A 57,055-nucleotide genomic window follows, 5' to 3' on the forward strand; every position below is an offset into this window, starting at 1 on the left:
TCGGGAGACCATGACTAACACGTTGATCACCGGATCCGGTGCGTCCACAACGGCCCGCACCGGTGTCGGTCGACGTTGATCATGCAATGGTCACTAGTGACCGGGCCGTTGCCGTGGCTGTTGTCAGGAGTCGGGGCTCTCTGCGCGGCTTGGTTGATCGGAGCGCGACGACGTCTGAGCGCTCAGGCCGTCGCCGAGTGCGCGGGACTGGGCTTCGGTGCGGCCATCGTCATCTGGGTGGTGGTCGAACGATGGTGGCGACCGTTCCCCGACGCGCTGCCACGCTCGGTGTACACCTGGGTGGGCATCGCGGTCGCGGCGCTGGCTTTGCTCGCTGTTCGGATATCGGTGACACCGCGATGGATCCGACGGATCGCCGCAGTGACAGCCGCAGTATGCGTGATCACCGCGTGCGCGGTGCAGATCAATCTGGAGTTCGGCGCGTACCCGACTCTGGAAGACCTGCTCGGAACGGGCAGCGACAACCGGATATCGCTGACCGCGGTGCCGGCCGCGCAACCTAACCCGGTGACCGGCTGGCCGATCGAAAGCGTGTGGAGCCCTCCGCCGCCCACACAGGTCGACGGCCGTGTCGTTCGCGCGGTGATCCCGGGGACACGCTCGGGGTTCCGCGCTCGGCCTGCCGAAATCTATCTGCCCCCGGCCTATTTCACCGATCCCCGCCCGTTGTTGCCAGTGCTGGTTCTGCTGCCCGGACAGCCCGGGAGTCCCGTCGATTGGCTCAACGGCGGACGTGTGGACCAGACCATGGACGCCTTCGCCGCCGCACACGGCGGGCTTGCGCCCGTGACGGTGATCGCTGACGCGACCGGGGGAGCGTGGCGAAACCCACTGTGTTTGGACTCTCGTCTCGGAAAGGTCGCCTCGTACCTAGCTATCGATGTTCCGGCGTGGGTGAACGGACGTTTGCAGGTTGATCCCGACCCGAGACGTTGGGCGATCGGTGGCATGTCCTATGGCGGAACCTGCGCGCTGCAGATCGCCACCAACTATCCCGATCGCTACCCCAGTTTCCTCGACCTGTCCGGCGACGCCGAACCCAGCCTCGGTGACCGGCGACAAACCGTGCAGGCCGCCTTCGGCGGTGACACCGCCGCCTTCGAACGCGTCAACCCGCCGACGCTGCTGAGGACTCGCCGCTACCCGAACTCGGCGGGAGCTCTCGTCACCGGCACCGAGGACGACACCACGCTCAGCGCCCAACGCAGCATTGCCGCCGCTGCCCGAGCCGCGGGCATGACGATCACGACCCGCGAGCTGCCGGGAGGCCACAATTGGTCGGTGTGGTCGGCTGGACTGCGCATCGAGATGGACTGGCTCGCACAGCGACTCGGCCTTACGCGATGATCGCTGGGATCGACTACGCCGACAGCGCGCCCGAGTCGGCACATGATCCAGCAGGTGAGGGACGGCGTGAGGTCCTTCGCGGCAGCCATCAGCGGGAGCCATTCGGTGCCGCGCCACATTGTTGGGGCGGCAGGGCCGACAAGGAGCATGGAGATCAGCACCCGAGGACTGCCGAGCGAACGCCGCTGCGGTGTGTGGGCTGTCAGCATGCCAACCGAACTGAATTGGGCCCCCATATATCTGGCTGGTGTGCGTGAATGACCTGACATCCCCCAGCTCTTGGTGGATCTCTTCGTTGGGCGCGCACGGCACTCATCAGCACAGGAATCCCCGGTCCATGCTGCGCACGCTCATCCAGTACGGACTGGATGGGATCGGTACCGACGGATCGGTGAGCCGCGCGATCAATCGCTCCGCGGACGCCACCCAGTGGTTGCATCCGGTGATGCTCGCCGTGGACAGATTCGGCATTGTGTTGGCTCCGTTGGCGCTGTTCGCCGCAAGGTGGAGTACCCGCAGAACTGCCGCTGCTGCTCCGTTTCCGGCGATCAGCACGGCGGTTGCGGCATCCGGACTGGCGTATCTGCTCGCCCGGATCACCGCGGCGTCGGCGCAGCACCACCCGCCATGCGCGATCGATCAGACAAGAATAGTGCTCGAGTACTGCACCAACACCTATTCCCTTCCCGATGCCACGCTGAGCGCTGCTGCCGCGGTGGCGGCGGTGCTCGCGCAGATCGACCGAAATCTGGGGATTGCGGTGTGGGCCAGCGTCAGCGGATTCCTGGTTGCCCGGGTCTACGTCGGTCACGACTACCTCATCGATGTCGTGCTGGCGCTCACGATCGGGACCTCAGTGGCGGTAGTCCTCACCTCGATCACGCGCGCGGCCGCGCCCCTGGTGAACCGAACCATGACCAGGACCAGACGGCGGCGGTGCGCCCGTCGTACAGCGACGGGTCACCCGCGGGCAGGATCGGATACCGAGGCTCGGTGAACCGGCCCGTGAGGATCAGCACAATGCCCATCGCCAGCCCCTGCATGAACATCAGCCGCGTGGTCCACCTGCAGCGTCGTGTGTTCCAGACCGAATTCGTCGTGCAGGACCGATTCGATCCCCGATCTCACGGAATGGCAGTCGGCCGCATCGGCGACGAGCACATGCGCCGACAGCGACGGCTGCCCCGAGGTGATCTGCCAAATGTGCAGATCGTGGATCTCGCTCACCTGCGGCACCGAGGCCAGGCGGCTACCGATCTGGTCCGGGTCGAGATGTGCAGGCGCGGCCTCGAGAAAGATGCGCCCGGACTCGCGAACAAGCGACCATCCAGCCTTGGCCATCAGCACCGCCACTACCAGCGCGGCGATCGCGTCGGCGCGGGCGAATCCGGACAGCCACACCACAGCGCCGGCGATGGCGGTGCCGATGAACGCGTACAAGTCGTTGAGGATGTGCTGGAACGCACCCTCGACATTGAGGCTGGTGCGGTTGGCCTGGCTGATACTCCATGCCGCGACGATGTTGACCACAATGCCCACCAAGGCGGTGATCAAGACCAGCGGACCGGAAACCTCGGGCGGATTGACGAGACGCTGGACGCCCTCGTAGAGAAACCATGCCGCGAGCAGCAGCAGGGTGATCCCATTGGCTTGAGCAGACAGGATCTCGGCACGTTTGAATCCGTAGGTGAACCGCCCCCGCGCGGGCCGTTTGGCCAGCCGGATCGCGATCAGCGCCAGCACGATCGACGCGGCGTCGGTGAGCATGTGCGCGGCATCGGAGAGCAATGCCAGCGATTGCGCCATCACACCGACGATCACCTCCACTGCCATGAACGCGACAATCAACCCGAGTGCCAGGACCAGCCAGCGCCTATCTGCATCGGCCGATACGCCGTGCGAATGACCATGGCCATGGTGTGCGTTGGCGTTGTTGTCGTGGGCATGTCCGCCGGTCGTGGCGGTGTGCTCCGCCAGCGCGTGCTCGGCTCCCATAGTCGACATCCCTTCTGTTGGCAGGCCCAATGGCCGAGGGCAGCGTAGCTGATCGGTGTTGCATGCGCATATTTGAATATGATTTCCGTTGCCCGGCCGGCTCGACGCCGTCCGGAAAACGGCGGTGATTGATGAGAGTAACTATCCCGCAACGGCATTGAGGCCTAGGTCACGTTGGGTCACGGTGATCGCCTTCAGTTCGGTAGGCCCGCAGCGCCAGGTCCGATCGGTCCGATGCGACTCGCCGTGCGGTGCGGTGACCGTGATCATCCAGGCGTGACGGGGCGTACGATCGGCTGCCGTGCGGCGCTACGTGCGGTACCCGAGCGTGTGGCCGGCGATCGCCATCGTCACGGCAAGTATCTTGCTGGCCCTGGCTCTGTCTGACTGCCGCCTCCTCGGGCCCGGCGACATCGCCCAACACCTCCATCGCACCACCACCACAGCACCAGCATCGGTATCGGTATCGGCATCGGCATCAAGTGCAGCGGCCCTCGAAGGCTGCGGGCACGCTGATCTCGGAGCTGATCACACACACTGTCCGTATGACGGGGTGCGGGCGACCGGGGTTCTTCCTCGCGGCGAGGACCGCGTATCGATCCCAGCGGTGACGGAGATGGCTACCGAGCAGGCTGTAGTGCAAGAGGACCACAGCCGGGCGCCCCCACGTGGCGGCGCGCCGTTCTCCGCGGCGGGCGCTCAGATATTGATCCGTTTCGGAATCAGCAGGCGCTGATCGGTCAGCGTCAGGCCGACGTGCAGTGATCCGTCGGCCGGTGTCGGCTGCCCTGCTCATGCTCGCTGCCGAACAGAACGGACATCGTCATGAATGCTGTGCTCGACGATCTGGGCTTCACTCCTGCGACTCTGCTGACCACCGGTACGCGCTGCCTGCGCCCCGCCACTTTGGTCGGTAACACCCCGGTCCTGTGGATCGGGGCTCCCCTGGCGCCCCGCGGACACGGGTTCTGGGCCAAACTCGAAGCCGCCAACCCCGGCGGCGGCATGAAGGACCGACCCGCCCTGTGCATGGTCGAACGGGCCCTCGGCCGCGGTGACCTCACCCCTGGCGCCCGGATCATCGAATCAACCAGCGGAACAATGGGGTTGGGGTTGGCGCTTGCTGCCACGACGTACGGCCATCCGCTCACCCTGGTCAGCGACCCTGGCATGGAACCTCTGATGTGCAGCATGCTCGCCGCCTACGGCGCCACCGTCGACACTGTGCACGCACCCCATCCGGTCGGGGGGTGGCAGCAGGCTCGCCGTGACCGTGTCGATGCGCTGCTGGCCACCGACCCGACAGCGTGGTGTCCCGACCAGTACAACAACCCCGACAACATCGACGCCTACAGCCCACTCGCGCTGGAACTGATCGCCCAACTGGGGCGCGTCGATGTACTGGTCTGTTCGGTCGGCACCGGCGGGCACTCGGCGGGCATCGCCCGCGTCCTGCGCCGGTACTGCCCACAGCTGCGGTTGGTCGGCGTGGACACCATCGCCTCCACCATCTTCGGCCAACCCGCCGGTACCCGGTTGATGCGCGGGCTGGGCTCGAGTATCTATCCGGGCAATGTCGATTACGCCGCGTTCGACGAAGTGCACTGGGTCGCCCCGGGCGAAGCGGTGTGGGCCGCCCGGACCCTGGCACGCACTCACCACGCGACTGGTGGGTGGAGCGTGGGCGCGGTCGCGCTGGTTGCAGGCTGGACCGCGGCCACCACCAACCCCGACACGCGCATCGCCGCGGTCTTTCCCGACGGGCCCCACCGCTACTACGACACCGTCTTCAACGACAACTACTGCCGCGTCAACGACCTACTCGATCACGCGCCGCCTACCGAACCCGTCACCATCGCCGACCCCGCCGAGGCTGTGGTCACCTCGTGGACGCGCTGCACCAACGTGATCGACCCACATCAGTTGCAATCTGCGAACACCCACGCGGTCGCCGAGGCCATCGGGTGATCGCGACCGTTGGCTCATGGCGCGAGCTCAACCGGCCCAGTCAGCTGCTGATGATCAATCAGTTCGCCATCAACCTGGGCTTCTATATGCTCATGCCCTATCTCGCCGGGTATCTTTCCGGCGCGCTCGGGCTGGCCGCGTGGACGGTCGGACTCGTGCTCGGAGTGCGCAACTTCTCCCAGCAAGGGATGTTCCTGATCGGGGGAACTCTGGCCGACAGGCTCGGCTTCAAGCCGCTGATCGTCGCCGGGTGTCTGCTGCGCACCGCCGGATTCGGTCTACTCGCCGTAGTCGACACCTTGCCCGCACTGGTGATCGCCTCGGCGGCCACAGGCTTCGCCGGCGCCCTGTTCAACCCTGCGGTCCGCGGCTACCTCGCGGCCGACGCAGGGAAGCAGCGGGTGGAAACCTTCGCGATGTTCAACCTGTTCTATCAGGCCGGCATCCTGGCCGGCCCGCTCGTCGGGCTCGGGTTGATGACCCTGGACTTTCAGGTGACTGCCGCCTGTGCGGCCGCGGTGTTCGCGATCCTGACCGTCGGTCAACTCGCAGCGCTGCCGTCTCACCCCGTCTGCGCAGGCGGTGAAAAGACCTCCGTCGGCCAGGACTGGCGGACGGTCGTCACCAACCGAACGTTCGTCGGGTTCTCGATCGCGATGATCGGCGCCTACGTGCTCTCCTTCCAGGTCTATCTCGCGATGCCCCTGCACGCAGCGATCCTGAGCGGTCAGCATCCTGGCACCGGGTTGGTGACAGCCGTGTTCGTCGTGTTCGGCACCGTGTCGGTGCTCGGGCAGATGCGCATCACACGATGGCTGTCCGTTCGCTACGGGCGCCGAGGGGGCCTGGCAATCGGAGTGGGGACGCTCGGTGTCGCGTTCACGCCGATGTTGTTGTTCCCCGGCCCCGGTGGCAGCGCAGCGGTGGCGGCGCTGTTGATATCGGCGGCGTTGCTTGCCATCGGCAGCGCGGCGGTCTTCCCGTTCGAGATGGACACCATTGTCGCGGTGTCCGGGAACCGTCTCGTCGCCACCCATTACGGGTTCTACAACACCGTGGTCGGTACCGGTGTCCTGGTCGGCAACCTCGGCACCGCGACGCTGCTCGACCTCGCCCGTCGCAGCGGATCCGGCGCGCTGGCCTGGTCGGTGTTGGTGGCCATCGGCGTCGTGGCAGCGATCGGCGTCTACATCCTGGGACGAATCGTGCCCCCTGAGACCTCGCAACCAGCCGAGGTCGCAGTCAGTCGGTCGTAATCGGCAAAGGACTGTTGGACGTGTGGCGGCCAGGATCGGATTCCCGTCGGATTCGATCTCGGCCGTCCGTCGACAGCGGACGACGTTGGTCGGCCGGTCGGCACTGGATGCCCATACCGGCCGGTGGCAATGTTTCGGCATGTTGAATCCAAATTTTCGGTATGCCAAACTATCGGGACTATGAATGATCCGAGCCGCCGTTTTCTGTTGGGCGGTGCACTGGCGAGCACCGCCGGATTGGCGCTGGCGGGCCGCAGCCTGCTCGACGCGTCACCAGCCAAAGCCCAAGCACCAGTCCCTGCCGGCCACGGCGGCGGAGCCGACGGCCCCACCTTCCGCATCGGGCAGACCGTCGACCACACCGCCAACGGGTTCAACCCGACCCAGGTCCTACGCGACTTCGACTACGGCACCACCACGCGGTTGCCCGACGGGCGGACCTTGCGCGAGTGGGAGGTCTTCGCCAGCGACGAGGACATCGAAGTCGCCCCCGGTGTCACCTTCCCCGCCTGGACACTCAACGCCCGCGTCCCCGGCCCGACCCTGCGCTGCCGGGAAGGAGAATTGCTGCGGGTGCATTTCCGCAACGGCTCCGAGCATCCGCACACCCTGCACTTCCACGGCATCCACCCCGCCGAGATGGACGGCATCGCCGGCCTCGGCGCCGGGATCATCCAGCCAGGTCAGTCCACGACCTACGAGTTCGACGCGACCCCGTTCGGGCTGCACCTGTTCCACTGCCACGTCGGCCCGCTGGCCGAGCACATCGCGCGCGGCATGTACGGCACATTCATCGTCGACCCACCGACCCCGCGCCCACCCGCGGACGAGATGGTGATGGTGATGCACGGCTACAACACCACTTTCGACGGTGAAGGCAACCAGCTCTACGCGGTCAACGGGATCCCGTTCCACTACATGCACGAACCGGTGCGGGTGAAACGCAACGAACTGGTCCGTATCTACCTGGTCAACGTGCTCGAGTACGACCCGATCAACAGCTTCCATGTCCACGGCAACTTCTTCGACTACTACCCGACCGGCACCCGGCTGCAGTCCTCGGAATTCACCGACACGATCGTGCAGGGCCAAGGCCAGCGCGGGATCTGCGAGATGCGGTTCCCGCACCCGGGCAAGTACATGTTCCATGCCCACAAAACCGAATTTGCCGAACTCGGGTGGATGGGGTTCTTCGAGGTGAGCGACTGATGAGCACCACCACCCCCGCTACGCGCCGACCTTGGCTGCTCGGCGTGGCCGCCCTGATCCTGTTGGTACTGGCGTTGATCGGGCTCGCCCTGCTCGGCGGGGCGAGCCTGCCCGACCGCGCCGGCCCACCGGTCGAGGAGATCGGCGTCGAACAAGTCGTCCTCGAACCCGGCACGATCGAGCTGAACCTGCGCAACACCGGGCCCGACCCAGTCGCAATCGCGCAGATCTTCGTCAACGACACCTACGTCGACTTCACCGGCCCCGCCGAACCGATCGGGCGGTTGTCCTCTGCGCACCTGGTGCTGGACTACCCGTGGCAGAACGGGCAGCCCTACAAGGTCTCGATGCTCACCTCCACCGGACTGGTGATCGAACACGACATCGCCGCCGCAGTCGAAACCCCAAGGGCGGGAGCGTCGTTCTTCGGGTTGATGGCATTGCTGGGAACCTACGTCGGCATCATCCCCGTCGTGCTGGGCATGCTGTTCCTGCCCTTCCTGCGCTCGGTCGGCACCACCACCGTGCGAGTCCTGCTCGGTTTCACCATCGGGCTGCTGGTGTTCCTCGCCTGGGAAGGCACCCGCGAAGGATTCGAGATCGCCGACACCTCCGGCGGCCCGTTCGGCGGGGCATCGCTGGTCGTCCTGGGCGCGATCTTGGCTTTCCTGACGCTGACCGCGGTCGATCAATGGCTGCGCAGCCACCGAACCGCCGCCGCCGAGCAAGGCGCCGCGAGCGGCACCCGATTGGCATTGATGATCGCGATCGGCATCGGCTTGCACAACCTCGGCGAAGGCCTCGCCATCGGATCCGCCTACGCCATCGGCGAACTCGCGCTCGGCACCTTCCTCGTCATCGGCTTCACCATTCAGAACACGACCGAGGGCCTGGCCGTCGTCTCACCTCTGACCGAGCGCCGCCCCTCGCTGGCCGCGTTGGCCGGGCTGGGGCTCATCGCCGGTGCACCGGCGATCCTGGGCGCGGTCATCGGGGCCGGTGCCAACAATCCCGAAGTCTCCGCGCTACTCCTCGGCATCGGCGTTGGCGCGATCATCCAGGTGATCGTGCAGATCACCCCCAGTGTGCGCGAACCCGGTACGACCACGATCGGTATCCGCACCCTCGCCGGGATCGCGGCCGGTCTGGTCACGATGTGGGCGACCGGACTGCTGGTGGCCGCATGAACACAGACTCTGTCACCACGACACCTATCACCCGGCGTACTGCCCTGGCCGGTGCGTGCACCCTGTGCGCCGTCGCGGTCACCGGCTGCGCGACCGGGCAAGCTTCACAATCGGATGGTCAGCCGGTGCGCGTCGCGCGCGCCGGGATCGACATCGGCGGTGCCGCAGTGTTTCCCGAACATCGGATCCTGGTGACCCAACCCAGCGACGGGGTGTACAAGGCGTTCTCCGCGGTGTGCACCCATCAAGGCTGCGCGGTCACCGACGTCGACGGCGACGTCGTGAAATGCCCGTGCCACGGCAGCAAATTCCGGCTCACCGACGGTTCTGTCGCCAAAGGCCCCGCTCAACGTCCGCTGCCCGAGCGGGCTGTCATGGTCGACGGCAACACTCTCATCGTCAGCTGAACCAACGAACCCGACGAAAGCTGCATTTCCCAGCGGGTTTACGGGCCAGCACTCGGAATGTCGCACCGCCACGGGTGCGCCGACGGCATCGTCATCGGGCCGACACTGGCACCCCAAGAACTGTCGAGACCTGCTGTGCCACACTTTTGCCGGTGAGCCCCCCGACGGATGTGGCTGGACGGCCGCATCGACGTATTCATGGCGGAGACGCAGCGCCGGGGACTGGTCTGCCCCCCGCGAGCCCGTCGGTCTGGAAATCCAAGCCAGGGTCGAGGCCGTCGCGATGGCGTTGCGGGTGACCGAACAGACCGCTCGCAGAGACTTCGGCGACGAGACCATACAGAACATGGCCAGTTCCATGGCATTCCAACTCGCACACGAGCAGCCCGGCGCCGACGTCCTCACCCTCACACCGGACTCGCGTCGTCTCGACTGGGGTGGCCGGGCGGACCAACGCCGGTGTGGCGATCGGTGCTCAGCTCGCCCTGACCGCGACTCCGACCGCGAACACGCCCGGACCAGATCCATCAGATCGTCAACCTGGTGTCTTCTGGGTCTCATCGAAGCACTCTGCCGTCCGCCCGGCCAAATCGCGGTTCCCGAAGCGTTAATTCATCGAACGGTGCGCGAGTTCAGCAAGGCGATCGCGCTGCTCGACACAGGAGCGCGCCCCGAAGAGGGCGGCGACCCCACCGAACTGCGGGCCGCACTGACCGCCAACGTCACCGCTCTCGAATCCACACTGTAGGAACTATTTCGATGCAGGCCTCCGCCGGGCGGGCCGCTCGGCCAGCCCGAGACCGAACATCACATCAGGATGGATCCGCAGGCCCGCGACGGCTTGTTCGGAATCGGTGATCCCGTCGTAGTCGTCGAAGGTGATCACGAGCTCGTCGCCACGTTTGGTGCCGCGCCCGACCGCGATTCCGGCATCGAGAAGCCGGCGGGTGTCGATGTCGCGGTCGGCGTTGACCTCCGAGGGCAGCGGGATCGGCCCGCCCGGGACCGGGCGCAGGATTTCCTTGCGCACCAATCGCAGCAATTGGATCGCGGTGTCGGCGTCCAGGCCGCGCCGCATCGCGGTCGGCCGCGCCAACGCCGCCCGGAGCGGGCCAGGCAGTGCGCCCGGGCGCAGCGCGAGATGTAGCACGACGTCGGTGGCGACGACCTGCAACGCGGTCTGATCCAGTTGCGCGCGTAGATATGTCAGGGCGGCCTCGAACTCGGCGATTGACCATCGTGTCGCCGCGAGCAAGACATCGACGCCGATCCCGTCCCGGCTGACCAGCACCGCGAGCAAGGTTCGGGCGTGGCTGGCGGCGTCGATCGCGTCGATCGCGTCGATCGCGTCGATCGCGTCGCGATCGTGTTCGGCGAGCCCTTTCGCGGCGCGATCGGACAGCAGCATCTCATCCACGCTCAAACCCAGCAGAGCGTGTAGGCGCGAGAGCATCGTCAGCGTCACCGTGCGCTGGTCGGGGTCGCGTTCGAGGTCGGTGAGGCTGAATCCGGTCTCCCGCACGACCGCAGCCGCCGAGAACCCCATTTCGTGGGCGCGGGCAGCGAGCAGCTTGTGGTTGAGGCGCAGCTTGACGGTCACCGGCTGTAGTCCATGTCGTTGTGCAGCGGCGAACCGACCCACCACGCGGTGGCCGTGCCCGTCCACGAACCCGCCGCCGAGATCGTCGTCGGCAGCGCGATCCCCGCACGCGCGGCGGTTGTGGGCACGATCTGGCCTGCGGAGCTGATCGCACCGGTGAACAGCGATTTCTTCGGCTCCACACCACGTAACCCCAGGAAGGTGCGGGCCGCGGCAAGCATCGGGCGCGCCCGGCGGGGCACGCTGGTGACCACCCAGATCGGAGACCGATCGAACAGATAGCGTTCGGCGTTGTTCCAGCGCAGCATTCCCGCGTCCATCGACAACCCGGCGATCGGGATCCGGGCCAGTTCATGACGGTCGAACCCGGTGAACAACGCGCACGCCAACGCCGCGGCATGCACCGGGCTCACCGTGCCCGCTCGGATCCGCGCGGCCACCGCCGCGGTGATCGGGCGCCCGGTCATGCCGGGCCCGGCCGCGCGGGTCAAATGGCCGGGCAGCTGGATCAGCAGCCCGTGCAGCAGGGCTCCGGCCTGGGCACCGCGCAACAGGGTGATCGTGTGGTTACGGGTCGGGGAATCAGCGACCAGGCCGGTGAGGAAGCAGTCCAACCCGTCGTCGTCATCGAACCGGTAGGGCAGCTTGTGCATCTCCGAACTCCTGGGTCCGTTCAAACACAGCAGCCCCACCGCGATATGGCGTAATTCAGATTCGTCGTAGCGCTGCGCGAGCGCTTCCGCGCCCCGCCGCAGCTCCAACGACCGCACACCAGTCGGCCCCATCCGCCGCAACGCTTCCTCGGCCCTGGTTGTCGGCAGCACCGGTCCCGGATGGCCGTGCAACCATCGGCACGCCGCGGCCATCCCGGCACGGTAGACCTCGTCCACTTGGGCGAAGTCCGTGCGCGAGAGCCGCCGGAACGCCTCGGCGCGAAACGCCACCACGTCGGCGTCGGGCACATCGGGCAACACCTCGACCTCGGCGTCGACATCGGGTGAGCGTTCGGGCGGGAAGTGGCGAAGCAGCGTGCTCACCGGTGCCACCACACGCGGGTTCACCCCGGCCGGGAGCATCGCCAGCACGGCGGGGCGTGAGGTTGCGTGGCAGACCAGCACCAACCCGACCCCGGTCTCGCGCCACAGATCGAGCAGCGCGTTCCAGGAGTCCTTGTGTAGTCGTTGCGCGCGCAACACCACCAGCCGCTCGATGTCCTCGGCCGCGACCCATGCGCGTACCGCGTGCCACAGGCTCGACGGGGCGTTGGCCTTCTCCGCCGCGAGATACCGCACCGGTCGGCCCAGCGCGGCGAGGATGTCCAAGGCCAGCGCAGAGGAGGAGTGCGTCGCCGGTGTCGGGTGCACCGTGACGACCGGTCCGGTCTGGTCGTGCACGTCGAGCAGGGCCGCGACCACGGCCGCGTCGTCGAGCGGATCCAGCAGCACGGTGACGCGGTGGCGGCGCCGACGGCGTACCGGCAGCGATTCCCACGCGTTCGCCGCGTCCAAGTCGACGATCGGGTCGCAGGCCAAGCCCTGCTCGCTGGTCATGAGCTGCGCCCGGACAGTTTGGAGAACACGTAACCGAGGACGTCGCCGTCGACGGTGTCGCGCCCGATCTTGTCCAGCGTGCGCGCGGCGTGGGCGGTGATCTTGGCCCAGGACCGGAAGTTGCCGTGCCCGGCGCTCTTGTCTGCGAACGCGATCAGCTCCGGGTCGGTGTTCGCCCAAATCCGGTGGTAGGCCGGGATGACGCGCAGCACCTGCGCGCGCGGCATCCGCCGGAACTCCTGCCACACATACACCCGGCTCGACAGCATCGGTTCCCGGCGCAGCACCTCATAACAGTCACCGCCGCCGACGAACACGATCGCCATGTCGGTGAACCGGTCGTCCCACAGATGACGCCAGTACTCGAAACACTCCCTCGACATCCACTGCGCCTCATCGCAGACCAGCACCCGAAACCGTTCGGCCAGAACATCTTTGAGCACACGATCGAACTCGATGGGCTTACGCGGCGGGTCCCCGCCGATCGCCAACGCCTCGAACAACGTGTGCCGGATATCGCGCGGGGTGGGCCGGGCCCGGAACTGCACCCGGCACACCGACCCCGCGGGCTGCTCCCGCAGAGACGTGTTGACCGACAACGTCTTTCCGAGTCCGGCGTCGCCGTGCACACACATCATCGCCTTGGCCTCGATCACATCGGCGAGGTTGTCGCGCACTGCCAGCAGCGCGTCGGTGGCCACGACATGCGCGCCGGGCAGGTTCAGATAGTGATCGGCGCCCTCGTCATCGGCGGCCTCGGTCGGTGTGATCGGTCCTCGGGTCACCGCGTGCGGCCCTTCTTCTGCGGTTCGGGTGCGTCCAAATCGACTGGCAGCACCCATCCCGGTGCCGGTGGGGAATGTGGAATCAGGTTCGGCCGCGCCAGGCTCGCGAGCTCGGTGTAGTCCTCGTCGCCGAGTTCGGCTTCGACTTCGGCCACGGTCATCGCGCCCAGGCGCTGCGCCGGTGCCACGGTCGTCACCGCCGCGTACCGGGTGCGCCGGGCCTTCTCAGCAGTCTTGAGATCGCGGCGCAGCTGGGCGGCCTTGCGGTCGCGTGCCCGCCGAACGCGCCCGATCTGTTCACCGGTGGCCTGATCAGCCAGCCACGCCGAACCCAGATGCCTGCTGCTGGCCAGGTCGAACACCTCGACCTCGTGATCGTGGTTGGGCATGTACCGCAACCGAACTCGCGCCCCGACCATCCCGACCATCCAATCCGCGACATAGTGGCGCCCGCGCCCCCGCGCGACGCCCTTGGTGGTGATCTTGCGGTGCGCCCGGTCGTCTTCGAGGGTGAACATCCACAGCTTGTTCGCGTCGAGTTCGTGCAGCGGGGTCGGATCGGCCAGCCACGATTCCAGCGGCGACGACCCGTCGAGACGGTCGATGTTGTGCTCGGTGGTGGTGTTCCACCAGTTCACCCAACCCAGCAGGTCGGCGACGAACACTTCGAACGGCAACGCTGGCGCGTCCGGATCGGTGGGGGTACCGTTCATCCCGACCGGGGCGTGGGTGTAGCGCGGCATTTCCGCGATCAGCATCCGCTCCACCGCACCGTTGACCGTCTCCACACTCCCTTTCAAGTGTGGGGTGTAGCCAGGCAGGTCCACCACCCGCACCGCGAACGCGCCCATCGCGTCGCTGACCGTGCGCGAGAGGAAGTCTTTGCCCTGATCGATCCGGACGAGGGTGGGCACCCCGCCGGCTGGGCCATAGGGCGGTGTCCGCAGGATCGCCGCGCGCAACGCGGCCAGGATCGCTTCGCGGTTCGGGGTCTTCGGCGTGACGGCCACGCCCATGATCACGCAGTGCTCGGTATCGACGAACCAGGTCACCCACGGCTTCATCAGCCGCCCGTCGACATCGACTTCCACCGCTGCTTCCACGTGGTCTGCTTCCCAGGCCGCGTTGCGGTAGGTGCTGGGTCGTTTGAGGAAGACGTCGAACTTGCGGCGCGAGCGTTCACCCTCGCGGATACCGGCGATGTCGCCGCGGGTCATGTCCTCACGGATCGCCCGGTGCAACGTCGCCAGGCTCGGTGCCGGTGGACCGCCGGCACGTTCGCGTTCTCGCAGTTCGCGGTGCAGCGCGGAGGCATTGCCACGCCAGTACGCGAACCGAACCCGCAACTGTGCGTCGATCCGGAACCGAGCTCGCCGCTCGTCTTTGCGCACCGCGCCGCGGCGGTCGGCGAGCCACCGCCACACCGTTCGTTCGGTGACACCGAGGGTTTGCGCGGTCAACCGCACATGATCGCTGCTCAGATCGCCGTGCTGGTCCAAGACCGCCAGGCGGTCGACCGCGGCGTGCTGTAGCGCGCGCTTCGCAGCATCGGCCACCAGCTTCGCCTTCCGAACCCGCTGGCCTGCACCAAATCCGGGGCAAGCGCACTGCCCCTCATTCGATCACGACAACCTGCTCGCCGGTCGGTTTACTGACATTCTGATGACGAATTGCTACTGACATTTCAATGACGAGTCTCAGGACTGAGATTCGTCACTTTCGATGTCAGTGAGTGCCTGCTCCTACTGGATCTGACCTCGGATGCCCTGGCTGGCCAACGGCGTGGGATTCCTCTTTGTCACCCGACGGCCGTGCGAGCTCGCCGCTCTCGCGCTCTTCGATGACCTCAGCAGTGGGAGTTCGCGGCCGTTGCCGCCTAGTTGGTCTCGGCGGGCACTTCGACGAGTTCAGCTGCGTCGATCCATCGCGCGAACAAGCTCAGCGCAGTGAGCTGTTCCAGCGCGGTCTGCTCATCCAGCTCCACCTCTTCGTTGGGCAGGTGCCCGACCGGGTTACGAATGGCGCGAAAGCACCCAGAGCCGAACTCCATCACGCCGCCCTGCATGGACTTCGCCGTCTTCTCATCCGCAATGCCGGTGAACCGTAGGCGGGGCTTCCCTGGTGTCGGGAGGCCCTCGCCGAATGCTTGCTTCACCAGATCACTCTCGGAAACATCGCGCCGCGAAACGCGGCTCTGCAGCAGCGAATTCACCGCCTTCGACGCCGCGAGCACGGCCTCATGGCGATGCCCAGTAGACCATTGAGCGGCCGCCGCCTGCCAGATCAGCGGATGCAAAGACCCGGCAGTGATCGCTGGCGAACTATCCCAGCCGCCAAGATTCTTCGAAACCTCCTCCTGTACCGCAAGTCTCGCGAGCAACGTCTTCGCCGCCGAGACCTCTGAGAAGTACATGTAGATCTTGTCGGCAGGGTTTTCGTCACGCCAGTTCGGGTACAGCCGATTCAGGATCGAATGAACCCGCGCTACGACCGCATAGGCATCCTCGATGCCGCACTGGGGTGCGTAAAAGGTACTGCCTGGCCTTAGTCCAGGGATGAGCTCCTCGACCGGTTCCAACTGTGCGCATGCCTGGCGAAGGGTCTCTTGCACCCATTCGATGTTGACGCCCTTGAGTTGCATCCGGTTATGATCGCGCACCACCGCTAGGACCACTGGGCTGCGCCGCCACACCGGCCCACGCTGCCAGACCAGCTACCGGTTACGACTGTCGTCGTCGGCAGCTTGATCGCCGCAGCCTGCGTTGTGCTCGCCAGCGTCGGGCGGGTCGTCCGACGTGCCGAGAAGGGGAGGGCGAATTCTGTGTGCGGCCCGCCGCGTTCCCGGCGGCGCTGCAGATCCTGCGGCGCCGCACTCACCAGCCCGGCCGGGATTTCAGCGGCGCAGCCGCGCAATCATTTCGCGCAACCGCTCAAGCTCGGTGTCGTCGACGGGCATTACCGCGTCCGAGGCGGACAACAGCAAGCACAGCCGGTGTCGTTCGCCGTCGACCTTGACCCCGAAACCAACCTCGCACAGCACATCCCCGGCCTGAGTCAGCACCAGCGCGGTGATCACTCCCGGCTCGGGCTGGTCCAGGCGCAGCCCGGTGGCCCGAATCCACATAGTCGTCGTCGAGCCCCAGGCCCTGCGCTGGGGTGGCCAGATCCTGTCCGGCCACACCTGCACCCGGATCGGCGGCCGCACCACCAGCACCGGCCGCTGCCGGGCCGCGCCCGTCTCGCGGGTCATGAGTCGGTGCCCGTCAGAAGCCGCGGGGTCCATCGTGCTGCAGTGGCGTCAGATCGCAGGGTGCACTCGATTAGCCCGCCGGCGGCGGGCTCTGTGCGAAGCAGTCCGTGCACCACGCGGCCGCCGCGTGGAGTGAGGCGCACCTGGTGCTCACGGGCCCGCAGCCGCCCCCTGCCCTGCCCGATCCCCTCGGCGGCCACGCATCGAGCCGTGACGGTCAGATCGGCACCCTCGACCCGGTCGGTGCCGGTGATCAGCAGGGTCGCGCCGGTCTTGCGGGCCCTCGCCTGCAACACCCGCAGCGACCGAGGCGCCGACAACCCCGCGCCGGCGATCACCAGATCCATCCCGTCCAGCAGCGTGTGCACGACCGCCTGCGCACCGTCGACGGGGACCGGGCCGATGACCGCGAGCCGGCGAAGGTCCCCGCCGAGCTCGTGGACGGCCAGAAGGCTCCAGGCGGTGTCGGGCCGCCCGGTGGGGGCGACGAGCGCGACGTGCTGGCCCGCGGCAGTGACCGCGGCCGCCATCGCTTGCACCGGCAGCGTGGATCCGGTGTGGGCGATCATCGAGCCGGCAGCGACCCCGGCGGGCAGCAACTGGGCCAGTGCACTCGGCAGCGGCATCCGCGCACGCGACAGGTCATCGGCACGGCCGAGGCGCTGCGCCAGCATCGCTGCGGTCTGCGCGCTCGTCAGGCCCGCGACGTCCGCCGCGTCGATCCGGATCATGCCCGCAACCGCCCGGCATCGACCTGGCGTGATTCGAACATGTATTCGATTATGCCCGATTCGCGGTGCTCATCGGCGCAGGGGGAGCGGCGGGGTGCCCCGTTGCTGGTGGCGCCGGAGCAGCGGCCCTGCCCTCGGCTATCGAATTCGGCCCAGCGATTGCCCGAGCTGCTGCCGCGCTGGCGACGATCGCGACCGTTCGGTGCTAGACAACCTGCTGCAACCTCACGCCCCGGGTGCGCGGAGATAGTCGCCCGTGCGCGAGAACCCTGCGCGCAGGTAGAACCCGGCAACGTGATCAGCGGCACCGAGCGCGATATGAGGAAAGTTGCGGGCCGTCGCCCAGCTGGTGAGGTGGTCAACCAAGGCCCTACCCACGCCCTGCCCGCGATAGTCAGGATCGACGGCAACATCGGTGATCAGCGCGACCAGGCGGCCGTCGCTGATCATCCGGGCCATCCCTACGGCAGAGGACTCGTCGACTACGGCGACCACACCGGTGATGCAACCAGCCAGGGCGGCCGAGGCGGCGTCGTCGTCGGGCACGTGCCAGCCCGCGCCCGCCCTCAGGTGCTGGAACTCGGCAACAGTCGGCAGCCGGCCAAGGATCTGAAAGTGCGTGTCCATGTCGTCTAGTCCTCCGGGGAGTCGTTGCTCGGCGCGGTCGGCTCCTCGGGCGCGGGTGCCTAGCGAGAAGGTGGACCCGTCCGCCGCCGGCTGGTTCATCGTTCGCTATCCGTGCGGGGACGTGTCGTTTTACCAGGTCAGGCGTCGTTGTCGCACCCCCGAACGTGGCGGCAGCCATCCCTCTGGATCTGAGGGGCTTCCGCCCGAGTGAGGTTGAGCGGAGGTGAGCTGGTTTGGGCAGGTCAATTGCGTGATTGTGACGATTGATTTGGGTCACTTGGATCGTTTTCGTGACATCTTTTCGGTACGCTTTGATGTCATGAGCACAGCAGTGGGTCTCGCCGGCAAGGCGCTGGAAACCTACCCGGCCGGAAGCTTCGTCCACACGAACCGCCTGCCGGGAACCACTGCTGCCGCCACATCGGCGATCAAGCGGGCACACAAGCGCGGCGACCTGGTGCCGATTCGGCGCGGTCTGTACTTCAAGGGTGTCCGGACCCGCTATGGAATGACGCGCCCCTCGCCGGAAGCTATCGCTGCCGAGATACTGGGCAAGACCGGCGCGGGCCCGACGGGGTTCTCCGCTGCGCGAGCGTTCGGCCTGACCACGCAGGTGCCGGCGAAACCAACCATGGTGGTCACCGGCGCAGTCCCCACCTCGATCCCCGGGGTGAAGATCTCCAAGCGAAACAACCTTCGCCGCGCGGCACTGCGCCCGCTCGAAATCGCGGTCCTCGAACTGCTTCGCGGCGACTGGGAGACCACGGTCGACGGTGGATGGAACGCGATGAGCGCAGCGGTAGGCCAGGCGCTCACCGCGGGAAAGCTGCGCTGGAGCAAGCTCACCGCGGCCGCGGAAGGCGAGCGCTCACCTGCCCTGCGGGACAACCTGATCCGGCTCAGTGAGGACTTGCGGGCATCGGGCATGCTTGCCTGATGCCTGCGCTGCGTGAGCACCCCGACGACCTGGCCGCGCTGATCGCCGCCGCGGCCGAGCAACTCGAGCTGGACCAGACCTTTCTGGAAAAGGACTTCTGGGCCATGGAGGTTCTGCGAGCAGCGACGTTCCCCGTGGACGTGACAGGGCAAACCGGCACCGGCCCGCTCACCGTCATCTTCAAAGGCGGAACGTCGCTCTCGCGCGTCTACGGACTGATCGAACGATTCTCCGAGGACATCGACCTACTCGTGGTGTTCCCCGAGGTCGGCGCCGGCACCGGAACCCGCGACAAGGCGCTCAAACGAGTGCGCGACGCCGTGGTCGAGCACCTCGGAATCGGCAAGGACGCCATGGAGGGCAAAGAGGCGACCACCGGGGTGAAGCGCAATGTTCGCTACCGGTATCCAGCGCGCGTGACCCCCTCCGAGACGGCCGAGCGCGCGATCACCGAGGGCGTACTTCTGGAAATGGGCACCCGCGGCGGCACCTTCCCCACACACAAGCGTGAGATCCGATCCATGATCGCCGACTTCGCGATCGAGGTGTTCGGAGACACCCCCGACACGTGGGAGGAGTTCGCGCCGTTCGCGGTCGAAGTCCTCGCCCCGGAACGCACTCTGTTCGAGAAGCTGGCCGCGCTGCACGACGGCGCCTCCCGTGCCCCGGATGAGAAGGCTGTGGCCGCGCTGCAGCGCAATGCGCGGCATCTCTACGACATCCACTGCCTGCTCGGCAACGCCGAGGTCGTGGCCGCGCTGGAAGAACTCGGGCCCGATGGCATCGCACAGCTTTGCGCCGACGTCGACGAGCACAGCGAGAGCGCTGGCTTCAGCTACACGCCACGACCCGAAGCCGGATTCGGCCAGAGCCCGCTGCTGGACCTGGATTCCTCCCGGGTGCTGAACTCGGGCTACCGGCGTGCGATGCAGCTCGTCTACGGCACGCAACCAACGCTTCAGCAGTGCCTGGAGACGATCCGGACGAACGCACACCTTCTCTGACACTCGAAACCTACCCGGCCGGGGACGTGTCATCGGTGCAGGTCAGAGCGGTAGCGCCTGACGGATGTCGGTGGGGCGTGCGACGATACGCCTTCCATCGACGAGGGGGTTTCAATGGCCGATTTGCGGAGCCGTCTGCAGGCATTGATCGCCGACATCAAGCACGGTCCGGCGGCCCCGGCCGTCGAGGTCCTCGAAGAATGGGCGCGCCGGCGAAAGGAACTCGACGCCGAGCTGCTTCGAACCCCGTTGACGGCCCGGGAACGCCAGGACCTGGGCAGGGAAGCCGAACACGCGCGTGCGCTGCTCACCTCCGCGATCGACCGCACCCGGATCGCAGCCGAGGTCGCCCGCAAGACAACCGAGCGCGAGCTGCTCGCCGTTGGCGCCGACGACATCGACTGGGCCGGACTGCGGATCTGGGTGGTGAGCAAGGGCTCTCGCGCTCGCCAGGACATCCCCGTCGACCCGGAGGCGTTCGTGTACTTGGCGCGCTACCTCGCCCGAGCGGGGATGCCCGCGCCCGGCCAGCCGGTGCTGCGGACGTTGCGCGGCGAGGCGCGGCCGCTGTCGTACTGGGCGCTGCGGCGGGTGTTGCAGCGCGCGAATGATCGGCTCGGTACGAACTGGACCTGGCACGACCTGCGCCACACCGCCGCGATCCGGCTCGTGGGCGATGCGAAGCTGACCTTGCCCGAGGTTCAGCGGATCTTGCGGCACGCGAACCTGTCGACACTGGGGGTCTACACCGGCGTCCGGATCGAGGACATGTTCGACCGGATCCAGGAGCACTACGCCCGCCCGCGCCCGCAGGTCTCCTACCCGGTCGGCTACGACGCCGCCGACGTGGCGGTGGTCTTCGGTGGCTGAGACCTCGAGCGCGCCGCCGCTGACCTACACCGCGCGCAGCCGGCGGCCGCGCCACCTGCATGAGGACAGCCACGGGCTGATCACCCGGTTCCACGCCGATACCAAGGCCGCGCCGGCGCCCGCCCCGGCGAATCCGCCGCGCCCGCAGGGCGAGTTGGGTACGGCCTCGGTCGGCGAGATCGTAGCGGCCACGCGGCGGGTATGGCCGAATGCGACACGGACGGTGATGTTCTCGCGTCTGCGCGGCGTGCGGGCGGTCCTCGAGCACCTGGCTGGCTTTGCGGGCGAGAGCTGGCAGCAGCGGTGGACGGCCGCGGGCCTGGGCGAGCGTCACATCTCGCTGGGGGACGTGCTGTTTCCCGAGGGTGGGCGGGTGCAGAAGGACGCGGTCACCGGGGTGCGGATCCTGTTCTGCCTGCGGGTGATCACGCCGTCGGTGCCCAGCTTCCGCTCTTATCGGTTCAGCAACTATCCCGACACCTTCCGCATGATCGCCGCCGATCCCGGCCTGGACCGGCTGTTCGACGCGGTGCTGGCATACACCGACGCCGCGCATGTCGATCGGGTGCACGCGATGTTCGACGTGTGCGCGGCGCTGACCACCCAGGGCATCGCGCTGGCCGACCTCACCCCCTCGGCGCTGCTGCACTACACCTACGAGTGCCGCCGCCATGGGGTGACCATCGGTGCGACCGGTGACACCCGCAAGTTCGGTGGCGTGCTGGCCTGGCACGTGCTGCGCGAGATGGGGCACTTCCCGGCGTCGACGCCGCCGAGCCCGCGCGCCTCGGCGTATCGGGGCCGGCGCTCGGTCACCGAGATGGTCGACCATCACGGCGTGCCCGGCGCCGCGGTGCGGCAGGTGTTCATCGACTACCTGTCGCGGCGCAGCGCGGAGCTGGACTACGCCACCCTCGAGAACCTGGCCCGACACCTGGTCGGCTACTTCTGGAACCGAATCACCGAGATCAACCCGGCCCAAACGGATTTCGTTCTGGCGGAGCCGGTTTATGCGCAGTGGCGCGAATCCATCAACTGGCGCGAGCCGAAGAACGGGGAGGCGCCGGAGCGGCGGTTGCATCCGGAGAACATCGTCGTCTCGGTGCGCGGGTTCTACGCCGACCTGCACAGCTGGGCTGTGGAGGACCCTGGGCGGTGGGGGCCGTGGGTGGCGCCGTGTCCGGTCCGCTACGGCGAGCTGCGTGGCGCGGGCAAACGCCGCCGCCGGGTCAAGGAACGTATCGACGACCGTATCCGCGTGCGCCAACCGCTGCTCCCGGCCCTGGTCGAGTACGTCGAAACCCGCTACGAGCACGCCCGCGACCTGCTGGCCGCCGCTGAGGCGGCCGCGGCTGCCGGGGTGACCCGGTTCCGGTTCGGCCAGGCCGACTACGAACGAGTCGTCAGCGTTCGCGCGCGGGTTCGGGCCGGACAGCCCGTGGTCCGGCTGCGCATGGTGGCCTCCGGTGAGGTCGTCAATCAGACCCAGGCCGAGGACTACTGCTTCTGGCGGTGGGCGGTGGTCGAGGTGCTGCGGGCCTCGGGGATCCGGATCGAGGAGCTGTGCGAGCTCACCCACCTCAGCATCCGCCAGTACCGGCGCCCGAACGGGGAAGTGATCGCGCTGCTGGTGATCGCGCCGTCGAAGAACGACCGCGAGCGGGTCATCCCGATGTCGGCCGAGTTGTTCCACGTCATCGCCCGCATCATCGCCCGCCACACCGCCGGCGGGCAGACCATCGCGGTGATCCCACGCTACGACACCCAGGACAAGATCTGGTCGGCGCCGCTGCCGCACCTGTTCCAACGCCAGGTCGGCATGGCCCGCACGGTGATCGCGGCGGGCACCATCGTGTTCTGGCTGCGCGACACCTGCGCCGCGCTCGCCGAGACGAACCCGGCCTTCGCGCAGATGCACTTCACCCCTCACGACTTCCGGCGCCTGTTCGCCACCGAGCTGGCCAACAGCGGTCTGCCGGTCCACATCGGCGCGGCCCTGCTCGGACACCTCGACCTCGACACCTTCCGCGGCTACGTCACCGTGTTCGACGAAGACGTGGTGCGCCACTACCAATCCCACCTCGCCGCCCGGCGGCGCCTGCGCCCGGCCGACGAGTACGCCGCGGTCACCGAGGCCGAGTGGAGCGAGTTCGAGGAGCACTTCGATCAGCGCAAGGTCGAACTCGGCGGGTGCGCGCGCCCGTACGGGTCACCGTGCCAGCACGAGCACGCTTGTATCCGGTGCCCGATGCTGACGATCAACCCGAAAATGATTGGCCGCCTGGACGATATCGAAGCCGATCTACTGGAGCGGCGAGCCCGTGCCGAACGCGAGGCATGGGTCGGAGAGATCGAAGGCCTCGACCTGACCCTGACCTACCTGCGGCAGAAGCGTGAGCAGACTCAACGCTTGTCACGGCTGTCCGCGGTGGGGGCCGGGCCGACAATGCTTACCCTCGACCGTCGGATTCCGGAGTCACGATAGTTCTCGGAAAGGAGTTCAGCCGCAGGATGCGCATGATGGCCGGCCAATCCCTTCCGTCGGTCGGAGTAGAAGCCGCCGATGAGTGGCAGCAGCTCCATCACCGGGTTTTTCGAGAGGCCTCGTGTGACCTGCTGGATCACGGTGCGGATGAACGGACTTCAGCAGCGTCCTGTCGTCTGTGTAGCCCATAGGGGGTGAGGCCGCGAGGCTTGAAGACTGCCAGAACCATCGCGGCAGCCAGAACGACGGCTGCGGCCGCACCGTGGACGACGAAGGTCGGCGCCCGAAGCTCGGGCAGTGTGGAAGCCGGTCGCTCGGCGATGGCGGCATAGTGGTCGACCGTGCGGGTGTAGAGGATCAGGATCGCCGTCGCGATCACGTTGAGTGCGAGCTTGAACAGCACCCAGTAGTGCCGGATGAGACCCCATGGTGTCCCCAGGGATTGAACGATGCCCGTCACCAGTGAGCCCACCGATAGCGGCACCAGTACCCACCACGCCAGTGGTCGGGCGACGAGGTCGATCGCACGAACCAGTTGCACGTCGGAAGTGGTGATCCCGACGACGGCCAAGGCCAGGAAAGCGAGGACCGCGCCGAGCCAGCCGACCGAGATGCTGACGTGCAGGGTGAGGGCGAGTTTGCGCCTGCGCCGACTCAGCACCGCACGAGCTCTTCGCTGGTCGGTGCCACGGCCGACTGGGCGTGTCGCCCGGGCCCGTGCTGGCCGCCGCTGACGAGCAGTCCGACGACGAGCAGCGCCACCAGAAGCGCGACGACGACTCCGGTCACTATTACCCAGCGGGGCGTATTCGGGCCGTGGGGGCGTTGCGGGGAGCTGTGGGTCATCAGGAGTCCTCCGGATCGAGCACAACGAGTTTTCAAGACAGTATGTCTCGATTACGAACAGTCTGTCTACACCAATGGCAGGATGTATCCTGGGCAGGTGCCGAAGTTGTGGAGCGAGACGATTGATTCGCACCGCCGCACGGTGCGCGAGTCCATCCTGGACGCGGCCGCGCTGTTGGCGATCGAGCACGGGGTCGCCTCGGTGACGATGTCCCAGATCGCCGAGCAGGCCGGGATCGGGCGGGCAACGCTGTACAAGTACTTCCCCGACGTGGGCGCGATCCTTGCCGCCTGGCATGAGCGCCAGATCGGTCACCACCTGGAACAACTGGTGGCGGCGAGTGCAACCGAAACTGACCCGTCGCAACGATTGGATGTCCTGTTGGGCACCTATGCGCGGATTCTTCGCGAGTCCAGGCACCGTCACGACAGCGATCTCGGCGCGATGGCGCGCCACAGCGGTCCGCACGTCGACCATGCCGAACAACGGCTGCGTCAGTTGATGACCGATGCGGTGGCCGCCGCCGCCGCGGCCGGCGCGGTGAGGACGGACACACCTGCCGGTGAGCTGGCCAGCTACTGCTTACACGCGCTCGATGCCGCTATCGCTGCATCGTCCGACGCCGCGGTTGCCCGCCTCATCACAGTTATCCGGGCCGGTTTGGAACCCGCCTGAACAGGCCTCGAGCCAGGGAACGGGCGTGGCGGGCATACTTCCAGCAGTCGGGGGTAGTCGGGCTGTGTGGGGGTGCGCGCGAGGAGGTGAGCGTGATGCCCGGGATGTGCATGCAGATGATGAATATGCGGCGCGACATGTGGAACATGATGTTCCCGTCCATGCCGATGTGAACGAGCCGAAGCGATAGGCTGTGCTGCGCTGTCCTCCGGGTGCCGCCAATGTTCTCCCGCGGGCCAGGTTATCGGGCCCTGCGGCCTGCAGGTCTGTGATTCAACGTGAAGGTCATGTCCCGACTCCCGAGGAGTTCACATGTCTCGACGTTCCATCATCGCTGGAAGGCTCATTCCCTGTATCGGGTTGGTCGCCCTGGTCGTCGTCGGCTGCGGTAATGACGACGATTCCGCACCGGTCCATCATTCCTCGACGACTCCCGCCATCTCGACGAGTGCGGCCACCAGCATCGCCCCGGCGGGCACCTTCAACGATGCCGACGTGACGTTTTTGCAGATGATGTACCCGCACCACGAGCAGGCCGTGCAGATGGCGGAGCTGGTGCCCTCACGCTCCCAGGACCAGCAGGTCATCGACCTCGCGGCCGGGATCAAGGCAGCCCAGCAGCCTGAGATGACCCAGATCCAATCCCTGCTGGCGAGCGCCGGAAAGCCGGACCCCGCCGCTGGCGGCGCGATGAACCATGACATGCCCGGCATAATGTCACCGGAGCAGATGTCCTCGCTCGAGGCGATGTCGGGGCCGGAGTTCGACAAGATGTGGTTGCAGATGATGATCGACCATCACCGTGGCGCGGTGGAGATGGCCCAAACCGAGATCACCTCTGGAACCAACCCTCAGGCAAAACAGATGGCAGAGACCATCGTGGCGACACAGCAGCAAGAGATCGCCCAGATGGAGACACTGCTGGGACAAAAGTGAGCCCGTCGGCTCGCTCGAAGCCCTGTGGTCGTCTAGCGCCCTGCGGGTCTTACGTGCTTGCGGAGTCGCGGCGCCGCTGAGACTTGACCGATTGGCCCGCGTGCGCGACGCGGAGCGCTTCCGCACCGCAGGCGAGGACGCAGGCAGCGACGGCTCGGGTGGCCGGGTGGCGAGCGATCCGCAGGATCGCAGCAGTGGAGGTACGCATCGTCGTTTCGTCTTTCCCGGAGTAGGTGGGGCCGCACCGTGGTGTGCGGCCCCACCTACTTCTCGATCACATGCTCAGGGCCCTTATATGGGATGTGCTGGGCATCCCTGCCCCCTATCCGACGAGGACAGGTTCGCGTGCTTCGCGGGGCCAGCGTCGGTGTGCGTCGTCGATGACGAACGGGTGAGTGTGCTGGTAGATGCGGTCGCTGATGCGGATCGCGTCGGCCAGCCGGGCGGGGTCGATGGTGCCGACCTCATGCAGGTGGGTGATCTCGGCGGGTTCATTGCGTGGCCAGTTGCGCACCGCGACAGTGGCGCCGAGCCCGGCCAGCGCAACCAGTACCACCCAGGTGGTGGTGAAACCTGTGGCGCTGGTCAGCCATCCCGCGATCGGGTAGGTGAGCAGCCAGGCCAGGTGCGACAGCGAGAACTGGGCGGCGAAGAGTGCCGCGCGGTCAGCGGGCTGCGACGAGCGCCGCAGGATCGCACCGGTCGGGGTGAGCACGCCGGCAGTTCCGGCGCCGATGAGTGCCCATACCGCGCTCGCGGCAGCCCACCGCCACTGACCGGCGTCGGCGGTCGAGAGGGCGATCGCCGCGCCCAGGCCGAGGATCAGTGTCGTCGCGCCGGCCAGCATCACCGGGCGGGCGCCGGTGCGGTCGAGAACTCGCGGCAGCGACAGCGCGATGATCATCGTTCCGAAGCCGTTGGCGGCCAACAGCATCGCTACCCCGGTTTGTGATCCGCCGAGGGTGTCGCGGACGTAGTTGACGGTGTTGACCATGATCACCGAGCCCGCTGCGGCGACGACCAGGTTGAGCCCCAGCAGCCCGCGCAGCCGTGGTGTGGCGGCGAAGATCCGCATGCCCACCGCGATGCGCTTCGCGAAGCTGCCCTGGGTCGTTGCTCCGGCGTCGGGAATGCGCGTCGAGACCACCAGGGCGGCCGAGACGGCGAAGCCGATGGCGGTGCCGACGAACAGCCAGTGGAAGCTGATCAGGGTCAACGCAGCCGCGGCCAGCATGGGGCTGAGCAGCGTTTCCATGGTCGCGGCGAGCTGAGCGGCCGACAGCGCCCGGGTGTAGTCGCGTTCGTCGGGCAGGATGTCGGGAATCACGGCCTGGTAGGTCGGAGTGAAAGCGGCTGAGGCGGTTTGCAGGATCGCGATCAGGACATAGATCTGCCAGATCTGGTCGATGAAGGGCAGTGCGAGCACGACGCCGCCGCGGATCATGTTGAGCGTGACCAGGAACAGTCTGCGGGGGAATCGGTCGGCGTAGGCGGCCACGATCGGGGCGACGGTGACGTAGACGAGCATTTTGATGGTCAGCGCGGTGCCGAGCACCGCGCCGGCGTCGGCGCCGGCGAGTTCGTAGGCGAGCAGGCCGAGCGCGACCGTGGTCAAGCCGGTGCCGAACAACGCGGTCATCTGCGCGGTGAACAACCGCAGGTAGTCGCGGTGGGCGAACAACGAGGTCATCGGGGGTGTCCTTCTGGTCCTGTGTCGGTGCGAGGCACCGGATGTAGCTGAGGGTGGCGACCGTCCTGGGACGCTGTGAGGCCCCCGATGCCCGGCCGTCGTGTCATCGAAGGGGGTCGATTACACGACGGCCGGTCGAGGTCAGCTTTGGACGAGTTCGTAGCCGAGGGTTTCGACGGTGGCCTGGATCAGTCCGGCGTCTGCGGCGCTGGTGCCGGTGACGGTTACCGCGCCGGTGGCGAGATCGATGTCGACGTCGTCGATGCCGGAGAGCTTGCCGAGCGCGGTGGTGACCTTGCCGACGCAGCTGCCACAGGACATGCCCGAAACGACGTAGGTGCTCGTGGTGGTGATGGTGCTCATGGCCGAGTCTCCTTGTGGTGGCGTTGCTTTCCGAGGAGAGACGCTACGACATCAACTCGCGAATGTAAACCCCTAGGGGGTATAGGTATCGACCTTTTGCTTTGATACCTATAGGGGGTATGATAGTGACGCGGGGCACTTGGGCCTGCGGGATCGAAGGAGGCCCGATCGTGGCGAACAGGCAATCGATTCACCGCGTCGGCGTCGGGTCGCGAACCGCTGACAGCACCACGGGCGAGGATCTCGCCATGGCCGCCACGAGCGTGTGGATCGTGGTGTCAGTGCATCTGGACGGGCGTGCGCACTACCTGGACTTGCCCGACTCGTTCTTCACCTGGTGGCATCTGCTGCTGTATTCCGGCATCGGTGCCGCGGCCGCCCAGCTGTTGGCGATGGGCGTGCGGCGTCGCCAAGCAGGTCGGTCACTGATGTCGGCGGCAGTGTCGATGCCCCGGGGATACGGCTGGTCCCTGGCCGGGGTCGGCGTCTTCTCCGCCGCCGGGGTCGCGGACATGGTGTGGCACATCAGGTTCGGAGTCGAGTCCGGGCTCGACGCATTGATCAGCCCGACTCACCTGTTGCTGTTCACCGGGGCGGTGCTGCTGTTCTCCGGCCCGCTGCGCGCGACCCAGATCAAACAGCCGTCGGCGCCGATATGGGCCGCGCCCGCAATCATCGCCGCCATCGCGATCACCGCGATCATCGGCTTCGCCCTCAGCTACGTTTCCGCGTTCACCACCGACGCGCCACTGCACGCGGTCGGCGACTTCCCTGAAGGCACCCCCGAGCACTACGCCACCGAGATCCCTGCCCAGGCCGGACTCGGCGCCTACCTGGTCACCACCGCACTGATCGTGCTGCCGATTTCGCTGCTGCTGATGCGGCGGCAGCTGCCCGTCGGTGCGATCACCGCCTTCGTCACCGGGTTGGCCGTCCTCGCTCAAACCGTGCAGAACTTCACTCGGCCCTCGGTCGTGGTGGCCGCTGTCGTTGCTGGGCTGGTCGTCGAAGCTCTCGTCGCGGTGTTCGCAGCCTGGGCGCCCCGGGTGCCGACAGTGACGGTGGTCGCGGTCGCGCTACCGGCGGCACTGTGGTCGGCGCAGTTCATGGCCTTGCAGCTCGGCCCGGGAGTGGCCTGGTCGGCAGAACTGGTCACCGGGACAGTCGTGCTGTCGGCCTTGGTATCCGCAGCGCTCGTCTCTGTGTTCGATGCCCGAAAGGCATGACGGAAGACACCTGCCACCGCCGCTGGATCTACGCTGCTCCTTCGTAGTCCTTGCTCTCGGGTGCTCGTAATCGGCGCGGACGGGTGCCGCGGTGTCTGCGCCGGATATGCGGGATCGGCTGCCCGGGCGCACCGAGTGGGCCCTCAGCCGAGTGCTGCTATCAACTCCCGGCACGCCGCTTCACAGCGCCGGCATGCCTGCCCGCAGACCCGGCAGTGTTCGTGCGCGGTGTGGCGTTCGCATTCATCGGCGCAGCTCGCGCACGCGGTGGCGCACGCTTCGAGGACTGCCCGGGTCACGTTCGCGTCGTAGCCGGTGTGGCGCGACACCACTCTTCCCGTGGCGTCACAGATGTCGGCGCAGTCGAGATCGGACCTGATGCACTTGACCATTTCGGCCACGCCCGGCTCGCTCAAGCAGGCATCCGCGCAGGCAACACAGGCCTGTGCGCATTCGAAACATCGCTCGATGCACGTGGCAAGCACGTTCCGGTCGACCTGGCCCAGATCGGCCGGATACGAGTCGAGCAGTTCAGCGACGGTACCCATGAAATTCCTCCTCGACGACAAGTCCCGCTGGTCGTCGGTGCATTACCCGGCTGCCCGAACGTGAAACCGCGGCGGATAGGCGCAGTCAACCGGTCATGCAGACCGGTCCTCCTCAGGCAGGCTCAGGGCGGTTGCCCGGCAGTACATGGCGGGCGCCACACCTCGGATCGGTTGCTGTACCCCCTCGCCCGTATCTACTGTCTAACTACGTAGATAATGTCTTTCGTTCGACATGTCCTCACCGTCGAACCCAGCCCAGAGGAGTACCCCACAGTGAGCCAAGCAGGCCGTCCTGTAGTTCTGATCGCCGACAAGCTCGCCCAGTCGACCGTCGACGCGCTCGGTGACGGTGTCGAGGTTCGCTGGGTCGACGGACCCGACCGCCCGGCGCTGCTCGCCGCGGTCCCCGAGGCCGACGCGATTCTCGTGCGCTCCGCGACCACCGTCGACGCCGAGGTGCTCGACGCGGGCAAGAAGCTGCAGATCGTGGCCCGCGCCGGTGTCGGCCTCGACAATGTCGACGTGCCCGCCGCCACCGAGCGTGGCGTGATGGTCGTCAACGCGCCGACCTCCAACATCCACACCGCCGCCGAGCACGCCGTCACCCTGCTGCTCGCCGCCGCGCGTCAGATCCCGGCCGCCGACGCCACCCTGCGCGAGAAGACCTGGAAGCGCAGCAAGTTCAACGGTGTCGAGATCCTCGGCAAGACCGTCGGCGTCATCGGCCTGGGCCGGATCGGCCAGCTGTTCGCGCAGCGCCTCGCCGCGTTCGAGACCAAGATCATCGCCTACGACCCCTACACCTCGCCGGCGCGCGCCGCCCAGCTGGGCATCGAGCTGCTGAGCCTGGACGAGGTGCTCGAGCGCGCCGACTTCATCTCGATCCACCTGCCGAAGACGCCCGAGACCAAGGGCATGCTCAACGCCGAGACCCTGGCCAAGACCAAGCCGGGCGTCATCATCGTCAACGCCGCGCGCGGTGGCCTGATCGACGAGCAGGCGCTGGCCGACGCGATCAAGTCCGGCCACGTGCGTGCCGCCGGTCTGGACGTGTTCGAGACCGAGCCGTGCACCGACAGCCCGCTGTTCGAGCTGCCCGAGGTCGTCGTGACCCCGCACCTGGGCGCCTCCACCGCCGAGGCCCAGGACCGCGCGGGCACCGATGTCGCCAAGTCGGTGCTGCTGGCGCTGGCCGGTGAGTTCGTGCCGGGTGCGGTGAACGTCACCGGTGGCGCCGTCAACGACGTCGTCGCGCCGTGGCTCGACGTGGTCCGCAAGCAGGGCGCGCTGCTGGGTGCCATCGCCAACGAGCTGCCCGTCAGCGTCGAGGTGCAGGTCCGCGGCGAGCTCGCCTCGCAGGACGTCGCCGTGCTGGAGCTGTCCGCGCTGCGCGGTGTGTTCTCGGCGCTGGTCGAGGACCAGGTCACCTTCGTCAACGCCCCGGCGCTGGCCAAGGAGCGCGGCATCACCGCCGAGGTCACCACCGCCACCGAGAGCCCGAACCACCGCAGCGTCGTCGACCTGCGCGCCATGTTCGGCGACGGCTCGACCCTGAACGTGGCCGGCACCCTGACCGAGCCGAACCTGGTCGAGAAGATCGTCAACATCAACGGCCGCAACTACGACATGCGCGCCGAGGGCCTGAACCTGGCCGTACTGAACTACGAGGACCGCCCGGGCCAATTGGGTTACATCGGAACAGTTCTCGGCCAAGCCGGAGTCGACATCAAGGCTGCCCAGTTGGCACAGGATGTCGATCCTGGAGGCGCCACCGTCATCCTCCGGATCGACAAGGAGGTGCCCACGGAAACAAGAACGTGGATCGAGAAGGTAGTCGGCGCCGCCAAGGTCGTCTCGGTCGACCTGGCCTGATCACACCGACCATCCGCAGTGCCAGCACCGAAGTGACGCGCCTCGCGAGAAAGCCTTCACGGCAACTATCGACACAGGGCGTAGCGTGACGCGCAGCTTCGCATCCACAGGATCTGTCCCCGTTGCACACCATGGGGACAGATCCTGTCGGTACCGGCACGATGCGTCCGGGGCAGACGGTCGGCGTCAACGCCTTCATGCCGGGTATACGGCTCGCAGGAGCATCAACTGAGGAGGCATACCAAATGATTACTCAGCTCACTCGACTCGCCGCATCCGCGGCCCTGGCGTCCGCAGCGATCGCCGCGGGCGCTGGACAGGCCGCCGCTGACCCGGGCTCGGTCTCGATCGACGGAAATATGCAGGTGTTGGGCATGAACGTGCTGCATATCGACGCCCAAGGAACAGGTGACGGCCCGGCGACGGGCACCTACGTCGCGAGCGGACGGTTGGGGAATATGCCGCTACCGGTGCGGGTGACCGGCCCGGTGACCTGTCTGACGATCAACGGAAACACCGTCTCGCTGATCTATCCGATCACGACGGCCGAACCGGTCATGATGTTCGCACCGGACTCTATGGCCATCCAGATCACCGTCACCAAGGGCGTCAACGGGGAGCCGAATCGGATCGGCTATGGAATCCCGATGCCGACTACCAGCTTCCGCGGCTGCCAGCCGGGTTCGACACCACTGATCTTCGACGGGACCATCGACATCAACTGAGCCACCGCCACCTCACAACAGCCACTGGCAACTCGCTCCGCGGTGCGCCCTCGCGAACAACGACCGGCGCACTCAATCCGATCGAATCGATGACCTCGACCACAGAGGTTGGTTTCTCCGTATCGGCGACTACCAGGACACCGCACGACTCCCGTCCGAGTCCACCGCGACGGGCTCAGGAGACGATCCCGGCTGAATAGGGGGTTTCCCGGATGTGTGCGACGGCGTTCGGACCGGATACTGGTTCAACCAGGGGGCCGATCGGAACGAGGCGCACGGTGAACCAGCCCAGCGTGGACAGGATCGCGGAGGTCTTCGATCGCAATGCGACCCGCTATGACCGGCAGATCGCCAGGTTCGAGCAGGTGGTGTTGGGGTCAGCGCGCAACTGGGCAGTGGCGCAGGCTCGGGGCAAGGTCCTCGAGATCGCGGTGGGTACCGGCCTGAATCTGCCGCTCTACGGCGAGAACGTCGACAAGGTCATCGGGATCGATCTGTCGCAAGGCGTGCTCGACATAGCCGAAAAGCGCACGCATCGTGAGGATCTGGTCGTCGAGCTCGAGCGCGGTGATGTGCAGAAGTTGTCATTGCCCGATCTCAGCGTCGACACCGTGGTCTCGACCTACAGCTTCTGCACGATCCCCGATCCCGCCCGCGCCTGTGAGGAGGCGATGCGAGTTCTGGTGCCCGGCGGGAGGTTCGTGCTGGCCGAACACGGGCCTTCGACCTCGCCACTGGTCCGCGCGGTGATGAAGGCAGTCGAACCACTGAGCGTGCGTTTCGGTGCCGATCACCTGTTGCGCGACCCCCTGCAGTACCTCGAACGGGCCGGGTTCGAAATCGTCGAGTCATCCCGCGGTGGTCGCGGCGGTGTGACCTTCCGAGTGCTGGCCAATAAACCAGCTGGGAGATAGCAGCTTTCGCCAGCCTCCGCGGGTTCAGCCGACGATGAGGGCTGTTACCGCGCCGAGCACGACCTTCGGCGACCGGACAACTTCCCGACCAGCAGCAAGCAGTGGCGTGCCTGAACCTCAGCGACCCAGGAGCAGGTCGTCCCAGCAGTCGGCGGTCAGCCCGAGATCGGCCCGCCGCGTCATCAGCGCTCCGACTTTCGGGAACCGGGCCACGCTGTCACGGTGAGGACCGGGCCGGTTCGGGTCTGTCAGCTATTGCTGGAGCGGAAGCGGCGCAGACGCAGGCTGTTGCTCACCACGAACACCGAGGAGAACGCCATCGCGGCGCCCGCCAGCATGGGGTTGAGCAGGCCTGCCATGGCCAGCGGCAAGGCAGCGACGTTGTAGGCGAATGCCCAGAACAGGTTGCCTTTGATGGTGCCGAGCGTCTTGCGGGACAACCGGATCGCGTCCGCCGCGGCCCTCAGGTCGCCCCGGACCAGGGTCAGGTCGCTGGCCTCGATCGCTACGTCGGTGCCGGTGCCCATGGCCAGGCCGAGGTCGGCCTGGGCCAGAGCCGCCGCGTCGTTGACGCCGTCGCCGACCATGGCGACGACCTTGCCCTGGGCCTGCAGCTTCTTGATGACCTCGACCTTGTCGCGCGGCAGCACCTCGGCGATCACCTGGTCGATGCCGACCTCGTCGCCGATGGCCCGGGCCGCCGCGGCGTTGTCGCCGGTCAGCAACATCGGTGTCAGTCCCAGCGCACGCAGTTGTGTAATCGCTTCGGCGGAGGTTGGTTTCACCGTATCGGCGACCACCAGGACACCGCGCGCCTTACCGTCCCAGGCTACCGCGACGGCGGTCTTCCCTTCGGATTCGGCAGCGGTCATGGTTCGCTCCAAGTCCGCGTCGAGGTTGTGCGCGTGCTCGGCCAGCAGTCGTCGGCGCCCGACGACCACCGTGCGTCCCCCGACGACACCGTGTACACCGAGACCCTCGACGTTGGCGAAGCCCTGCACCGGTTCGAGATCGCCGACCTTGTCCCGGGCTCCCTTGGCGATCGCCTGCGCGATCGGATGCTCGGAGGAATCCTCCAGTGCCCCTGCCAGCTCCAGGATCTGCATCTCGTCCTCGCCGTCGGCGGCGTAGACCCTCAGCAGGCTCATCTTGCCGGTGGTGACAGTCCCGGTCTTGTCCAGCACCACCGTGTCGACCCGCCGGGTCGATTCCAGCACCTCCGGACCCTTGATCAGGACGCCCATCTGCGCACCTCGACCGGTACCGACCATCAGCGCGGTAGGCGTGGCCAGTCCAAGAGCGCAGGGGCAGGCGATGATCAGCACGGCGACCGCGGCGGTGAAGGCCGCAGCGACCGAACCTCCGGTACCCAGCCAGAACCCCAGGGCCATCACCGACAGCGCGATCACGACGGGTACGAAGATGCCGGAGATCTTGTCGGCCAGCCGCTGCGCCTGGGCCTTGCCGTTCTGAGCCTCCTCCACCAACTTGGCCATCTGAGCCAGCTGGGTGTCAGAGCCGACCCGGCTCGTTCGCACCACGATCCGGCCGCCGACATTGACAGTGGCGCCGACGACGGCGTCATCGACGCCGACCTCTACCGGCACCGACTCCCCGGTCAGCATCGAGGCGTCGACCGCCGAGGAACCTTCCACGACGACACCGTCGGAGGCGACCTTCTCGCCGGGGCGCACGACGAACAGATCACCCACCGCAAGCTGATCGGCGGGTATGCGCTCCTCCTTGCCGTCGCGCAACACCGAAACCTCTTTCGCGCCGAGCTCCAACAACGCTCGCAGCGCGGCGCCGGCCTGCCGCTTGGATCGGGCCTCGAAAAAGCGTCCGGCGAGGATGAAGGTGGTGACCCCGGCAGCCACCTCCAGATAAATGTTGCCGGCGCCGCCTTCTCGGGCGATGGTCAGTTCGAACGGGTGCGTCATCCCCGGCATACCGGCGGTGCCCCAGAACAGCGCGTACAGCGACCAGCCGAGCGCGGCGAGGGTGCCGATGGAGATCAGGGTGTCCATGGTGGCGGTGGCATGGCGCAAGTTGGTCCACGCAGCCTTGTGGAAGGGCAGGGCACCCCAGATCACTACCGGCGCGGCCAGTGTCAGCGACAGCCACTGCCAGTTGGTGAACTGCAGTGCCGCAATCATCGCCATGGCGATCACCGGAACCGTCAGGACCAGCGAGATGAGCAGACGCTGGCGCAGGGAGGCCGTCGGGTCATCGCCTTCGGGAGCAGCTGCCGAGGCGTCCGGTTTCCCGACCTTCGAGATCGGGAGCTCGGCGGTATACCTGGCTTGCTCGACCGTCGCGACCAGGTCCTCGGGCGTGAGGTCGCCGGAGTATTCCACGCGTGCCTTCTCCGTGGCGTAGTTGACCGTGGCGGTGACCCCGTCGAGTTTGTTCAGTTTCTTCTCGATGCGATTGGCGCACGACGCGCAGGTCATGCCACCGATCGTCAACTCGATCCGGGTGGACGGTTGCGTCGTGGTGGCCATCGCTGACTCCGTTCCGTACTGCGATGAATCTGGCTACAGATAGTGAGATCCACGGGGCCGGTCAGTCGGCAAGCTGATAGCCGGCCTCGCTGACAGCCGCGGCGATGGCTCTTCGGTCAACCGCACCCGTCGCGTCGATGGTCACCCGCCCACTGGCGAAGTCGGCCTCCACTGCAGTGACCGCTGGGATCTTGCCGACTTCTTTGTTCACCGCATTCGCGCAGCAACTGCAGGTCATTCCGGTCACGGTCACCGTTGTGGTGGTCATGGCTGATCATCTCCTAGCCCTGAGGTGCGTCCAACCGCCCACTCCAATCATACCCCCCAAGGGTATTACCTGCTGCTGCTTCGGCGACTGCTCAGCCGAAATTCCGATGATTGTCACCGTGTGCCGGATCGCAGCTTCTGCTCGACCTCGCAGGATCGATGCCCCGCCATTCGGAGCCGACCCGCGGTAGGGGTGAGGAACATTCGGGAGAACCGTCACGCTACGCGTCGGATCGACCCCGTGCTTAGCGAGACTTTCGTCGCCGATGCTCCAGTCCGCAAACCCAGCAAGCGCGACCCCTATCTCAGGTCAGATTGGTGATTGATCAGTCAGCGTTGGGGCGTCAGCGTGATGGAGCCGACCTCCACTCCACCCAAATACGCAGGGCCGGCGTACCCGCCACGTCCGTCGCTGATCAGTACGACTCGGTGGCCGGGAAATAGGTCCACGTAACCACCGTCGGGCGTCGAATGAATGGGGTAGCGCCCTATCAAGACCAGGTCCCCGCCCTCGACGCGCGCGTCGCGTTGCAGGAGCACGATGCCAGCCGACCACGTCGTGGACGTATAAGCGCCGGGTTCGACGTCGGCGAATGCTTGACCAGCCGTGCCGAAAAGCGTGGCGGCACCCACGGCCACAGCAATCGCAGCAGTCCGGACCATCGCTGGTCTGGCGCGTACGGACATACGTCAACTCCTTGTGTCGCCCCCGCCCTCGGGTTACCAACGCTAAGCGGAGGTGACGCCCCGACTCGTCACCTACCTTTGATGACTGGGCCGGAGGCCTCGCGGGATGAAGGAAATCGCGCACCCCCGCCCCAGCCGACACCCCGGGGTCTCGGGGGTGCGCCCCTGTGCCGGGATCACCATTTCGGCACAAGTACTATCCTACTCAGTAGAACGGTAGTCAGGGCTGTCGAGGATTGCAAGAGCCCGTGCGGTGATCCAGATTCGGACCGGGCCGTCACGTTCATAGTCGGTAATCGCCCGAACAATTCGAACAACTGCGGTGACAGCCGGTTGCCGCGTGACCGCGCTGTCCGGAGCGATCCATGATCGCAACGTCTCCAACGCCTCCGGCTGCTCTCGGGGCCGTGGCGGTTACAGGCCTTCGCCGCCGCTTGCGCGTCGTAGACCCTTGCTGGTCCGGGGAGTATTCTGTGGAATTGGCGACAAGCTTGGTCTACGTCGACATCAGGGAGACGCCATGGCGCCCAGACGAGTCCGGTGGACGAATCGGCAGGTGTTTGCGACACTCGCAGTGCTGCCCGCTCTGGCATTGGCGGCATGTAGCTCTGGGGACGGCGATCCTGGCGTGGCCACTGCTCGAGAATCGAGCGTCACATCGAACTCGGCCAACTCGACACAGATCGTCGTCAGGGAGAACGAATTCTCTATCAACGTGCCCAATCCCCCATCGACACCGGGTGCGTACACCTTCGTCGTCGAGAACTCCGGATCCGTCTCCCACGATCTCGTGATCGAGGGCCCGGGTGTGCAGTCGCGGCGCACACCGCGGATCGAAAGTGGCGGGTCCGGCGAGTTGGCCGTCACTCTGGAGCCTGGCTCCTACACACTGTGGTGCTCTGTCGGAAATCATCGGGAACTCGGCATGAGCACCGAAATCACCGTGAGCTGACCGGATCTCAGTATGCGGCGGCGCTTCCGACGCGAAATGATGACGCGAAATCTGGCTGGTATTCGTTGCGAGCAGCCAAGCAGGTAAACCGCGCCGAGAAACAAAAGTGAGGGCGACGCCACGAGTCGTCGCCCTCACTCCCGAAGGCCGGCCCCGAGCGCGCGAGATGAGGGGATCGCGCGCCATGGCCGTTGGCCAACACCCCTGGCTCTTAGGGGCGCCCGCGCCGAGAACGGCGCAAGTACTATCTACGTCAGTAGATAGTAGATAGTAGATTCGTGGAATGCAACAGCCCGGCAGATGATCAGCACCGGCGCCGCGGCGGCACAATCAATCGCCGCGTTCGGGTGCCGATAGTATGTCGGCGAGCCGCACATGCTGTGTGCAACGCCCGTATCTCGATCCGGCAGAGGAGCCCATCGGTGCCATCGATGTCTGTGCGTACGGTCGTGGTCGTCGATGCCCAGGCACCGCGGGGAATGTCATGAGTGTGGCGCTGTGCCTTCTGGCCTACACCGTGGTCGTGGCGGTGCTGGCCCCGCCACTGTTGCTGCGCACGGCCGGCGACGGGCAACATCCCCGCTTGGGCCTGGTGGCCTGGCTGAGCGCTATCGTCTCGGTACTGCTGTCTTGGGCGGTCGCGGTTGTTTTCCTCGGCGTCGATGTCGTTCGGGATCTGCTCGCTGATCAGCATCTGGATCTCGGACGTTGTTTCCGACAGTTACACGACGCCGCGGCAGGCTCGTACGGAACCGCTGTCCAGGTCGGCTTGTGGACGCTGGCGGGGCTTGCGGTGCTCGCGGCTGTCGTGGCGGTGTGGCGGCTGTGCCGTTCGCTGGTCCGGGCTCGATCGGTGACCCACCGGCATGCGCAGGCGGCATGGATGGTCGGTCGCCGTCATGACCGTCACGACGCGGTGGTGCTCGATCATCCCGAACCGGCGGCGTATTCGGTGGCAGGCAACCCGCACACGATCGTGTTGACCCAGGGCATCGTGGCAACTCTCGATGAGGAGCAACTGGCCGCCGTCATGGCCCACGAACGCGCCCACCTGCGTGGACGCCACCATGTTCTGCTCGCCTTCACACGAGCACTGGCCTCGGTGTTCCCCCGGATCGAGTTGTTCGCCACCGGCGCCGCGCAGGTGGCGCGCCTGACCGAGATGATCGCCGATGACGCCGCTGCCAACATCTATGGACCCATCACCGTCTGTGAGGCGCTGGTGACACTGGCCGACTCTCACGGCATGGCCCCGGTCGCGGCCACCGAAGTGGGTCTGGTCGATCGGGTCCGCCGCCTCGCGGAGCCTCCCGCACCCACCCGGATCAATCGTGTCGCTGCCTCGGCCGCTATCGCCGCGGTCGTCTTGGGCCCGATGATCGCGACTGTGGCCGCGGCGGGCGGAATCGGTGTCTGTGCGCTGGGCAGCTGAACCCGCCCAGGACCCGCCAGTCTCGAGCGGAATCGGCTCACCGTTCGGCGCTCACGCGGGCCCGGTAGTTCGGCGTTTCGTGAACTATTGTTTCCGTATCCAGGACAAGGTGAAGGATTCGATGATGGCAGGCCGGTCCATAGTCCCCGCCACGACCAATCGGCCTGGTGGTGACCGCTTACAGTGGCTGTCGCTGTCCGCTGTCGCATTCCTCGTCGGCGCCGCGGCGCTGCGGGTTGTCGGTGTGCCATCGATTGATCTGCACGGGCCGACGCATTTCCTCGGGCTCATGGACCCATTCTGCGGCGGAACCAGGGCCACCTACCTGTTGCTGACCGGCGATGTTTCCGAGTCTCTTCGCTACAACCCCGGCATCCTCGTCCTCGCCGGCGTTGTTGTCCTTGCCCTGGCCCGCGCTGTGGTCGGAGTGCTCACCGGCCACTGGTTGCAGGTCACGCTGCGCCCGGGTCTGGGCCGGGCGTTGCGGTTCGTCGTTGTGGTCGCGGTGCTGGGGTTGTGGGTGCGTCAGCAGATCAACGCCGACCTGCTGACGCAATCCTGGCCGGTCCCGTAACTATCGGGTGACTACCGCGGTGTAGCCCAGCTCGGTGATCGCGGCGATCACGTCCTCGGGGGTGGTGACCGCGACATCGAGTTCCACGGTGCTGAGGCCCTTCTTCATCGAGGTTTGCGTGTCGCCGACGCCGGGCAGGTCCTCAAGGGTGTCGTCGATGAGCAGTGCGCAACTGCCGCAACGCATGCCTTCGATCCGGAAAACGTGTGTTGTCATGCGGAATTGTCCCTTCAGAGGATAGTGATCATGCCCGAGTACATGCCCATGCCGCAGGTGTAGTCCAAGCGGCCCGGCTGCAAAATGCCCAGGTAGATGCGGGTTTCACCGCTAGTAGGCAGCGTCGTGGTGATGCCGAGGCTCGGGACGACCATCGAGCGGATGCATCCCTGTGTTCGGTTGGTCTTGACGACGAGTGTGGTCGGGATGCCCGAGACGGCTTCGATGTTCTTCGGACCGTAGGAGCCGGTCTTCGCGGTGATCGTCAGGGTCTGCACACCGTCGGCGACGACGGCAGCCGAGGCATCTGCCGCTGGGGGTTCGAATCCGATCGACTCCCCGATCCGGCTGGCCGCCAGCGGCGAACCGGCGAGCTCCAAGCCCGCGTTGAGTGTGTAGAAGCCCATCGCGAGCACCACGAGGCCGGTGGCCAGGGCCAGCCGGCCCCGCCACACGGTGGCCGCGACCCGGGCGGCGTATCCGAGGATCGCGAACAACGGGCTGGTACCCAGCACGAAGACCGCCATGGTCGCCGCACCCCACCACGGCGAGCCCGACGCCAAGGCCAGCGCTTCCACCGACAGTGTCACCCCGCACGGGATCAGGACCGTCGAGACACCCAGCACCGCCGGTGCAACCGCGGCCTGCGAACGCGCCCGCTTACGCAGTACCCGCATCCACGACGCGGGTGGTTCGATCACGATGCCCCGGAACCCCGGCACGCCCAGTTGCGCGAGACCGAAGACGATGATCAGCAGCCCGGCCCCGATCTGCAGCCAGGTCCGCGCACCAGTCGACAACTGCACGGCACCGCCGACGGCCCCCAGGACCGCACCGAGCACGCTGTGCGACAACAGCTTTCCGGCAAGAAACCCACCGACCGGGACGAGATCGTCAACGACCCGATGGCCCCAACGCGGCTGTCCCGTCGTTGTCACACCGGCACCGTCGGAGGCTGGCGTGGCCGATGCAGCCCTGGTACCCGCCGCCGCGGCGGCGCGCTGACGGGTGATCAGACCGGTGAGTAAGCCACCTTGCACGGCAGCACACGACACACCGCCGGCGAACAAGCCGGTCACCAGAACAGGAAAAAGATTCACAAAAGACTCCTGCGAGGAGAGGAAAGAGGACGGCATGACCGATCGCGCCGACGACGGAGCCGTCGGCGCGAAACTCGAGACGGTCACAACATCTGACACATCCCGGGCGCCTGCTCCTATGTCCGCAACACGCAGAGTTCAGCCAGAGTCGGTGCACGCGGCAAGACCGCCCGCACCCCTGTGATCCCCATCGCCTGAGGCCGCCGAAGCACAGTGGCGACGACTTCCCGACGCGGAAAGGCGATTGTCGCCAGCAATGCCAGGAACGCCGCCAAACACGCCATCACCAGGCCCACCGGCGGGGCAGGCGCGGCATCATCGACCACCGTCATCGGCGTATCGGTGGCCTCGGCGCCCACCCCGGAATCGAGGCCGTGGTCATGCTCGTGGATACCGGAATCATCGACCTGTGCACCGCACTGGCCCGCCACGCCACTGAGCACGGTGGCCGAGTGTGCCATCCCCATCGGCATGCCGGTCTGGCACTGTGTCCCGTGCATGAGGGCGATCGCGACGAATGCCGACAGCACCACCGCGAGCCGCAGAAGCGCGGCTCGTCGTGGAGTCATCGGTGCGAAGATCACGCGGCGATCCTACTAAGCGATCCCGTAGGTTGCACGGACGACCCGATCGCCCTCAGTGGGGCCTCATCTGCGGCTAGGCCGGAACGCCGATTCTCGGCGAACGCCCGGCGACCCCGAATGGTGGCCGTGCGCGGCCTGAACAGGCCAGCGAGTGACAGCGCGGTTGTTGTCCGCACCGCACCCACTGGCCGTTCAGGGACTATCGAGACGTGCGGCGGCTGCGTGCCAGTGCTGCCACCGCGACGACCGCGGCGAGGGCGCCCAGACCCAGCCCACCGACAGCCATCCAGCGGGTCGCCGAATCGGTGCCGGTGTCGGAGCCGTGCTCGTCCTGGGCAGCTGCAGCGGCATTGTGGGAGTGTCCGTCACCAGCAGCAGCGGCCTCGAGAGCCAGGACCGGCAGCGGGAACTCCGGTTCGGGTGCGCCGTCGGTGCTGGGCTGATCCCACGTGACGACTTTGCCGTCGCTGTAGGTCTGCACGGCACGGAAGGCGACTTTGTCCTTGGTCGGCAGCGGTCCGGCGTAGAGATCGAAACGCTGGAACTGCCCTGGGCCGACCCCGGACCCTGGCTCTGCGGTCCAGGTGACCGAGGTCGCCATCTTGGCCGCATCCCGGTTCACTGTGGCGGTCCACCCGGGCATCGGTTCGGTGCGCGCTGTCTTGAGGCCAGGCAACTCGACGGTCAACGCGGTGGTCGAGGCCTGGTCGGATTCGTTGGAGATGCGGAAGGTCAGCACCGCCGAGGCGTTTTGCTTGGCGCCGGGGGCTTCGACGCCCAGGTGTGCCGAGGCGACACCTCCGGCGAGCGCAGTGGCGGCCGCAGCGGCGCCGAGGGTGAGGGCGAGGCGCCGCAGAACTGTTGTCATGTCATATTTCCTTGAGTGGATGGTGTCGAACGGTCGCAAAGCCGGGACCCCGTGGGAGGGCCCCGGCGCTCGACGTCGTCACCAGCCTGGCTATGAAACCAGGCGGGCCTCACCGCCTGGTTTCCGGTCCGGCGGCGGGATAGCGCGAGCGCCGGTCCTCGGCAGAGGGGTATGTGCGGGGTGCGGGCGGAGTGACCCGGCGGTGTCCGCGCCGGTCGGGCTCCGAGCCCGGCCACGGTCGTGGCGCACCGCTAGGAACACGAGGCCCGGGACCGAGGTGGTCTTCACCGACCGCTGGCCGCGGACGTGGCGGTACCGACTGTCGGCGGTAGGTGTATTGGTCGGACTCTGCCGTCGGCCGGGCCCTGGTCTCTGTGCCGCGCCGATTCACCGGCTCGACTCCTCGCCCGGGTCGGCGGCGCAGCGGAGTGGTCACCGAATCCGAGCCCGCGAAGGCGGGTTCGGTGAGCCGGTGACGTCCGCTGGGCAGACGGTGACGTCCGGTGACGTGCTGCTCGGGCGCGGTGGCACGGTCGTTTCGTTCGAGCCGAGCCAGGGCGTAGGCGGCGATGACGCCGATCGCGGTCAAGCCCGCCCAGACGATCCAGTCCAGTCCGGCATCGCGCGCGGCGCCGACGAGGGTGCCGGTGGCCAGGTTGCCGACGAGGATACCGACACCGACGACGGTGTTGTAGAAACCGTAGTGGGTTGCTACCAGCTTGTTTCCCGATAGGGAAACCACGGTGTCCATCTCGAAGGGGAACACCGCCGCGGTGCCGATGGCCAACAGCGTGGTCGTGATCAAGAGGGCGGTGACCGCGGCCACGGTGCCGAAGATTCCCGGTGTGGGCACGATGATCAACGGAATGAACGCCGTCGCCAGCACGGCCATGCCGGCGACCAGACTCTTGCCCGGACCCCAGCGGGCGCGCAACCAGGCGGTGATGCGGAGCTGACCGGCGACAGCCACGACCCCGGAGACTACGAATAGTGCCGAGACCAGAGTCTGCGCGCGTGCCCCGGCGATGAATTCCGCCTGCAATGGCAAGGCCAGATACACCTGGAACGACAGGACGTAGGAGCCGATCATCGCCACCGAGAACGCCAGGAACCGCCGGTTGGAGATGACCCGGCGCCAGTCGTCGAGCACCGAGGTCTTCTCGGCAGGCACCTCGCCGCGGCGGGCGGGCAGGGCGAACAGTTGGGCGATGGTCAGCGCGGCGAACACCGCTGCCGCCACGCCGGCGGTAACGCGGAAGTCGACCGCCATCAACGCCAGTCCGACGAGCGGCCCGGCGAGAATGCCCGCCTGATAGAACATGTTGAACACCGCGAATGCTTCGACGCGACGCTCACCGCTGTCAGCGGCCAGATAGGCGCGCACGGCCGGGTTGAACAACGCTCCCGCGAAGCCGGTCGCCGCGGAGGCGATCAACACCGCGGGCAGGGAATCAGCGAAGACCAACAGGGCGAAGCCGCCCGTGCGCAGCAGGCATCCGGCCACGATCAACGGTTTGTAGCCGAGCCGGTCGGCTAGGGTGCCGCCGATGAGGAACATGCCCTGCTGGGAGAAGTTGCGCACACCCAGGACCAGTCCGACCGCCCACGCCGCGAGCCCCAGCGGACCGGCCAGGTAGCCGGCCAGATACGGCATCAGCATGTAGAAGCCGAGGTTGATGCCGAACTGGTTGATCATCAACAGCTGTGCGGGCCGGTCGAAACTGGCGAATTTGGTGAACACGGTCACGAGGCGAGTTCTCCTTCTGCCATGGCCGTCGGCGAGACCACCGAGGTGCAGCGGGTCCAGCGCTGCACGACCCGTTCACCGGGGTGGCTGATCGCTTCAGGCGCGATCGGCGGGGTGGCGTCGAGGAGTCCGTGCTCGGTGCAGTAGGCGTCGTTGTAGATGGTGTCGAAGTAGCGGTGGGGCCCGTCGGGAAACACCGCGGCGATCCGCGTCGACGGGGCGGCGACGCGGGCTGCCCACCCGGCTACAAGTGCGACCGCACCCACGCTCCACCCACCGGTGGCGTGGTGGGTGGCTGCCAGTGTGCGGCACGCCCACACCGATTCCGCCGGTGCGACCCAGTGAACTTCGTCGAACGCGTCGTAGTCGACGTTGGCCGGGAAGATGCTCGAACCCAGCCCTCGCATCAGCCGCGGCCCGGCCGGCTGGCCGAAGATCGTCGAGGAGATCGTGTCGACTCCGACGAGCTTCATGTCCGGGTTGTAGCGGCGCAGGACCCGCGCCACGCCGGCGGAATGTCCTCCGGTGCCGACCGCGCAGACCAGGACATCGACGGTGCCGAGTTGTTCGAGCAGCTCCAAGGCCAGGGATTCGTAGCCCTCGACGTTGTCGGGGTTGCTGTACTGATCCGGGCACCAGGCGTCGGGTTCGGCGGCCAGGAGCTGGGCTACGCGATCGCGGCGGGCCTGCTGCCAGCCGCCGACCGGGTGGGGTTCGGTGACGAGGTCGACGGTGGCGCCGTAGGCGGTCAGCATCTGGGCGACGATCGGTTCCAGTCCCGGGTCGGTGACCACGGTCACCGGGTGCTGGTACACCATCCCGGCCAGCGCCAATCCCAGGCCCAGGGTGCCGCTGGTCGATTCGACGATGCGCGCGCCGGGCACCAGATCGCCGCGTTCGCGCGCCTTCTGCACCATGTGCAGCGCGGGCCGGTCCTTCATCCCGCCAGGGTTGAATCCTTCCAGCTTGGCCCAGAATCCACGATCGGCGGCGGCCAGCGGTTCCCCGATCCACAACACTGGGGTGTTGCCGACCAGGCCTCGGGGGGCGTCGGCGGCGTCGGGGGCGCCCAGCATGCGACGAGTGTGACCGAATTCGGCAGTGGGGAGGGTGGTGTTCACGGTTGCTGTCTCTTTTCTGCACAGGCGCACGCTTACGCGGTACGCCACGACGATGGGCAGCGAGCACCGGCCGACACGACGGATCGGCCTGGCGCTGACCGATCAGCGTCGGGAAATGCAGAACAGAGTCAGGACGGTGCGCCCATCCGGCGAGTGCGGCGCAGAAGGCGGCCCACGAATACCACCAGCGCGAGAGTCCGATGTCGACACCGGCGTCCAGACCGCAGTGAAAGCGGCGAGCACCAATGCGGCCAGCGTCAGCGACACGATGCCCGGCGACAGCGCCTTGTCCGGGCAGTGCCCGGGGTGCGCGAGGCACAGCTGGCTCGCGTCGGCAGTGGCGCTGGCGTGGTCGTGGTCGGTCGCGACGTCGGACTCGGCGGCGTGGTCGTGGTCAGTCGCGCCGGCGGGCGCGGCAGCGGTGAGTGAGTGATGGCCGCGCGAGCCGGTCTGGTCGTTGAAGAGCAGGCAATCGGCGGTAGGAACGATCACCAAGGCGGCCAGCAGCAGAACTGCCAGCCAGCTACCTCTGCGCATCCGACCGAGAGAATTAATGATACCGCGAGGGTAACGAACATATAACGGTGTGCGCAATGGCGCCGTCGCCACAGCCGTGGGGCTGCGATGCGATCGCATGCTCGTATTCGTGTCGTAGATCGGAGAGGGGAGGTCCCACACTGACTTGCCGCGCAAACTCCACCTCCCGAACTCGATCATGCTGTACACCAATACTTTTGGCGGTGCCCACCCTAGCCGCATTTGGCGGGTTGGTTGACAACCACAGCGATCAATCTACTATCTCGGTACGTAAATAGTTTGTGTTGTGTGATCAGGCGCACGCCTCGGCGTGTCGGACCACCAGACCTTCAGCGCGTCATCTCCGTGACATGCCCCGGTGACGAGCACGTGACGAGCACCGCCCGTTCGTCGGAACGTGGCTAACCCGCCGCCCACCGGCGGTAACCGCACCGGCAACGATGAAAGGGACCACCATGACCACCACCGCCCGACCCCAGCGACATCGCCTTCCCACTCGACTACTCGCCGCAGCATCGATCGCCGCCGCAGCGACCTTCCTGGCCGCCGTTCCCGCGACCGCCGCACCGTCGGCCTCGGGGACCAGCGGCCGACCCGCGAGCGCCGACGACGGCCGGGGCACCGCCTGGCATGGCAACAGCCGCGTCGACAACGGCCACAGCACCGATGGTGGTCCACGCGGGCACGGCCACGATCGCGCCGACGCTGGTCGACACGACCCGTCCGACGACGGTGGCCACTGCACACCTCGCGTGTGCTCCGGACCCCGCTAGCCGCTGGGGTCGGGGTGGTCAATTCCTCGCGGACGCTGCCGCAGTGCCTCGCGCAACCGCTGCGATTGCGCGGGGGTCATCGTTTCGATGAACCAGGCCAGCACTTCTTCGACCCGTCCGCCCGCATCGAGCGCGGCACGCATCTGTCCGGCGCTGTACTGCTCGCGGGTCAGGGTGGGCCAGTACAGGTAGGCCTTGCCGTGGCGTTCGCGGTCGAGCCAGCCCTTGCGGTGCAGGTTGTCCATGGTGGTCATCACCGTGGTGTAGGCGATCTCGCGCTCGGCGGCGATCACCTCGCGCACCTGGCGAACGCTGACCGGCTCGGCGGCCGACCACACCGTGTCCATGATCACCGATTCCAGCTCGCCGAACCCGCCGCCTGCCACCCGAACCTCCTCACCTTCCGGCTTACCCGCAGCGAGCGGGCCGCGCAGACTCGGCGATGAGGCTCGCGCGCGACAGCCTGGCCGTGATCGTAGGACGAATTCGTTTCGATCGCGCGGCAACGAGGTGAACCACGAACACGCCCGCTCGCGTGCGCTCTGGGGTACAAGATCGCCCTAGCATGCGAGCTGAAAACCGCTTCACCTGCACAAACCCCATCATTCACAGCAAGTCGCGGACATCGACTCGACGAAGGAGACGCCCCATGTCGTCACCACGTAACCCCGGCACTCTCAGAACCCGGCGCAGCTTTCTCGCGCTGAGCGCCGGTGCGGGCACGGCCGCGCTGCTGGCGGCGTGCGGCAATTCCACTACGCCACACCGGTCTCCGGTCGGCCCCGATTCCGAGGCGGTCCGATCCGCCGAGGACGCCCGCCGATCCGCCACCGCCGCGGTTCGCGAGGTCTCGCTGCGTCCCGCGCCGAACACGGTCGACCTCGGCGGTGTCCAGGTCCAGACCTGGACCTACGGCAACGAACTGCCCGGCCGCGAGATCCGGCTGCGCCGCGGTGAGGTGCTGCGAGCAGAACTGAGCAATGCCTTGCCCGCGCCGACGACGGTGCATTGGCACGGCATCGCCTTGCGCAACGATATGGACGGCGTTCCCGAGATCACCCAGGCCCCGATCGCGGCGGGCGCGAACTTCCGCTACGAATTCACCGCCCCCGATGCGGGCACCTACTTCTTCCACCCGCACGTCGGCGTCCAGCTCGACCGCGGCCTCTACGCACCGCTGATCATCGAGGATCCCGACGAGGGATCCGACTACGACACCGAGGCCGTCATCGTGCTCGATGACTGGCTCGACGGAGTCGCCGGCCGCGACCCGGACAAAGAGCTCGCCCGGCTGCGTGAGCAGGGCATGGCCGGGATGGACATGGGTGGGCAGTCCGGCGGCATGGACCACGGCGGGATGTCGATGGGCGACTCGGCGCCGATGTCGGCACCCAGTGACCCGGCGATGCCGTTGGGCACCGACACCGGTGACGTGCAATACCCCTACTACCTGATCAACGGGCGCCTGGGCACTGACCCCGTGGTCCTCCAGGGCCGCCCCGGCCAGCGGATGCGGTTGCGCATCATCAACGCTGCCTCCGACACCGCCTTCCGCGTCGCTCTCGGTGGTCACCAGCTGCGGGTCACCCACACCGACGGCTTCCCCGTGGATCCGGTCTCGGCCGCCAACATCCTCATCGGGATGGGCGAACGCTACGACGCCGTGGTCGAACTCGGCGACGGGGTGTTCCCGCTGGTCGCCTCTGCCGAAGGCAAGACAGGTCAGGGCTTCGCGCTTATCCGCACCGGGTCCGGCACACCGCCACCGCCGGATGCTCGCCCCACCGAACTGGCCGCGATCCCGCTGTCGGCGGACAGGCTGGCCGCGACCGAGGCTGTCCGGTTGCCCGACCGCAAGCCTGATCAGACCCTCGATGTGGTCCTCGAGGCCGACGCGAACAAATACATCTGGACGATCAACGGCAAAGCCTTCCCCGACCACGCCCCACTGGATGTGACCGCCGGACAACGGGTCAGGCTGCGATTCAACAACAAGACCATGATGTGGCACCCGATGCACCTGCACGGCCACACCTTCCAGGTCGTCACCGGCTCCGGCGCCGGGCCACGCAAGGACACCTCGATCGTGGTGCCCATGCAGACCGTCGAAGTCGACTTCGACACCGACAATCCCGGCCAGTGGATGCTGCACTGCCACAACGTCTACCACGGCGAAGCCGGGATGATGGCCGTCGTCTCCTACGAGCAATAACCCCAGGCCCGCGTGATTCGCATCCAAGCCGCGGCGTTCACTGCGGCGAGTGCGCGTACCGCCACCGATACCTGATGCCCGCTATCGATGCGAAAGGAGGTGACCGACCGATGAACCCGATGAAGATGCTGTGCGACTGGATGTGCTCGATGATGGCCTCGTGCTGTCAGATGTAACCCATACAGGTCACGAGGGTCGGCCGACGAAGTCGCCAGTCGGCCGACCCATGAAGCCCCACGGGCGACACTGCCCCCAAACTACTATCTCCGTACGTAAATAGTAGTTATTCGACGAGATAGGTCATCATGAACTCCGAATCCTCCCTGCGGAACACACGCCGGATCGCGGCCCGAGTCGGCCTCGCGATCTCGGCCGTCGCCGCCACTGCCGCGCTCGCCGCTCCGGCCTTCGCCGACACCGGCACTCCCGCACAGGCCGGCGAGATCTCCGCCGCACACGACAACCGCCACCGCGACCACCACCCGGGCAGCCGTCACGGCAACCACCGCAATCACCAGCCTCCGTTGCTCAACAACTATCGGCCCACGTTCCCGCTGCCGCGGACCGGCAGCTGGTAGCACACCTCTTCGCGTGGGGTCGATCGGCGCGCCGCCGGTCGACCCCACGCGCGCGCTTCGGCCAGGTCGATGTGACAGAACATCACCGAACAACCTACGATATTGCTACGTAGATTTAAGGTTCCTGCCAGGAGGTTGGTCGTGGCACACCGATTCGGCGATCTCGAAGCCGTCGTGATGGAGCGCGTATGGGCGGCCGAAGACGACCTCACCGTCCGCGACGTCTACGAAAGTTTGCTGCTCGAACGCGAGATCGCCTACACCACGGTGATGTCGACAATGGACAACCTGCACCGCAAGGGCTGGCTCGACCGCGAACGCCACGGCAAGGCCTACCTGTACTGGCCCACCCTGACCCGCGAGGAATACAGCGCACAGCTCATGCGTGACGCTCTGGAAGGCACCCGCTCCGATCTCGTGCTGGCACATTTCGTCAAGCAGATCAGCGAGGACGAATCCGAGGCCCTGCGCGCCCTGCTCCGCCGCGTCAAACCTCCCCGATCCAAGAGCTGAGCCCTCCCGTTCGCCATGGTCGCGGCGAGTTGCAGCCGTGGCCGCGCCCCTGTCGCCGACCAAAGGACTGTCAGCGCATGACCAGCGATCACCTACGCCCCGGCACCAACCCATCCACCGCCCACACCGACGAACACGGCGGCCACGGCCCTGATCACCACGAAGCCACGCACCCGAAACCCGAACACCACGGGCACACCACCACCTCCCGCCACGATCACAGTGCGCCTGCACTCGAGCACGGCACCCACAATGATCACGCGGGGCACGCGGGCCACGGCGATCACGTCGCGATGTTCCGGCGGCTGTTCTGGGTGATGCTCGCCTTGGCCGTGCCGGTCGTCGCCGCGGACATGATGTTCGCCGACCTCGTCGGCTACACCGTGCCCGCCGGGTTGCAGTGGGTGTCCCCGGTGCTGGGCACCGTGATGTTCTTCTGGGGCGGGCGCCCCTTCCTGACCGGGGCGGTCAGCGAGATCCGTGCCCGCCAGCCCGGGATGATGCTGCTGATCGCACTGGCGATCACCGTGGCCTTCGCCGCCTCCTGGGGCTCGACGATCGGCCTGCTGGCCCACGAGCTCGACTACTGGTGGGAACTGGCGCTGCTGATCGTGATCATGCTGCTCGGCCACTGGATCGAGATGCGTTCCCTCGGCCAAGCCTCCAGCGCGCTGGAGTCGCTGGCCGCGCTGCTGCCCGACGAAGCCGAGCGCCTCGGTGACGACGGGACCACTGCCACCGTGCCGGTCGGTGATCTGCGTACCGGTGATCTGGTCGTCGTCCGGCCGGGCGGGCGAGTGCCCGCTGACGGCAGCGTCGAGACCGGTAGCGCCGACGTCGACGAATCCATGATCACCGGTGAATCCCGGCCGGTACGTCGCGGCCTCGGCGATCGGGTCGTCGCCGGCACCGTCACCACCGACTCCGCGTTGCGAGTACGGATCACCGCGGTTGGCTCCGACACCGCCCTGGCTGGAATCCAACGTCTGGTCGCCGAGGCGCAGAACTCCACCTCCCGCGCCCAGGTGCTCGCCGACCGCGCCGCGGCGTGGCTGTTCTGGTTCGCTTCCGGCGCCGCGGTCATTACAGCGATCACCTGGCTGCTGCTCGGACAGCCCGAATCCGCGGTCACCCGCACCATCACCGTGCTCGTCATCGCCTGCCCCCACGCGCTGGGGCTGGCCATCCCGCTGGTGGTGTCGATCGCCACCGAACGCGCCGCCAAAGCCGGTGTACTGATCACCGACCGCCGCGCCCTGGAAACCATGCGCACCGTCGATGCGATCCTGTTCGACAAGACCGGTACCCTCACCCGCGGCGAACCCGCCGTCGTCGCCACCACCTCGACCCAGACAGGCATCGGCGACGACGAAGTCCTGGCCTTGGCCGCGGCCGCAGAATCCGACAGCGAACACCCTCTCGGCCGCGCCATCGTCAACACCGCCACCGAACGCGGCATCATCATTCCCACGGCTACAGACTTCACCGCCCAGAACGGTGTCGGTGTCACCGCCACGATCGAGGGCAAGAAGGTCAGCGTCGGTGGCCCCGCGATGCTCGACCAGCACAATCTCGACCCAGCGCCCGCCGCGGCCGAATGGTCCGCGCAGGGATCGACCGTGCTGCATGTGCTCCGCGACGGTGAGCTCCTCGGCGCCCTGGCTCTGGCCGACGAGATCCGCCCCGAATCCGCCCAGACCATCAAAGCCCTACACGCTCGCGGCATCCACGTCGCCATGATCACCGGCGACGCCGAGCCCGTCGCCCGCACCGTCGCCGCCCAACTCGGCATCGACGAAGTCTTCGCCGGCGTCCTGCCCCAGGACAAAGGCGCCAAAGTCCAAGCCCTCCAAGACGCCGGGCACACCGTGGCAATGGTCGGTGACGGCGTCAACGACGCCCCCGCACTCGCCAGAGCCGACGTCGGCATCGCGATCGGCGCAGGCACCGACGTCGCCATCGCCTCGGCCGGAGTCGTCCTCGCCTCCGACGACCCCCGCGCTGTGCTGTCGGTCATCAAGCTGTCCCACGCCACCTACCGCAAGATGATCCAGAACCTTGTCTGGGCCGCCGGATACAACATCATCGCCGTGCCCCTGGCCGCGGGAGTGCTTTCGCCCTGGGGCATCACACTGCCGATGGAAGTCGGTGCCCTGCTGATGTCGGCCTCCACCGTCGTCGTCGCGGTCAACGCCCAACTGCTCCGCCGACTGGACCTGAGCCCCGACGCGGTGCTAGCCGACTAAGGCGAGTCGCTTCAGGTAGAGCCATCCCTCGCGGTGCCGGTTGTCCATCGTCTTCATGCCGGACGTGTAGACGATCTTCTCGGTCACCAAGCAAGTCGCCGTACACCTGCCGGAGCGATGGTGTCGTCGGCTGACCAGACACCATCCATCACAACCGCTTCCAGTTCCCCGAAACGGTGCCCATCGTCGCTCTCCCGACCGACATGCCGACGGCTCGCAGACCGGCAGTATCCAGTGCACATACTATTTCTCTACGTATTAGAGGCCGGAAACTGGACTGCCGGTCCCACTACTCGGCCGACCGATACCGCTGCCAAGACTGAGCGCAGACAGCCCATAGATCGTGATCGCGGCGTCTACCGCCGACGCTGAGATAGCTGACCATCGTGCCTTCACGCACCAACCCGATCCGGCGGACCAATCGACTCGAGTTGACATTGTCCACATCTATCGGCGCGGTGACGCGCGCCAGGTTCAATTCATCGAAGGCGTACCCGACGATCAGACGCCCCGCCGCCGCACCGATGCCGCGCCCGGCCAGTCGCGAGTCGACCCAGATACTGAGTTCGCCACGCTTGTCGTGAGGCTGTATCCACAGGTCACATTGCCCCGCGAATCGGCCGCCGACCTCGATGACAGTACGCAGGATCCGGCCGGCCTTCGCCTCCGACCTCGCCCATAACCACTCCTGAATCCACACCCGCTCGCTGTGGCGCGTATCCCAGCTCCGATCGTCGGTCAGCCAGAACGGCTCGATCGCCGAACGGTCGGCGATTCGGATCGCACGCCAGGTAGACGCGTCGGACAGTCGCGGAGGGCGCAGGATCACCGGCTCACCGCCGGAGGTTCGGCCGACAAGAGTGACGCGACGCGGCGTGCGTAGGGAGGTGAACACGGGACGGAGTACACGCGATGCGCCGTAGCGCGCCACCGCGACCACCATCACGAACCCCGGGCTACACCTCGACACGACGCTCCGACGAAAGCTGCCCGCCCGCACTCCTGTTTGAGCTGGCACCCCGTCGGAAGTTACAGATGCGGGACGCCGACTCACGCGAACCTTCCGGTTGATCTACTAAGTAGCTTAGTATTTAGCCGGTTATTCGCGTCCTTGTCAACGCATCGCCAATGGAGGGGCGGTCGACGCGACCGCTACCGTTCTTCGTCCGCGAGGGAGTATGGGGCGACCACCGGGCGGCATCACCGACGGCGAGCTGCGCTCGCAGCGCTGGGCCGACGCCGAGCAACAGCCCGCCGGCTACGGAGCCGCCGATCGACCCGGCGGCCATGACAAGCACGAATCGGGTATTGGCGCGCAGGATCTGGAAGCTGGCATCGCGGCTGCAGAAGGAAAGGCGACAGTATGGTCGGCGGCGAAACCATCAGCGATTGCTGGTAGTCGGCGTGTTCACTTGAAATTGTGCAGTGAAGCTGGCGATATGCTGATGAGGTGCAGATGCCGCCGCTGATGCTGGCGTCGTCCGGGCCGGCCCCGGCCGACGGATCTCGCTGGGCGGTGGAGTGGAAGTGGGACGGTGCCCTTCTCTGAACTTCGCAAGTCCAGGTAGCTTCAGCTCGCTGGCGACGGCGTGCACAGCTACTCGAGAATCGTTCGTAGCCCAGGCAGAGTCCTGTCCGGCGCGAAGACCAGTCGGCTGGCGCGGTTGTCGAGCACAGCCCCGACGATGATCACCCTGGACCCGCGAATGTCCGAAGCGAGGTAGCGCAGCTCGGCGTTGTGTGCGGGCGTGGCCCGAATCTGCCCACATCGGCAGAGGTCGGAAGTCAGCAGGTGGGTGCGATGCCGTGGAGCCGCCCGACGACGACGTCCAGCGTTTGGAAGAAGCTCTGGACCTGGTCTCGGGTCAGTCCGTCGAGAAGAGCCGCTGCCATCTCGTTGCGTTGTGTTCGTAGTGTTTCGGCGAAGGTAGCGCCGTGATGGGTGAGTGTCACCAGGGTGGGGCGACGGTCACTGGGGTGGGGCCGGCGTTCGATGTAGCCGTCGGTGGCGAGCCCGTCGAGCAGGCCGGTGACGTTGCGAGGAGTGACACCGAGGAGGTCAGCGAGGGCGCGTTGGGTGAGTGGTCCGTGGTGATGCAGCTGCCACAGCAGCCGTGCGCGTGCCTGGGTGAGTCCGCGTTCGGCCATGCCGCGTTCCATCATCGCGCCGAGGACTTCGGTCAGCTCGAACAGTTTGTCGGTCGCGGCACTAGCGGCAGCCTGCCGGTCGGCGTTATCGTGAAGTGACTTCACTATGTATTGACCTCCTTACTGTGAGTGTAAGCGAGGCCGTGCCGAACAGCAGGGAGGTGGGCACGAATGCCACCGCAGCAGCGACCATTCTTCGCCCGGTTCTGTCTGAGCCTGGCCGGGCCCGGGCTGGAACGGGCCGGCATAGGCCAGTTCCGCAGCCGCCTCGCCCAGGGGTTGACCGGCGACATCCTCGAGGTCGGGGTCGGTCCTGGCGCGAACTTCGAGTTCTATCCGTCGACAGTGACCAAGTTGGTGGCGCTGGAACCGGAACCATTGCTGCGTCGCCGGGCCGAACAGCTCGCGGCGGCCGCGCCGATCGCCGTCGAGGTCGTCGACGGCGTCGCTGACCGGATCGACGCCGAGGATGCATCGTTCGACGCAGTCGTGGTGAGCCTGGTGCTGTGCTCGGTGCCCGACCAGCGCGCCGCCCTGGCCGAGATCACCCGGGTCCTCAAGCCGGGCGGAACCCTGCGGCTCTTCGAGCATGTGCGCTCGGAATCGGCGCGGATGCGGCGAGTGCAACGCGCCCTCGACGCCACCGTCTGGCCGCTGTTCAACGGCGCTGCCACGCCGGTCGCGACACCCTGGGAGCGCTCGAGGGCGCCGGGTTCGCCATCACCGACCTCGAACGGCTCCGGTTCCCCGACACCGCCTTCCCGTTCCCTGCCGCGGAGCACGTTCTCGCTACCGCGGCCGCGCCTGATCGGCGGCCGTCGTGAACCGCCCCGGCACTGCCATGGATCCGGAAACCGAGCAGGGCGCTGCGAGGACCTCGGTGCAGCTACTGGAACGGATGATCGACAAGCTGAACGGGTCTGCCCGCACGACAACAGTTTTCGGAACACCGATCACAACCGGAGCGGTCACGGTGATCCCCGTCGCCCGCGCGGGATTCGGTTTCGGCGGCGGCCTCGGGCGCGAATCGAGCGCCGACAAACTCGGCGAGGGCGGAGGCGGAGGCGGAGGCATGGATGTGCGGCCGTTGGGCTTCATCGAGCTCCGCGACGGGGCCGCGCGCTACCGCCCGATCCGCGACCCGTGGGTCGACGTCGTCGTCCCGCTGGCGGCCATCGCCGCCGGGGTGAGCGTGCCGCGGCTGATTCGTGCCGCCGTGCGGCTGAGCCGAGCCCGGCGCCACTGAGCACCGCCCTGCTGGCCTGGCGCGGAGATCAGGCGGATGCCGCGGTGAGGGGAAGTTCGGCCAGGCGCCATTCGAGCATGCCGTCGTGGAGGCGGATTGCGCGACGGCCGTGGTCGGTGAGCAGCCGCACCGCGTCGTAGGCCAGCACGCAGTACTCGCCACGGCAGTAGACGACGATTTCGCTGTCGGGGGGCAGTTCGGCGATGCGCTCGGCGAGCTGGTCGACCGGGATGTTGACCGCAGCGGGAATGTGGCCGGCCTGATACTCCGGCGTGGGGCGCACGTCGAGCACGACGAGGTCGCCGGATGCTGCGCGGGTCAGCAGTTCCTCGCGGGTCATCTCCAGCCCGTCGGCAGGACCGAGGTAGGACTGGCGGGCCGGTGCCACGGCGGGCTGGTGGGCCTCGGCGACCTTGCGCAGCAACGCGAACAGCTGCGCGACGTCCTCGCCGGCGAGGCTGTAGTGGATGCGCACACCCTCGCGGCGGGTGGCGACGAATCCGGCCTGCTTGAGCGTTTGCAGGTGCGCCGAGGCTGTCGTGAGGTTCAGTCCGGCGGCCGCGGCGAGCGATTCGACGGTCCGCTCGCCCTGGGCCAGCAGATCCAGCAACTCGAGCCGCTTTCCGCTGGCGAGGGCCTTGCCGCTCGCAGCGAACGCCTCGTACAGCGCCGCTTTGGCGGCGGGACGGTCAGCACTCACGACTCCTCCAATCATTTGTGGAATAGGGTACCCGCCTGGTGGTGGGGCGGATCGCCGCAGGCTGGTTGTCTTCCATGAAACGGTGGAATAGTCTCATAATATTCCATGGTTCATTGGAATACTATCCGTGGCTGATCCGGCGACCCAGGAGTTACGCGATGCCGACCGACTTCACCCTCATCCCCGTCATCGACGAAGGGCTGGGCAACTCGACCTACCTACTCGACCTCGGCGACGGGCGCGCGCTGGTTCTGGACCCCGAGCGAGACGTCCGCGAAGTGCGCGCCGAAGCGCAACGCCGTGGGCTCCGGATCGCCTACGCGGTGGAAACCCACCTGCACGCCGACTTCATCTCCGGAGTCCGCGAACTGTCCGAAACCGACGGCGCGGCTGTCATCGCCCCCGACGTCGGCCCCCGCGGGTTCGCGGTGACCGCGCTCGGGGACGGGGATACCGTAGCGATCGGGAATTTCATCCTGGAAGCCCTGGCCACGCCAGGACACTCCCCTGAGCACCTGTCGTACCTGCTGCGCGAGGGTGACCAGCTCAAGGGTGTGTTCACCGGCGGCTCGCTGATGGTCGGCACCGCCGGACGCACCGACCTGGTCAGCCCCGACCAGACCATTCCGCTGGCCCGCGCCCAGTACCACTCGCTCCAGCGGCTGATGGAATTGCCCGACGACACCCCGGTCTGGCCCACCCACGGCGCCGGTTCGTTCTGCTCGGCGGCCACCGGCACCGAACGGGTCTCCACCATCGGGCGCGAGCGCGCGACCAACCCGCTGTTGCAGGTCGACGGTGAGGACGCGTTCGTCGAGGCGCTGCTCGCCTCGCTGGGAACCTTCCCCGACTACTTCCTGCGCCTCGGCGAGATCAACCACCACGGTCCCGCCGTCCTCGGCGCCGCACCCGCGCTGACGCCGCTGACCAACGACAAGGTCAGCGCGCTGATCGCCGACGGCGCGCAGGTCGTCGATGCTCGCCCAGCCGCCGATTTCGCCGCCGGACACATCCCGGGCGCACTG

55 protein-coding genes and 2 pseudogenes (1 of these 57 cut by a window edge) are annotated in these 57,055 nt (G+C 67.0%); 29 read left to right on the top strand and 28 right to left on the bottom strand.

What is annotated here, in order from left to right; translation table 11 throughout:
* The first annotated feature begins 81 nt into the window (after positions 1-81).
* Both ON36_RS31710 and ON36_RS31715 read left to right on the top strand, forming a co-directional pair.
* Positions 82-1,368: an alpha/beta hydrolase gene (locus tag ON36_RS31710; protein WP_041561511.1), complete on the top strand. Its 1,287-nt coding sequence runs from the start codon at positions 82-84 to the stop codon at positions 1,366-1,368.
* A 337-nt stretch (positions 1,369-1,705) separates the two neighbouring features.
* The gene (locus tag ON36_RS31715; protein WP_011212264.1) at positions 1,706-2,365 is read left to right on the top strand and encodes a hypothetical protein; all 660 of its coding nucleotides are present in this window, start codon (positions 1,706-1,708) and stop codon (positions 2,363-2,365) included.
* Here ON36_RS31715 and ON36_RS31720 read toward each other — a convergent pair.
* Positions 2,329-3,363 (bottom strand): cation diffusion facilitator family transporter, encoded by a 1,035-nt coding sequence (locus ON36_RS31720; protein WP_052314601.1) that lies wholly within the window; start codon positions 3,361-3,363, stop codon positions 2,329-2,331. The two genes, ON36_RS31715 and ON36_RS31720, sit on opposite strands and share 37 nt — an antisense overlap.
* Before the next feature lie 328 nt (positions 3,364-3,691).
* On the opposite strand from ON36_RS31720, the gene ON36_RS37125 reads away from it, so the two are divergent.
* The 7 genes from ON36_RS37125 (at position 3,692) to ON36_RS36730 (ending at position 10,138) form a co-directional block, all read left to right on the top strand.
* Positions 3,692-4,099: a hypothetical protein gene (locus tag ON36_RS37125; protein ID WP_506330771.1), complete on the top strand. Its 408-nt coding sequence runs from the start codon at positions 3,692-3,694 to the stop codon at positions 4,097-4,099.
* 89 nt (positions 4,100-4,188) lie between these two features.
* Complete coding sequence (locus tag ON36_RS31725; RefSeq protein ID WP_011212266.1) at positions 4,189-5,331, top strand: PLP-dependent cysteine synthase family protein; 1,143 nt, start codon at positions 4,189-4,191, stop codon at positions 5,329-5,331.
* Positions 5,328-6,587, top strand: a complete 1,260-nt coding sequence (locus ON36_RS31730) for an MFS transporter (RefSeq protein ID WP_011212267.1) — start codon at positions 5,328-5,330, stop codon at positions 6,585-6,587. The genes ON36_RS31725 and ON36_RS31730 overlap by 4 nt, the downstream gene beginning before the upstream one ends.
* 180 nt (positions 6,588-6,767) lie before the next feature.
* Positions 6,768-7,796 carry a multicopper oxidase domain-containing protein gene (locus tag ON36_RS31735; protein WP_011212268.1) on the top strand — a complete coding sequence of 343 codons (1,029 nt, stop codon included), beginning with the start codon at positions 6,768-6,770 and terminating at the stop codon, positions 7,794-7,796.
* Complete coding sequence (locus tag ON36_RS31740; RefSeq protein WP_011212269.1) at positions 7,796-8,983, top strand: ZIP family metal transporter; 1,188 nt, start codon at positions 7,796-7,798, stop codon at positions 8,981-8,983. The genes ON36_RS31735 and ON36_RS31740 overlap by 1 nt, the downstream gene beginning before the upstream one ends.
* A 125-nt stretch (positions 8,984-9,108) precedes the next feature.
* The gene (locus tag ON36_RS31745) at positions 9,109-9,390 is read left to right on the top strand and encodes a Rieske (2Fe-2S) protein (protein ID WP_231858035.1); all 282 of its coding nucleotides are present in this window, start codon (positions 9,109-9,111) and stop codon (positions 9,388-9,390) included.
* Positions 9,391-10,012: 622 nt separating this feature from the next.
* Positions 10,013-10,138 carry a hypothetical protein gene (locus ON36_RS36730; RefSeq protein ID WP_269454321.1) on the top strand — a complete coding sequence of 42 codons (126 nt, stop codon included), beginning with the start codon at positions 10,013-10,015 and terminating at the stop codon, positions 10,136-10,138.
* A gap of 3 nt (positions 10,139-10,141) precedes the next feature.
* On the opposite strand, the gene ON36_RS31750 is transcribed toward ON36_RS36730, so the two are convergent.
* The 8 genes from ON36_RS31750 to ON36_RS31785 form a co-directional block, all read right to left on the bottom strand.
* On the bottom strand, positions 10,142-10,990 hold the full coding sequence (locus tag ON36_RS31750; protein ID WP_011212271.1) for a hypothetical protein: 849 nt from the start codon (positions 10,988-10,990) through the stop codon (positions 10,142-10,144).
* Positions 10,987-12,405, bottom strand: a complete 1,419-nt coding sequence (locus tag ON36_RS33215) for a hypothetical protein (RefSeq protein WP_157225132.1) — start codon at positions 12,403-12,405, stop codon at positions 10,987-10,989. Before ON36_RS33215 ends, ON36_RS31750 begins: the two co-directional genes overlap by 4 nt.
* Before the next feature lie 131 nt (positions 12,406-12,536).
* Positions 12,537-13,325, bottom strand: coding sequence for an AAA family ATPase (locus ON36_RS31760; RefSeq protein ID WP_011212273.1), 789 nt, complete (start codon positions 13,323-13,325; stop codon positions 12,537-12,539).
* Entirely contained in the window at positions 13,322-14,833 is a 1,512-nt protein-coding gene (locus ON36_RS31765) for a TnsB C-terminal domain-containing protein (RefSeq protein ID WP_081433350.1), read from the bottom strand. The genes ON36_RS31760 and ON36_RS31765 overlap by 4 nt, the downstream gene beginning before the upstream one ends.
* A gap of 368 nt (positions 14,834-15,201) precedes the next feature.
* Complete coding sequence (locus ON36_RS31770; RefSeq protein ID WP_157225133.1) at positions 15,202-15,966, bottom strand: TIGR02391 family protein; 765 nt, start codon at positions 15,964-15,966, stop codon at positions 15,202-15,204.
* 252 nt (positions 15,967-16,218) lie between these two features.
* Complete coding sequence (locus ON36_RS31775) at positions 16,219-16,575, bottom strand: hypothetical protein (protein WP_043661565.1); 357 nt, start codon at positions 16,573-16,575, stop codon at positions 16,219-16,221.
* Complete coding sequence (gene imuA', locus ON36_RS33220; protein ID WP_052314603.1) at positions 16,572-17,306, bottom strand: DnaE2-dependent mutagenesis accessory factor ImuA'; 735 nt, start codon at positions 17,304-17,306, stop codon at positions 16,572-16,574. The genes ON36_RS31775 and imuA' overlap by 4 nt, the downstream gene beginning before the upstream one ends.
* Before the next feature lie 225 nt (positions 17,307-17,531).
* On the bottom strand, positions 17,532-17,933 hold the full coding sequence (locus ON36_RS31785) for a GNAT family N-acetyltransferase (protein WP_052314604.1): 402 nt from the start codon (positions 17,931-17,933) through the stop codon (positions 17,532-17,534).
* 223 nt (positions 17,934-18,156) lie between these two features.
* Here ON36_RS31785 and ON36_RS31790 point away from each other — a divergent pair, with 223 nt between their 5' ends.
* The 4 genes from ON36_RS31790 to ON36_RS31805 all read left to right on the top strand — a co-directional run bounded on the left by ON36_RS31790 (position 18,157) and on the right by ON36_RS31805 (position 23,229).
* Positions 18,157-18,870: a hypothetical protein gene (locus ON36_RS31790; protein ID WP_157225134.1), complete on the top strand. Its 714-nt coding sequence runs from the start codon at positions 18,157-18,159 to the stop codon at positions 18,868-18,870.
* Complete coding sequence (locus ON36_RS31795) at positions 18,870-19,874, top strand: nucleotidyl transferase AbiEii/AbiGii toxin family protein (protein WP_043661570.1); 1,005 nt, start codon at positions 18,870-18,872, stop codon at positions 19,872-19,874. The genes ON36_RS31790 and ON36_RS31795 overlap by 1 nt, the downstream gene beginning before the upstream one ends.
* 114 nt (positions 19,875-19,988) lie before the next feature.
* The gene (locus tag ON36_RS31800) at positions 19,989-20,744 is read left to right on the top strand and encodes a tyrosine-type recombinase/integrase (protein ID WP_083885592.1); all 756 of its coding nucleotides are present in this window, start codon (positions 19,989-19,991) and stop codon (positions 20,742-20,744) included.
* A complete protein-coding gene (locus ON36_RS31805; protein ID WP_218001269.1) occupies positions 20,737-23,229 on the top strand; it encodes a site-specific integrase in 2,493 nt (830 codons plus the stop codon). Before ON36_RS31800 ends, ON36_RS31805 begins: the two co-directional genes overlap by 8 nt.
* Before the next feature lie 136 nt (positions 23,230-23,365).
* Here ON36_RS31805 and ON36_RS31810 read toward each other — a convergent pair whose 3' ends face one another.
* Together ON36_RS31810 and ON36_RS31815 are read right to left on the bottom strand one after the other, a co-directional pair.
* Positions 23,366-23,890 carry a DUF2269 domain-containing protein gene (locus tag ON36_RS31810; RefSeq protein ID WP_083885593.1) on the bottom strand — a complete coding sequence of 175 codons (525 nt, stop codon included), beginning with the start codon at positions 23,888-23,890 and terminating at the stop codon, positions 23,366-23,368.
* On the bottom strand, positions 23,884-24,075 hold the full coding sequence (locus ON36_RS31815) for a hypothetical protein (protein WP_052314606.1): 192 nt from the start codon (positions 24,073-24,075) through the stop codon (positions 23,884-23,886). Before ON36_RS31815 ends, ON36_RS31810 begins: the two co-directional genes overlap by 7 nt.
* A 97-nt stretch (positions 24,076-24,172) precedes the next feature.
* On the opposite strand from ON36_RS31815, the gene ON36_RS31820 reads away from it, so the two are divergent.
* Together ON36_RS31820 and ON36_RS31825 are read left to right on the top strand one after the other, a co-directional pair.
* Positions 24,173-24,751 (top strand): TetR/AcrR family transcriptional regulator, encoded by a 579-nt coding sequence (locus tag ON36_RS31820; protein ID WP_043661695.1) that lies wholly within the window; start codon positions 24,173-24,175, stop codon positions 24,749-24,751.
* Between the two features lie 312 nt (positions 24,752-25,063).
* Positions 25,064-25,687, top strand: a complete 624-nt coding sequence (locus ON36_RS31825; RefSeq protein ID WP_245558292.1) for a DUF305 domain-containing protein — start codon at positions 25,064-25,066, stop codon at positions 25,685-25,687.
* Positions 25,688-26,009: 322 nt separating this feature from the next.
* On the opposite strand, the gene ON36_RS31830 is transcribed toward ON36_RS31825, so the two are convergent.
* Positions 26,010-27,377, bottom strand: a complete 1,368-nt coding sequence (locus ON36_RS31830; RefSeq protein ID WP_043661575.1) for an MFS transporter — start codon at positions 27,375-27,377, stop codon at positions 26,010-26,012.
* A 141-nt stretch (positions 27,378-27,518) separates the two neighbouring features.
* Positions 27,519-27,740: a heavy-metal-associated domain-containing protein gene (locus ON36_RS31835; protein WP_043661577.1), complete on the bottom strand. Its 222-nt coding sequence runs from the start codon at positions 27,738-27,740 to the stop codon at positions 27,519-27,521.
* Positions 27,741-27,910: 170 nt separating this feature from the next.
* Between ON36_RS31835 and ON36_RS31840 the strand changes: the two genes are divergently transcribed.
* Complete coding sequence (locus ON36_RS31840; RefSeq protein WP_157225135.1) at positions 27,911-28,966, top strand: hypothetical protein; 1,056 nt, start codon at positions 27,911-27,913, stop codon at positions 28,964-28,966.
* A 143-nt stretch (positions 28,967-29,109) separates the two neighbouring features.
* Here ON36_RS31840 and ON36_RS31845 read toward each other — a convergent pair whose 3' ends face one another.
* The gene (locus ON36_RS31845) at positions 29,110-29,514 is read right to left on the bottom strand and encodes a four-helix bundle copper-binding protein (protein WP_043661582.1); all 405 of its coding nucleotides are present in this window, start codon (positions 29,512-29,514) and stop codon (positions 29,110-29,112) included.
* 273 nt (positions 29,515-29,787) lie between these two features.
* Here ON36_RS31845 and serA point away from each other — a divergent pair, with 273 nt between their 5' ends.
* From serA to ON36_RS31860, 3 genes are all read left to right on the top strand, one after another.
* Positions 29,788-31,386, top strand: coding sequence for a phosphoglycerate dehydrogenase (gene serA / locus ON36_RS31850; RefSeq protein ID WP_043661584.1), 1,599 nt, complete (start codon positions 29,788-29,790; stop codon positions 31,384-31,386).
* Between the two features lie 245 nt (positions 31,387-31,631).
* On the top strand, positions 31,632-32,111 hold the full coding sequence (locus ON36_RS36530) for a hypothetical protein (protein WP_043661588.1): 480 nt from the start codon (positions 31,632-31,634) through the stop codon (positions 32,109-32,111).
* A gap of 278 nt (positions 32,112-32,389) precedes the next feature.
* On the top strand, positions 32,390-33,025 hold the full coding sequence (locus ON36_RS31860) for a class I SAM-dependent methyltransferase (RefSeq protein WP_043661589.1): 636 nt from the start codon (positions 32,390-32,392) through the stop codon (positions 33,023-33,025).
* 248 nt (positions 33,026-33,273) lie between these two features.
* Here the strand turns inward: ON36_RS31860 and ON36_RS31865 are convergent, their stop codons facing one another.
* The 3 genes from ON36_RS31865 to ON36_RS31875 form a co-directional block, all read right to left on the bottom strand.
* Positions 33,274-35,529, bottom strand: a complete 2,256-nt coding sequence (locus ON36_RS31865) for a heavy metal translocating P-type ATPase (RefSeq protein WP_043661591.1) — start codon at positions 35,527-35,529, stop codon at positions 33,274-33,276.
* A 61-nt stretch (positions 35,530-35,590) separates the two neighbouring features.
* Entirely contained in the window at positions 35,591-35,797 is a 207-nt protein-coding gene (locus ON36_RS31870; RefSeq protein ID WP_043661592.1) for a heavy-metal-associated domain-containing protein, read from the bottom strand.
* 329 nt (positions 35,798-36,126) lie between these two features.
* Entirely contained in the window at positions 36,127-36,483 is a 357-nt protein-coding gene (locus ON36_RS31875) for a hypothetical protein (RefSeq protein WP_043661595.1), read from the bottom strand.
* A 628-nt stretch (positions 36,484-37,111) separates the two neighbouring features.
* Between ON36_RS31875 and ON36_RS35260 the strand changes: the two genes are divergently transcribed.
* The 3 genes from ON36_RS35260 (at position 37,112) to ON36_RS31885 (ending at position 39,441) form a co-directional block, all read left to right on the top strand.
* On the top strand, positions 37,112-37,435 hold the full coding sequence (locus ON36_RS35260; RefSeq protein ID WP_157225136.1) for a hypothetical protein: 324 nt from the start codon (positions 37,112-37,114) through the stop codon (positions 37,433-37,435).
* A gap of 484 nt (positions 37,436-37,919) precedes the next feature.
* Positions 37,920-38,867 carry a M56 family metallopeptidase gene (locus ON36_RS31880; protein WP_043661597.1) on the top strand — a complete coding sequence of 316 codons (948 nt, stop codon included), beginning with the start codon at positions 37,920-37,922 and terminating at the stop codon, positions 38,865-38,867.
* 109 nt (positions 38,868-38,976) lie between these two features.
* Positions 38,977-39,441 carry a DUF2752 domain-containing protein gene (locus tag ON36_RS31885; protein WP_218001270.1) on the top strand — a complete coding sequence of 155 codons (465 nt, stop codon included), beginning with the start codon at positions 38,977-38,979 and terminating at the stop codon, positions 39,439-39,441.
* Here the strand turns inward: ON36_RS31885 and ON36_RS31890 are convergent, their stop codons facing one another.
* The 8 genes and pseudogenes from ON36_RS31890 to ON36_RS31925 form a co-directional block, all read right to left on the bottom strand.
* The gene (locus ON36_RS31890) at positions 39,442-39,657 is read right to left on the bottom strand and encodes a heavy-metal-associated domain-containing protein (protein ID WP_043661600.1); all 216 of its coding nucleotides are present in this window, start codon (positions 39,655-39,657) and stop codon (positions 39,442-39,444) included.
* 14 nt (positions 39,658-39,671) lie between these two features.
* The gene (locus ON36_RS31895) at positions 39,672-40,736 is read right to left on the bottom strand and encodes an urease accessory protein UreH domain-containing protein (RefSeq protein WP_083885603.1); all 1,065 of its coding nucleotides are present in this window, start codon (positions 40,734-40,736) and stop codon (positions 39,672-39,674) included.
* Between the two features lie 137 nt (positions 40,737-40,873).
* Positions 40,874-41,341: a hypothetical protein gene (locus tag ON36_RS31900; protein WP_157225137.1), complete on the bottom strand. Its 468-nt coding sequence runs from the start codon at positions 41,339-41,341 to the stop codon at positions 40,874-40,876.
* A 199-nt stretch (positions 41,342-41,540) separates the two neighbouring features.
* Positions 41,541-42,209, bottom strand: coding sequence for a YcnI family copper-binding membrane protein (locus ON36_RS31905; RefSeq protein WP_043661606.1), 669 nt, complete (start codon positions 42,207-42,209; stop codon positions 41,541-41,543).
* 499 nt (positions 42,210-42,708) lie between these two features.
* Positions 42,709-43,956, bottom strand: a pseudogene (locus ON36_RS31910) (MFS transporter); the annotation flags it as partial.
* On the bottom strand, positions 43,953-45,032 hold the full coding sequence (locus ON36_RS31915) for a PLP-dependent cysteine synthase family protein (protein WP_052314610.1): 1,080 nt from the start codon (positions 45,030-45,032) through the stop codon (positions 43,953-43,955). The pseudogene ON36_RS31910 and the gene ON36_RS31915, both read right to left, overlap by 4 nt.
* Before the next feature lie 147 nt (positions 45,033-45,179).
* Positions 45,180-45,614 carry a putative copper homeostasis (lipo)protein LpqS gene (gene lpqS / locus ON36_RS31920; RefSeq protein WP_043661612.1) on the bottom strand — a complete coding sequence of 145 codons (435 nt, stop codon included), beginning with the start codon at positions 45,612-45,614 and terminating at the stop codon, positions 45,180-45,182.
* Between the two features lie 769 nt (positions 45,615-46,383).
* Complete coding sequence (locus ON36_RS31925; protein WP_043661615.1) at positions 46,384-46,773, bottom strand: BlaI/MecI/CopY family transcriptional regulator; 390 nt, start codon at positions 46,771-46,773, stop codon at positions 46,384-46,386.
* Between the two features lie 263 nt (positions 46,774-47,036).
* Between ON36_RS31925 and ON36_RS31930 the strand changes: the two genes are divergently transcribed.
* The 4 genes from ON36_RS31930 to ON36_RS31945 all read left to right on the top strand — a co-directional run bounded on the left by ON36_RS31930 (position 47,037) and on the right by ON36_RS31945 (position 51,936).
* Positions 47,037-48,599, top strand: a complete 1,563-nt coding sequence (locus ON36_RS31930) for a multicopper oxidase family protein (RefSeq protein WP_043661618.1) — start codon at positions 47,037-47,039, stop codon at positions 48,597-48,599.
* Between the two features lie 305 nt (positions 48,600-48,904).
* Positions 48,905-49,177: a hypothetical protein gene (locus ON36_RS31935; RefSeq protein WP_043661620.1), complete on the top strand. Its 273-nt coding sequence runs from the start codon at positions 48,905-48,907 to the stop codon at positions 49,175-49,177.
* A gap of 141 nt (positions 49,178-49,318) precedes the next feature.
* Positions 49,319-49,690 (top strand): BlaI/MecI/CopY family transcriptional regulator, encoded by a 372-nt coding sequence (locus ON36_RS31940; RefSeq protein WP_043661709.1) that lies wholly within the window; start codon positions 49,319-49,321, stop codon positions 49,688-49,690.
* Between the two features lie 77 nt (positions 49,691-49,767).
* Complete coding sequence (locus tag ON36_RS31945; protein ID WP_052314611.1) at positions 49,768-51,936, top strand: heavy metal translocating P-type ATPase; 2,169 nt, start codon at positions 49,768-49,770, stop codon at positions 51,934-51,936.
* Between the two features lie 289 nt (positions 51,937-52,225).
* Here ON36_RS31945 and ON36_RS34040 read toward each other — a convergent pair whose 3' ends face one another.
* On the bottom strand, positions 52,226-52,831 hold the full coding sequence (locus ON36_RS34040) for a GNAT family N-acetyltransferase (RefSeq protein ID WP_245558293.1): 606 nt from the start codon (positions 52,829-52,831) through the stop codon (positions 52,226-52,228).
* A gap of 890 nt (positions 52,832-53,721) precedes the next feature.
* On the bottom strand, positions 53,722-54,189 hold the full coding sequence (locus tag ON36_RS34045; protein ID WP_218001271.1) for a MarR family winged helix-turn-helix transcriptional regulator: 468 nt from the start codon (positions 54,187-54,189) through the stop codon (positions 53,722-53,724).
* Between the two features lie 66 nt (positions 54,190-54,255).
* On the opposite strand from ON36_RS34045, the pseudogene ON36_RS37015 reads away from it, so the two are divergent.
* Both ON36_RS37015 and ON36_RS31960 read left to right on the top strand, forming a co-directional pair.
* Positions 54,256-54,678: pseudogene (locus ON36_RS37015) on the top strand (class I SAM-dependent methyltransferase); the annotation flags it as partial.
* Between the two features lie 226 nt (positions 54,679-54,904).
* Positions 54,905-55,330, top strand: a complete 426-nt coding sequence (locus ON36_RS31960; protein ID WP_218001272.1) for a spore germination protein GerW family protein — start codon at positions 54,905-54,907, stop codon at positions 55,328-55,330.
* 28 nt (positions 55,331-55,358) lie between these two features.
* Here ON36_RS31960 and ON36_RS31965 read toward each other — a convergent pair whose 3' ends face one another.
* A complete protein-coding gene (locus ON36_RS31965) occupies positions 55,359-56,030 on the bottom strand; it encodes an ArsR/SmtB family transcription factor (protein ID WP_043661627.1) in 672 nt (223 codons plus the stop codon).
* A 158-nt stretch (positions 56,031-56,188) separates the two neighbouring features.
* Here ON36_RS31965 and ON36_RS31970 point away from each other — a divergent pair, with 158 nt between their 5' ends.
* A protein-coding gene (locus ON36_RS31970; protein WP_043661630.1) for an MBL fold metallo-hydrolase crosses the window boundary here: on the top strand, positions 56,189-57,055 show its 5' portion. 498 nt of this gene lie beyond the right edge of the window; the window shows 867 of its 1,365 coding nt (coding positions 1-867); its start codon is at positions 56,189-56,191; its stop codon lies off the right edge, out of view.

This window comes from Nocardia thailandica NBRC 100428, assembly GCF_000308795.1.
GTDB lineage: Bacteria > Actinomycetota > Actinomycetes > Mycobacteriales > Mycobacteriaceae > Nocardia > Nocardia thailandica.

Excerpts from the sequence above, each read along its gene's own strand:
- ON36_RS31710 (WP_041561511.1), top strand. The coding sequence starts at position 82 with ATGCAATGGTCACTAGTGACCGGGCCGTTGCCGTGGCTGTTGTCAGGA.
- ON36_RS31715 (WP_011212264.1), top strand. The coding sequence starts at position 1,706 with ATGCTGCGCACGCTCATCCAGTACGGACTGGATGGGATCGGTACCGAC.
- ON36_RS31720 (WP_052314601.1), bottom strand. The coding sequence starts at position 3,363 with ATGGGAGCCGAGCACGCGCTGGCGGAGCACACCGCCACGACCGGCGGA.
- ON36_RS31725 (WP_011212266.1), top strand. The coding sequence starts at position 4,189 with ATGAATGCTGTGCTCGACGATCTGGGCTTCACTCCTGCGACTCTGCTG.
- ON36_RS31735 (WP_011212268.1), top strand. The coding sequence starts at position 6,768 with ATGAATGATCCGAGCCGCCGTTTTCTGTTGGGCGGTGCACTGGCGAGC.
- ON36_RS31740 (WP_011212269.1), top strand. The coding sequence starts at position 7,796 with ATGAGCACCACCACCCCCGCTACGCGCCGACCTTGGCTGCTCGGCGTG.
- ON36_RS31770 (WP_157225133.1), bottom strand. The coding sequence starts at position 15,966 with ATGCAACTCAAGGGCGTCAACATCGAATGGGTGCAAGAGACCCTTCGC.
- ON36_RS31775 (WP_043661565.1), bottom strand. The coding sequence starts at position 16,575 with ATGACCCGCGAGACGGGCGCGGCCCGGCAGCGGCCGGTGCTGGTGGTG.
- imuA' (WP_052314603.1), bottom strand. The coding sequence starts at position 17,306 with ATGATCCGGATCGACGCGGCGGACGTCGCGGGCCTGACGAGCGCGCAG.
- ON36_RS31785 (WP_052314604.1), bottom strand. The coding sequence starts at position 17,933 with ATGGACACGCACTTTCAGATCCTTGGCCGGCTGCCGACTGTTGCCGAG.
- ON36_RS31795 (WP_043661570.1), top strand. The coding sequence starts at position 18,870 with ATGCCTGCGCTGCGTGAGCACCCCGACGACCTGGCCGCGCTGATCGCC.
- ON36_RS31800 (WP_083885592.1), top strand. The coding sequence starts at position 19,989 with ATGGCCGATTTGCGGAGCCGTCTGCAGGCATTGATCGCCGACATCAAG.
- ON36_RS31815 (WP_052314606.1), bottom strand. The coding sequence starts at position 24,075 with ATGACCCACAGCTCCCCGCAACGCCCCCACGGCCCGAATACGCCCCGC.
- ON36_RS31825 (WP_245558292.1), top strand. The coding sequence starts at position 25,064 with ATGTCTCGACGTTCCATCATCGCTGGAAGGCTCATTCCCTGTATCGGG.
- ON36_RS31830 (WP_043661575.1), bottom strand. The coding sequence starts at position 27,377 with ATGACCTCGTTGTTCGCCCACCGCGACTACCTGCGGTTGTTCACCGCG.
- ON36_RS31835 (WP_043661577.1), bottom strand. The coding sequence starts at position 27,740 with ATGAGCACCATCACCACCACGAGCACCTACGTCGTTTCGGGCATGTCC.
- ON36_RS31845 (WP_043661582.1), bottom strand. The coding sequence starts at position 29,514 with ATGGGTACCGTCGCTGAACTGCTCGACTCGTATCCGGCCGATCTGGGC.
- ON36_RS36530 (WP_043661588.1), top strand. The coding sequence starts at position 31,632 with ATGATTACTCAGCTCACTCGACTCGCCGCATCCGCGGCCCTGGCGTCC.
- ON36_RS31865 (WP_043661591.1), bottom strand. The coding sequence starts at position 35,529 with ATGGCCACCACGACGCAACCGTCCACCCGGATCGAGTTGACGATCGGT.
- ON36_RS31870 (WP_043661592.1), bottom strand. The coding sequence starts at position 35,797 with ATGACCACCACAACGGTGACCGTGACCGGAATGACCTGCAGTTGCTGC.
- ON36_RS31875 (WP_043661595.1), bottom strand. The coding sequence starts at position 36,483 with ATGTCCGTACGCGCCAGACCAGCGATGGTCCGGACTGCTGCGATTGCT.
- ON36_RS31880 (WP_043661597.1), top strand. The coding sequence starts at position 37,920 with ATGAGTGTGGCGCTGTGCCTTCTGGCCTACACCGTGGTCGTGGCGGTG.
- ON36_RS31890 (WP_043661600.1), bottom strand. The coding sequence starts at position 39,657 with ATGACAACACACGTTTTCCGGATCGAAGGCATGCGTTGCGGCAGTTGC.
- ON36_RS31905 (WP_043661606.1), bottom strand. The coding sequence starts at position 42,209 with ATGACAACAGTTCTGCGGCGCCTCGCCCTCACCCTCGGCGCCGCTGCG.
- ON36_RS31915 (WP_052314610.1), bottom strand. The coding sequence starts at position 45,032 with ATGCTGGGCGCCCCCGACGCCGCCGACGCCCCCCGAGGCCTGGTCGGC.
- lpqS (WP_043661612.1), bottom strand. The coding sequence starts at position 45,614 with ATGCGCAGAGGTAGCTGGCTGGCAGTTCTGCTGCTGGCCGCCTTGGTG.
- ON36_RS31930 (WP_043661618.1), top strand. The coding sequence starts at position 47,037 with ATGTCGTCACCACGTAACCCCGGCACTCTCAGAACCCGGCGCAGCTTT.
- ON36_RS31935 (WP_043661620.1), top strand. The coding sequence starts at position 48,905 with ATGAACTCCGAATCCTCCCTGCGGAACACACGCCGGATCGCGGCCCGA.
- ON36_RS31945 (WP_052314611.1), top strand. The coding sequence starts at position 49,768 with ATGACCAGCGATCACCTACGCCCCGGCACCAACCCATCCACCGCCCAC.